The 55,302-nt window shown below is 63.1% G+C and carries 58 protein-coding genes, 2 tRNA genes, 2 pseudogenes and 1 riboswitch (2 of these 63 cut by a window edge); of the genes and pseudogenes, 38 read left to right on the top strand and 24 right to left on the bottom strand.

All coding sequences use genetic code 11. The features are described 5' to 3' along the window. Together GDH07_RS17335 and GDH07_RS17330 are read right to left on the bottom strand one after the other, a co-directional pair. Window positions 1–411: the 5' end (the start) of a fatty acid--CoA ligase gene (locus tag GDH07_RS17335; RefSeq protein ID WP_152898383.1), read on the bottom strand. The gene continues 1,272 nt to the left of window position 1, outside the view; 411 of the gene's 1,683 nt are visible here — the first part of the coding sequence; its start codon is at window positions 409–411; its stop codon lies off the left edge, out of view. 145 nt (window positions 412–556) lie between these two features. Then, window positions 557–1,741 (bottom strand): MFS transporter, encoded by a 1,185-nt coding sequence (locus GDH07_RS17330; RefSeq protein WP_152898382.1) that lies wholly within the window; start codon window positions 1,739–1,741, stop codon window positions 557–559. A gap of 86 nt (window positions 1,742–1,827) precedes the next feature. On the opposite strand from GDH07_RS17330, the gene GDH07_RS17325 reads away from it, so the two are divergent. Then, window positions 1,828–2,601, top strand: a complete 774-nt coding sequence (locus tag GDH07_RS17325; RefSeq protein ID WP_152898381.1) for an AraC family transcriptional regulator — start codon at window positions 1,828–1,830, stop codon at window positions 2,599–2,601. Here the strand turns inward: GDH07_RS17325 and GDH07_RS17320 are convergent. Continuing rightward, complete coding sequence (locus GDH07_RS17320; RefSeq protein ID WP_053131993.1) at window positions 2,585–3,214, bottom strand: LysE family translocator; 630 nt, start codon at window positions 3,212–3,214, stop codon at window positions 2,585–2,587. The two genes, GDH07_RS17325 and GDH07_RS17320, sit on opposite strands and share 17 nt — an antisense overlap. An 84-nt stretch (window positions 3,215–3,298) precedes the next feature. Here GDH07_RS17320 and GDH07_RS17315 point away from each other — a divergent pair, with 84 nt between their 5' ends. From GDH07_RS17315 to GDH07_RS17305, 3 genes are all read left to right on the top strand, one after another. After that, window positions 3,299–4,264, top strand: a complete 966-nt coding sequence (locus tag GDH07_RS17315) for a 2-hydroxyacid dehydrogenase (RefSeq protein ID WP_152898380.1) — start codon at window positions 3,299–3,301, stop codon at window positions 4,262–4,264. Window positions 4,265–4,296: 32 nt separating this feature from the next. After that, window positions 4,297–5,295 (top strand): methyltransferase, encoded by a 999-nt coding sequence (locus GDH07_RS17310; RefSeq protein WP_152898379.1) that lies wholly within the window; start codon window positions 4,297–4,299, stop codon window positions 5,293–5,295. 51 nt (window positions 5,296–5,346) lie between these two features. Further along, window positions 5,347–5,470: riboswitch (yybP-ykoY riboswitch) on the top strand. 88 nt (window positions 5,471–5,558) lie between these two features. After that, a complete protein-coding gene (locus GDH07_RS17305; RefSeq protein ID WP_022640859.1) occupies window positions 5,559–6,143 on the top strand; it encodes a TMEM165/GDT1 family protein in 585 nt (194 codons plus the stop codon). 76 nt (window positions 6,144–6,219) lie between these two features. Here GDH07_RS17305 and GDH07_RS17300 read toward each other — a convergent pair whose 3' ends face one another. Continuing rightward, window positions 6,220–7,041 carry a M48 family metallopeptidase gene (locus GDH07_RS17300; protein WP_152898378.1) on the bottom strand — a complete coding sequence of 274 codons (822 nt, stop codon included), beginning with the start codon at window positions 7,039–7,041 and terminating at the stop codon, window positions 6,220–6,222. Window positions 7,042–7,249: 208 nt separating this feature from the next. Between GDH07_RS17300 and GDH07_RS32885 the strand changes: the two are divergent. After that, a pseudogene (locus tag GDH07_RS32885) lies at window positions 7,250–8,599 on the top strand (methyl-accepting chemotaxis protein); the annotation flags it as partial. A gap of 12 nt (window positions 8,600–8,611) precedes the next feature. Next, entirely contained in the window at window positions 8,612–9,454 is an 843-nt protein-coding gene (locus tag GDH07_RS32880) for a methyl-accepting chemotaxis protein (protein WP_371857880.1), read from the top strand. 24 nt (window positions 9,455–9,478) lie between these two features. Here the strand turns inward: GDH07_RS32880 and GDH07_RS17290 are convergent, their stop codons facing one another. From GDH07_RS17290 to GDH07_RS17280, 3 genes are read right to left on the bottom strand one after another with little or no spacing between them, the layout of a single operon-like run. Then, window positions 9,479–10,099: an SOS response-associated peptidase gene (locus tag GDH07_RS17290; RefSeq protein ID WP_053132002.1), complete on the bottom strand. Its 621-nt coding sequence runs from the start codon at window positions 10,097–10,099 to the stop codon at window positions 9,479–9,481. Window positions 10,100–10,134: 35 nt separating this feature from the next. Further along, a complete protein-coding gene (locus tag GDH07_RS17285; protein ID WP_022640862.1) occupies window positions 10,135–10,395 on the bottom strand; it encodes a putative signal transducing protein in 261 nt (86 codons plus the stop codon). Between the two features lie 19 nt (window positions 10,396–10,414). After that, a complete protein-coding gene (locus GDH07_RS17280; protein ID WP_022640863.1) occupies window positions 10,415–10,597 on the bottom strand; it encodes a CPXCG motif-containing cysteine-rich protein in 183 nt (60 codons plus the stop codon). A gap of 141 nt (window positions 10,598–10,738) precedes the next feature. Between GDH07_RS17280 and GDH07_RS17275 the strand changes: the two genes are divergently transcribed. Further along, complete coding sequence (locus GDH07_RS17275; protein ID WP_053132005.1) at window positions 10,739–11,905, top strand: 1-acyl-sn-glycerol-3-phosphate acyltransferase; 1,167 nt, start codon at window positions 10,739–10,741, stop codon at window positions 11,903–11,905. 67 nt (window positions 11,906–11,972) lie between these two features. On the opposite strand, the gene GDH07_RS17270 is transcribed toward GDH07_RS17275, so the two are convergent. Then, window positions 11,973–12,260: a hypothetical protein gene (locus GDH07_RS17270; protein WP_178124084.1), complete on the bottom strand. Its 288-nt coding sequence runs from the start codon at window positions 12,258–12,260 to the stop codon at window positions 11,973–11,975. A 189-nt stretch (window positions 12,261–12,449) separates the two neighbouring features. On the opposite strand from GDH07_RS17270, the gene GDH07_RS17265 reads away from it, so the two are divergent. Further along, window positions 12,450–12,656 carry a hypothetical protein gene (locus tag GDH07_RS17265; protein WP_022640865.1) on the top strand — a complete coding sequence of 69 codons (207 nt, stop codon included), beginning with the start codon at window positions 12,450–12,452 and terminating at the stop codon, window positions 12,654–12,656. A 134-nt stretch (window positions 12,657–12,790) separates the two neighbouring features. On the opposite strand, the gene GDH07_RS17260 is transcribed toward GDH07_RS17265, so the two are convergent. Further along, window positions 12,791–13,375: a YajG family lipoprotein gene (locus tag GDH07_RS17260; protein ID WP_152898375.1), complete on the bottom strand. Its 585-nt coding sequence runs from the start codon at window positions 13,373–13,375 to the stop codon at window positions 12,791–12,793. Window positions 13,376–13,581: 206 nt separating this feature from the next. Here GDH07_RS17260 and GDH07_RS17255 point away from each other — a divergent pair, with 206 nt between their 5' ends. Together GDH07_RS17255 and mqo are read left to right on the top strand one after the other, a co-directional pair. Then, on the top strand, window positions 13,582–13,815 hold the full coding sequence (locus GDH07_RS17255) for a hypothetical protein (protein WP_103324062.1): 234 nt from the start codon (window positions 13,582–13,584) through the stop codon (window positions 13,813–13,815). Window positions 13,816–14,560: 745 nt separating this feature from the next. Then, a complete protein-coding gene (gene mqo / locus GDH07_RS17250) occupies window positions 14,561–16,072 on the top strand; it encodes a malate dehydrogenase (quinone) (RefSeq protein ID WP_053132011.1) in 1,512 nt (503 codons plus the stop codon). 90 nt (window positions 16,073–16,162) lie between these two features. Here mqo and GDH07_RS17245 read toward each other — a convergent pair whose 3' ends face one another. From GDH07_RS17245 to GDH07_RS17230, 4 genes are all read right to left on the bottom strand, one after another. Then, window positions 16,163–16,450: a PA4642 family protein gene (locus GDH07_RS17245; RefSeq protein WP_022640869.1), complete on the bottom strand. Its 288-nt coding sequence runs from the start codon at window positions 16,448–16,450 to the stop codon at window positions 16,163–16,165. Window positions 16,451–16,513: 63 nt separating this feature from the next. Continuing rightward, complete coding sequence (locus GDH07_RS17240; protein ID WP_053132015.1) at window positions 16,514–16,999, bottom strand: hypothetical protein; 486 nt, start codon at window positions 16,997–16,999, stop codon at window positions 16,514–16,516. A 143-nt stretch (window positions 17,000–17,142) separates the two neighbouring features. After that, the gene (locus GDH07_RS17235; RefSeq protein ID WP_152898374.1) at window positions 17,143–17,616 is read right to left on the bottom strand and encodes a WbuC family cupin fold metalloprotein; all 474 of its coding nucleotides are present in this window, start codon (window positions 17,614–17,616) and stop codon (window positions 17,143–17,145) included. Window positions 17,617–17,619: 3 nt separating this feature from the next. Beyond that, window positions 17,620–18,177: a hypoxanthine-guanine phosphoribosyltransferase gene (locus GDH07_RS17230; RefSeq protein ID WP_152898373.1), complete on the bottom strand. Its 558-nt coding sequence runs from the start codon at window positions 18,175–18,177 to the stop codon at window positions 17,620–17,622. Between the two features lie 165 nt (window positions 18,178–18,342). Between GDH07_RS17230 and upp the strand changes: the two genes are divergently transcribed. Beyond that, window positions 18,343–18,981: a uracil phosphoribosyltransferase gene (gene upp / locus GDH07_RS17225; RefSeq protein ID WP_022640873.1), complete on the top strand. Its 639-nt coding sequence runs from the start codon at window positions 18,343–18,345 to the stop codon at window positions 18,979–18,981. A gap of 2 nt (window positions 18,982–18,983) precedes the next feature. Next, window positions 18,984–20,258: a uracil-xanthine permease family protein gene (locus tag GDH07_RS17220; RefSeq protein ID WP_022640874.1), complete on the top strand. Its 1,275-nt coding sequence runs from the start codon at window positions 18,984–18,986 to the stop codon at window positions 20,256–20,258. 55 nt (window positions 20,259–20,313) lie between these two features. Here GDH07_RS17220 and hemH read toward each other — a convergent pair whose 3' ends face one another. Continuing rightward, entirely contained in the window at window positions 20,314–21,336 is a 1,023-nt protein-coding gene (gene hemH, locus GDH07_RS17215; RefSeq protein WP_152898372.1) for a ferrochelatase, read from the bottom strand. A gap of 13 nt (window positions 21,337–21,349) precedes the next feature. Next, entirely contained in the window at window positions 21,350–22,252 is a 903-nt protein-coding gene (locus GDH07_RS17210) for a TIGR01777 family oxidoreductase (protein ID WP_053132024.1), read from the bottom strand. A 194-nt stretch (window positions 22,253–22,446) separates the two neighbouring features. Between GDH07_RS17210 and GDH07_RS17205 the strand changes: the two genes are divergently transcribed. From GDH07_RS17205 to GDH07_RS17150, 12 genes and pseudogenes are all read left to right on the top strand, one after another. Beyond that, window positions 22,447–23,433 carry an NAD(P)/FAD-dependent oxidoreductase gene (locus GDH07_RS17205; protein ID WP_022640877.1) on the top strand — a complete coding sequence of 329 codons (987 nt, stop codon included), beginning with the start codon at window positions 22,447–22,449 and terminating at the stop codon, window positions 23,431–23,433. Next, complete coding sequence (locus GDH07_RS17200; protein WP_343038275.1) at window positions 23,430–23,645, top strand: TIGR02450 family Trp-rich protein; 216 nt, start codon at window positions 23,430–23,432, stop codon at window positions 23,643–23,645. The genes GDH07_RS17205 and GDH07_RS17200 overlap by 4 nt, the downstream gene beginning before the upstream one ends. A gap of 116 nt (window positions 23,646–23,761) precedes the next feature. After that, window positions 23,762–24,712: a YbgA family protein gene (locus GDH07_RS17195; RefSeq protein WP_152898371.1), complete on the top strand. Its 951-nt coding sequence runs from the start codon at window positions 23,762–23,764 to the stop codon at window positions 24,710–24,712. 3 nt (window positions 24,713–24,715) lie between these two features. Further along, window positions 24,716–25,639: a MerR family transcriptional regulator gene (locus GDH07_RS17190; RefSeq protein ID WP_152898370.1), complete on the top strand. Its 924-nt coding sequence runs from the start codon at window positions 24,716–24,718 to the stop codon at window positions 25,637–25,639. Between the two features lie 13 nt (window positions 25,640–25,652). Beyond that, on the top strand, window positions 25,653–27,098 hold the full coding sequence (phrB, locus tag GDH07_RS17185; RefSeq protein WP_152898369.1) for a deoxyribodipyrimidine photo-lyase: 1,446 nt from the start codon (window positions 25,653–25,655) through the stop codon (window positions 27,096–27,098). Further along, entirely contained in the window at window positions 27,091–27,516 is a 426-nt protein-coding gene (locus GDH07_RS17180; RefSeq protein WP_022640882.1) for a nuclear transport factor 2 family protein, read from the top strand. Before phrB ends, GDH07_RS17180 begins: the two co-directional genes overlap by 8 nt. Next, the gene (locus GDH07_RS17175) at window positions 27,513–28,283 is read left to right on the top strand and encodes an SDR family NAD(P)-dependent oxidoreductase (RefSeq protein ID WP_152898368.1); all 771 of its coding nucleotides are present in this window, start codon (window positions 27,513–27,515) and stop codon (window positions 28,281–28,283) included. Before GDH07_RS17180 ends, GDH07_RS17175 begins: the two co-directional genes overlap by 4 nt. Continuing rightward, window positions 28,280–29,527 (top strand): NAD(P)/FAD-dependent oxidoreductase, encoded by a 1,248-nt coding sequence (locus tag GDH07_RS17170; protein ID WP_152898367.1) that lies wholly within the window; start codon window positions 28,280–28,282, stop codon window positions 29,525–29,527. The genes GDH07_RS17175 and GDH07_RS17170 overlap by 4 nt, the downstream gene beginning before the upstream one ends. Then, window positions 29,524–30,339 carry a DUF1365 domain-containing protein gene (locus GDH07_RS17165; RefSeq protein ID WP_022640885.1) on the top strand — a complete coding sequence of 272 codons (816 nt, stop codon included), beginning with the start codon at window positions 29,524–29,526 and terminating at the stop codon, window positions 30,337–30,339. Before GDH07_RS17170 ends, GDH07_RS17165 begins: the two co-directional genes overlap by 4 nt. After that, the gene (locus GDH07_RS17160) at window positions 30,326–31,597 is read left to right on the top strand and encodes an SAM-dependent methyltransferase (RefSeq protein WP_152898366.1); all 1,272 of its coding nucleotides are present in this window, start codon (window positions 30,326–30,328) and stop codon (window positions 31,595–31,597) included. The genes GDH07_RS17165 and GDH07_RS17160 overlap by 14 nt, the downstream gene beginning before the upstream one ends. Further along, window positions 31,590–32,105, top strand: coding sequence for a DUF2878 domain-containing protein (locus GDH07_RS17155; protein ID WP_152898365.1), 516 nt, complete (start codon window positions 31,590–31,592; stop codon window positions 32,103–32,105). The genes GDH07_RS17160 and GDH07_RS17155 overlap by 8 nt, the downstream gene beginning before the upstream one ends. Before the next feature lie 54 nt (window positions 32,106–32,159). Then, window positions 32,160–32,462: pseudogene (locus GDH07_RS17150) on the top strand (YkgJ family cysteine cluster protein); the annotation flags it as partial. Window positions 32,463–32,471: 9 nt separating this feature from the next. On the opposite strand, the gene GDH07_RS17145 reads toward GDH07_RS17150, so the two are convergent. The 6 genes from GDH07_RS17145 to hemA form a co-directional block, all read right to left on the bottom strand. Next, entirely contained in the window at window positions 32,472–32,990 is a 519-nt protein-coding gene (locus GDH07_RS17145; RefSeq protein WP_022640889.1) for an acyloxyacyl hydrolase, read from the bottom strand. A 116-nt stretch (window positions 32,991–33,106) separates the two neighbouring features. Further along, entirely contained in the window at window positions 33,107–33,898 is a 792-nt protein-coding gene (gene murI / locus GDH07_RS17140; protein ID WP_152898364.1) for a glutamate racemase, read from the bottom strand. Further along, window positions 33,891–34,646, bottom strand: a complete 756-nt coding sequence (locus GDH07_RS17135) for a molybdopterin-synthase adenylyltransferase MoeB (RefSeq protein ID WP_343038274.1) — start codon at window positions 34,644–34,646, stop codon at window positions 33,891–33,893. Before GDH07_RS17135 ends, murI begins: the two co-directional genes overlap by 8 nt. Further along, window positions 34,640–35,470 carry a peptide chain release factor N(5)-glutamine methyltransferase gene (gene prmC / locus GDH07_RS17130; protein WP_022640892.1) on the bottom strand — a complete coding sequence of 277 codons (831 nt, stop codon included), beginning with the start codon at window positions 35,468–35,470 and terminating at the stop codon, window positions 34,640–34,642. The genes GDH07_RS17135 and prmC overlap by 7 nt, the downstream gene beginning before the upstream one ends. Then, on the bottom strand, window positions 35,471–36,553 hold the full coding sequence (gene prfA, locus GDH07_RS17125) for a peptide chain release factor 1 (protein WP_022640893.1): 1,083 nt from the start codon (window positions 36,551–36,553) through the stop codon (window positions 35,471–35,473). Continuing rightward, window positions 36,550–37,827, bottom strand: coding sequence for a glutamyl-tRNA reductase (hemA, locus tag GDH07_RS17120; protein ID WP_031320508.1), 1,278 nt, complete (start codon window positions 37,825–37,827; stop codon window positions 36,550–36,552). The genes prfA and hemA overlap by 4 nt, the downstream gene beginning before the upstream one ends. Window positions 37,828–38,010: 183 nt before the next feature. Here hemA and GDH07_RS17115 point away from each other — a divergent pair, with 183 nt between their 5' ends. The 10 genes from GDH07_RS17115 (at window position 38,011) to GDH07_RS17070 (ending at window position 47,815) form a co-directional block, all read left to right on the top strand. Then, complete coding sequence (locus GDH07_RS17115) at window positions 38,011–39,735, top strand: tetratricopeptide repeat protein (protein WP_152898363.1); 1,725 nt, start codon at window positions 38,011–38,013, stop codon at window positions 39,733–39,735. A gap of 4 nt (window positions 39,736–39,739) precedes the next feature. Then, on the top strand, window positions 39,740–40,357 hold the full coding sequence (gene lolB / locus GDH07_RS17110; RefSeq protein WP_022640896.1) for a lipoprotein insertase outer membrane protein LolB: 618 nt from the start codon (window positions 39,740–39,742) through the stop codon (window positions 40,355–40,357). Between the two features lies 1 nt (window position 40,358). Continuing rightward, entirely contained in the window at window positions 40,359–41,210 is an 852-nt protein-coding gene (gene ispE / locus GDH07_RS17105) for a 4-(cytidine 5'-diphospho)-2-C-methyl-D-erythritol kinase (RefSeq protein ID WP_022640897.1), read from the top strand. A 36-nt stretch (window positions 41,211–41,246) separates the two neighbouring features. Then, window positions 41,247–41,321, top strand: a tRNA-Gln gene (locus GDH07_RS17100). A 48-nt stretch (window positions 41,322–41,369) separates the two neighbouring features. Then, a complete protein-coding gene (locus GDH07_RS17095) occupies window positions 41,370–42,311 on the top strand; it encodes a ribose-phosphate pyrophosphokinase (RefSeq protein WP_003171603.1) in 942 nt (313 codons plus the stop codon). A gap of 139 nt (window positions 42,312–42,450) precedes the next feature. After that, entirely contained in the window at window positions 42,451–43,050 is a 600-nt protein-coding gene (locus tag GDH07_RS17090; protein WP_022640899.1) for a 50S ribosomal protein L25/general stress protein Ctc, read from the top strand. A 169-nt stretch (window positions 43,051–43,219) separates the two neighbouring features. After that, complete coding sequence (gene pth / locus GDH07_RS17085; RefSeq protein ID WP_031320511.1) at window positions 43,220–43,804, top strand: aminoacyl-tRNA hydrolase; 585 nt, start codon at window positions 43,220–43,222, stop codon at window positions 43,802–43,804. Between the two features lie 22 nt (window positions 43,805–43,826). Next, window positions 43,827–44,927, top strand: coding sequence for a redox-regulated ATPase YchF (gene ychF, locus GDH07_RS17080; RefSeq protein ID WP_022640901.1), 1,101 nt, complete (start codon window positions 43,827–43,829; stop codon window positions 44,925–44,927). Window positions 44,928–45,152: 225 nt separating this feature from the next. Then, entirely contained in the window at window positions 45,153–46,139 is a 987-nt protein-coding gene (locus GDH07_RS17075; protein WP_152898362.1) for a LysR family transcriptional regulator, read from the top strand. Between the two features lie 353 nt (window positions 46,140–46,492). Then, window positions 46,493–47,815 (top strand): OprO/OprP family phosphate-selective porin, encoded by a 1,323-nt coding sequence (locus tag GDH07_RS17070; protein WP_152898361.1) that lies wholly within the window; start codon window positions 46,493–46,495, stop codon window positions 47,813–47,815. Between the two features lie 60 nt (window positions 47,816–47,875). Here the strand turns inward: GDH07_RS17070 and GDH07_RS17065 are convergent, their stop codons facing one another. Continuing rightward, a complete protein-coding gene (locus GDH07_RS17065; RefSeq protein WP_152898360.1) occupies window positions 47,876–49,915 on the bottom strand; it encodes a TonB-dependent receptor domain-containing protein in 2,040 nt (679 codons plus the stop codon). 322 nt (window positions 49,916–50,237) lie between these two features. Then, window positions 50,238–51,455 (bottom strand): MFS transporter, encoded by a 1,218-nt coding sequence (locus GDH07_RS17060; RefSeq protein ID WP_152898359.1) that lies wholly within the window; start codon window positions 51,453–51,455, stop codon window positions 50,238–50,240. A 255-nt stretch (window positions 51,456–51,710) separates the two neighbouring features. Between GDH07_RS17060 and GDH07_RS17055 the strand changes: the two genes are divergently transcribed. From GDH07_RS17055 to GDH07_RS17045, 3 genes are all read left to right on the top strand, one after another. Then, a tRNA-Met gene (locus tag GDH07_RS17055) sits at window positions 51,711–51,787 on the top strand. A gap of 181 nt (window positions 51,788–51,968) precedes the next feature. Then, on the top strand, window positions 51,969–52,817 hold the full coding sequence (locus GDH07_RS17050) for a 5'-nucleotidase, lipoprotein e(P4) family (RefSeq protein ID WP_152898358.1): 849 nt from the start codon (window positions 51,969–51,971) through the stop codon (window positions 52,815–52,817). A 71-nt stretch (window positions 52,818–52,888) separates the two neighbouring features. Then, on the top strand, window positions 52,889–53,461 hold the full coding sequence (locus GDH07_RS17045; RefSeq protein WP_152898357.1) for a GNAT family N-acetyltransferase: 573 nt from the start codon (window positions 52,889–52,891) through the stop codon (window positions 53,459–53,461). Between the two features lie 66 nt (window positions 53,462–53,527). On the opposite strand, the gene GDH07_RS17040 is transcribed toward GDH07_RS17045, so the two are convergent. After that, window positions 53,528–54,520: a cytochrome-c peroxidase gene (locus tag GDH07_RS17040; protein WP_031320517.1), complete on the bottom strand. Its 993-nt coding sequence runs from the start codon at window positions 54,518–54,520 to the stop codon at window positions 53,528–53,530. 213 nt (window positions 54,521–54,733) lie between these two features. Between GDH07_RS17040 and ggt the strand changes: the two genes are divergently transcribed. Continuing rightward, a protein-coding gene (gene ggt / locus GDH07_RS17035; RefSeq protein WP_343038273.1) for a gamma-glutamyltransferase crosses the window boundary here: on the top strand, window positions 54,734–55,302 show its 5' end (the start). Its footprint extends 1,267 nt past the window's final position; 569 of the gene's 1,836 nt are visible here — the first part of the coding sequence; the start codon lies at window positions 54,734–54,736; the stop codon falls past the right edge of the window.

Raw genomic sequence — 55,302 nt, 5'->3', positions numbered from 1 at the left:
GGTCAAGTGCCCGGCAATCGCCTGGTACAGGCCGACGAACTCGCTGTTGACCAGCACGAAGCGGTCCTCGGCGTGGTTCATGGTGTAGAGGATCTGCTCCGGCGACAGGCGCACGTTGATGGTGTGGATGACCGCGCCGATCATCGGGATGGCGAACATGCACTCCAGGTAACGATGGCTGTCCCAGTCCATCACCGCCACGGTGTCCCCGGCCTTGACCCCGGCCGCGGTCAACACGTTGGCCAGGCGCGCCACCCGCTCGATCAGGGTCGGATAGGTGTAGCGCAACTGGTCGCGGTAGATGATCTCGCGGGTCTTCTCGTAGCGGCTGCCGGACATCAGCAGCCGCTTGATCAGGAGCGGGTATTGGTAGGCCCCTTCGGCGGGGGGGATAACGCGAGTCTGCAACATAAGAATCCCTTTTCTGACGGCTCGGTCGTAACAGGAGAATACTCACTCTAGAGTGCCTGCGCGCCAGCCAAATCAGCCAAAGGGATGATTTGCAGGGACGCCTGATACTAGCTCCAGGCCAGTATCGGCGCGGCCCCGCGTGCCATCACGCCTGCTGGCCCAGCGCCGCTTCGGCCGGCGTGCGGGGGAAAGCCAGGGCGGCGACGAAGGTCAGCGCCGCGATCGCGCCCAGGATCAGGTACAGCCCGGCCAGGCCCTGGCGCGGCTCCACCAGGGCGATCAGCGGAATCGCCGTGGCGCTGGCACCGAACGACAGGCAGTAACGCAAGGCGAATACCCGGGCCTGCCACTGGGGGGCGACGAAGTTGGCGACCATCGCATCGTTGACCGTGACCTGGCCGAACACCACGAACATGAACGCCGCGCCCAGCACAATCACATTCCAGCCCTCAGCATGGGCCAGCGCCAGCAACAAAGGCCCCTGGAACAGGGTCATGACGATGAATGGCCATTTCAGGCTGAAGCGATGCAACAGTCGTCCCATGGTCAACTGCGCCACCGCACCGAAGGCGTAGGCCAGGCTCACCACCAGTCCCAGGGTCTGCGGCGAGGTGAAGACGTCCAGCAAGCGCTCCTGGAACAGTTTCGGATAGGTCATGGTGGTGGCGTTGAACACCACGCCGCCAGTGGCCGTGGCCAGCGCCAGGACAGCGAACACCAGGAACATCGAGATCTGCTGTCCGCCCTGCCCTTTGAGCGGCGCATGGGCCCGGACCGGGACCGGCTCCTCACGCACCTGCCAGGCAAAACCGATACCCAGCACGATCGCCACGGCCCCTGGCAGGATGAATGCCGAACGCCAGCCGAAGCGGGCCACCAGGAAGCCGGTGAGCAGCGCCGAGAAGGCCACCCCGAGGTTGCCCCACATGCCGTTGATACCGATCTCGCGTCCACGGTTGCGAGCGTAGGCCACCAGCATCGCCGTGCCCACCGGGTGATAGATGGCGGCGAACACCCCCATCAGGGTCAGGCCCAGGGTCAACATCGCCGGGCTGCTGCTCAGGCCCGTGAGGATCGAGGAACCACCGATGCCGAAGAAGAACAGCAGCATCATCCGTCGGCGGCTCCAGTGGTCGCCCAGCCAGCCGGCCGGCAGCGAACAGGCGCCAAAGGCGATGAAACCTCCCAGGGACAAGCCGATCAGCGCGGCATAGTCCATGGCGAAGGCCTGGGTCATGCCCAGTACCGCCGCAGGGAAGATCAGCATGAACATGTGGTCGATGACATGGGCGGCATTGACGTAGCGGATGACATTTCGGGCTTGGTTCATGGCGGCACGCTGCAGGTAGTGAAGGTGACGCCTATGCTAGGTTGGCGACAAACAGCATTCTGGACAACAAAGTCATCGGAACGGACATGTTAATCAGCCACTTCCAGCAGGGCCCGGTCAGCGCCTACTCCAGGGACTACGCCGATGCCGCGCACCAGCCGCTGCACTGTCATCACGAGGCGCAGTTCCTCTACGCCGCCTGCGGCACCATGCGCCTGGTGACCGCCCATGGCGCCTGGGTCATCCCTCCGACCCGCGCAGTATGGATTCCACCACTGGTGGAGCATGAGATCTTCATGGCCGGGGAAGTGCGCATGCGCACGCTGTTCATCGCCGCCGAACTCTGTCCGGCATCCTTGCAGCAGTGCTGCGTACTGGCGGTCACACCGCTGTTGAGGGAATTGATCCTGCGCGCGGTGCAAGGCCCGAAGCAGGCCCGCAACCCGCTGATCCAGCAACTGATGCTGGAGGAGATCGCCGGCCTGGAGAACCTGCCGCTGCATATCCCGATGCCCCAGGACCGCCGCCTGCAAGCCATCTGCCTGGCCCTGCTGCGCACTCCCGACCATTGCTACACCCTGGAGGATTGGGCGCAGCAGGTGGGCGCCAGCTCACGGACCCTGGCGCGGCTGTTCCAGCAGCAGGTGCGGATGAATTTCAACGCCTGGCGCCAGCAACTGCGCCTGATGGAAGCCCTGCCACGCCTGCTCGCCGGGGAAAGCGTGCACAGCGTGGCCGACTCACTGGGCTATGGCAGCACCCGGGCCTTCAGCGCCATGTTCCAGCGCTTGCTCGGGGATACGCCACGGCATTACGTGGCGTCCCTGAACCAGCTCAGTGCCCTCAATGCATCTCGGTGAAGGCCAGCTTGACACCGATGGCGATCAGCACCGCACCCATGGTGCGATCGAACCAATGGCCCATGCGGGCGAAACCAGCCCGCACCCGCTGCTGGCTGAACAGCATGGCCACCAGGCAGAACCACAGGGCCGTGGCCGCCGCCAGGTAGACCCCATAGCCGGCCTGGATCGCCAGTGGTGTATGAGGGTTGATCACCACGGTGAACAGCGAGAGGAAGAACAGCGTCGCCTTGGGATTCAGGCCATTGGTGACGAAACCTGAGGTGAAGGCTCCGCGGGCGGTGCGCACGCCGGCCTCCTTGTGCAGGTCGTCCGTGGCCGGCTTGGCTGGCTGGGCACGCAGGGCCTTGTAGCCGATGTACAGCAGGTAGGCGGCGGCCAGCCACTTCAGGGCGTTGAACAGCACGATGGACTGGGAAACGATCAGGCCGATCCCCAGCAACGAGTACCCCACGTGCAGGAAGATCGCCGAACCCACTCCCAGGGCGGTCCAGGTGCCGGCGCGACGGCCATGGGTCACGCTTTCGCGCACCACCACGGCAAAGTCCGGGCCGGGGCTGGCCACCGCCAGCAGATGGATGAGGGCAACGGTCAAGAACTCGGTGAGGTACATGCAGGCTCCTGTATATGTCTAATTATTTCATCTGTTAGGCTCGGCAGATTACGCCTTGGTTTCCTCGCACGAAAGGTACAGTTCATGACCGACAATCGCCGCGCCGTCTTCCTCGATCACAGTTCGCTGGACTTGGGTGACCTGGATCTGGGGGCGCTGCACGACAGTTTCAGTTCCTTGCACTTGCATGCCCATACGTCCCCGGAACAGGTGGCCGAGCGCCTGCAAGGAGCCCAGGTGGCCATCAGCAACAAGGTGGCGATCAACGCCCAGGCCCTGGCCGCCTGTCCCGAGCTGCGACTGATCCTGGTGACGGCCACCGGCACCAACAACATCGACCTGGAAGCCGCCCGGCGCCAGGGCATCACCGTCAGCAACTGCCAGGGCTACGGCACGCCGTCGGTGGCCCAGCACACCCTGATGCTGCTGCTCAACCTGGCGACACGGGTCGCCGATTATCAACAGGCCGTGGCTGCCGGACGCTGGCAGCAGGCCAGCCAGTTCTGCCTGCTGGAATTCCCGATCATGGAGCTGGCGGGCAAGACCCTGGGCCTGCTGGGCCATGGCGAACTGGGCGGCGCGGTGGCACGCCTGGCCGAAGCCTTCGGCATGCGCGTGGTCCTGGGACAGATCCCCGGACGCCCGCTGCGCGCCGACCGCCTGCCCCTGGACGAACTGCTGCCCCAGGTGGACGCCCTGACCCTGCACTGCCCGCTCAACGAACACACCCGTAACTTGATCGGCGCCCGGGAGCTGGCCCTGCTCAAGCCCGGGGCCCTGGTGGTCAACACCGCCCGCGGGGGGCTGATCGACGAACAGGCCCTGGCCGACGCTCTGCGCAGCGGCCACCTGGGGGGCGCGGCCACCGACGTCCTGAGTGTCGAGCCGCCGGTCAACGGCAACCCCTTGCTGGAGGCCGATATCCCGCGCCTGATCGTAACCCCGCACAACGCCTGGGGCAGTCGCGAAGCCCGCCAGCGCATCGTCGGCCAACTGGTGGAAAATGCCCGGGCCTTCTTCAATGGTGAACCGCTGCGGGTCGTAAATTGATAGACTGCGCCACTTTTTTTCAGGTGCGGACGATGGACATACGCAGCGAAATACTCTTACGCCAGGCCGAGCTGTTCCAGGGCCAGGTACTGCTGGCCGGCCTGAGCGCCGATGACCTGCTCGGCCGCCTGCCGGCCGCCCAGGGCTGGAGCTGGCACGCCGGCGACCACACGGCGCTGCAAGCTCGCTTCCCGGACCGCTGTCATTTCGGGGTGAACGCCCCGGACAGCGCCTTCGACAGCGCCGTGCTGTTCCTGCCCAAGTCCAAGGACCTGGCCCACTACCTGCTCAACACCCTGGCTTCGCGCCTGGCCGGGCGCGAGCTGTACCTGGTGGGGGAAAAACGCGCCGGCGTGGAAAGTACCGCCAAGCAGCTCGCCGCCTTCGGCAAGCCGCGCAAGCTCGATAGCGCCAGGCATTGCCAGCTGTGGCAGGTCACGGTGAGCAACGCCCCCGAACCTGTGGCCCTGGAGAGCCTGGCCCAGGAGTACCTGTTGCCATTGGCCGAAGGCCCGCTGAAGGTCGTCAGCCTGCCCGGCGTGTTCAGCCATGGCCGCCTGGATCGCGGCACCGCGCTGCTGCTCGAACACCTGGACCACTTGCCTGCCGGCCACCTGCTGGATTTCGGTTGTGGCGCCGGAGTGCTGGGGGCGACGGTCAAGCGCCGCTATCCGCAAACCCGCGTGACCCTGTTGGACGTGGACGCCTTCGCAGCCCGGAGCAGCCGCCTGACCCTGGCAGCCAACGGCCTGGAAGGCGAAGTCCTGACCGGGGACGGTATCGATGCCGCGCCCATGGGCTTGAACTGCATCCTGACCAATCCGCCGTTCCATACCGGGGTCCACACCGACTATCAGGCCACGGAAAACCTGCTGAGAAAATCTAGGGAACATCTGGAAAAAGGCGGCGAACTGCGGGTAGTCGCCAATAGTTTCCTGCGCTACCAGCCACTGATCGAAGAGCACCTGGGGCCCTGCGCGGTCAAGGCCGAAGGCGATGGTTTCCGCATCTACCGGGCCAAGCGCGGCTGAGCGTCTTTTTCACAAACAAGGCTTGCCGAAAGGATTTTGCCTAGGCAGAATCCGCTCCGTCCTAGGGGAGTAGTCTCCCACGAGCGCCACGCTCGTCCGGCATGCGTCAACATACTTGGTCCGAAGACCATGGCGCATGCGACCCAAGAGTCCGCACAGACGGGCTGCCGGGTTTGACAAGACCTATGACACGCACACCTTACCCGGGGCGGGAAGGCTGTACGTGTCATAGCCGTGTCGACCCGCCCCTTAGGAAAACCCTGATGCTGGACTCCCTGCTCGTTCCCACCGCAATCGTTGCCTTGGCCGAAATCGGCGACAAGACGCAACTGCTTGCCCTGATCCTCGCTGCGCGCTTTCGCAAACCCTGGCCGATCATCGCCGGCATCGTCGCCGCGACCCTGGCCAACCATGCGGCCGCCGGTGCGGTAGGCGCCTGGTTCGGCAGCTTCTTCTCGGATGCGACCCTGCACTGGATCCTCGCCGCCAGCTTCACCGCCACCGCGCTGTGGACCCTGGTGCCGGACAAGATGGACGACGACGAAGCCACCACCGCGCGCAAGTTCGGCCCCTTCCTCACGACCCTGATCGCCTTCTTCCTGGCCGAGATCGGCGACAAGACCCAGGTCGCCACGGTGATGCTGGCTGCGCAGTATCCGGAATTGTGGCTGGTGATCATCGGCACCACCCTGGGCATGCTGATCGCCAACGTCCCAGTGGTGCTTGCCGGCAACTTCGCCGCGGACAAACTGCCGTTGACCCTGATCCGGCGCCTGGCGGCATCGGCGTTCGTCATCCTGGCCCTGGTCGCGGTGTACAAGGCCATGCAGAGCAGCGGCTGGCTGTAAACGAAAACGCCGGCAAGGCAGCCCCCGTTACGGGAACCGCCTTGCCGGCGAATGCATCATCGGTTGACGCGGTGGATCAGGACTTCTTGGCCTGCTGGTACAGCGGCATCACCTTGGGAATTGCCGCCTGCAACGAGGCGATACGGCTGGTGGACGCCGGGTGAGTGCTCATGAACTCGGGCGGCGCGGAACCACCGGCAGCCTGGCCCATCTTGTTCCACAGGGTAATGGCCGCGTTCGGGTTGTAGCCGGCACGGGCGGCCAGCTCCAGGCCGATCAGGTCAGCCTCGTTCTCGTTCTCACGGCTGTTGGGCAGGGTCATCAACAGGTTGACGCCGTTGTCGCCCAGGGCAACCGTCTGCTGGGAAACACCGAACAGGGTCGCGATCTGCTTGCCGGCACCCAGCGCGTACTGCTTGGACATCGCCTCGCGACCGTGCTCACGCAGGGCGTGGGCGATCTCGTGGCCCATCACCGCGGCGATTTCATCGTCGGTCAGCTTCAGCTGCTCGATCAGGCCGGAGTAGAAAATGATCTTGCCGCCAGGACCGCAGTTGGCGTTGAGCTCATCGCTCTTGATCAGGTTGACTTCCCATTTCCACTGCGCGCAATCCGGACGGAAGTTCGGGGCCTGGGCAATCAGGCGGTTGGCGATGACCTGCAGGCGCTTGGCGTTGGCGCTGGTCTTGTCCAGTGCGCCCTGGCTGCTGGCCTCGCTCAGGGTCTCCTGGTAGGACTGTGCGTAGGACTGGTTGACCTCGGCGCTGGATACCAGGCTGATCATGGACTGTTTGCGATCCACGCCCACCACACCTGCGTTGGTGGTATTGACCGTCTCGCAACCACTGAGCAATACCGCGGCGCTCAGTGCACATACAACCAATGACTTCTTCTTCATGAAAACCTCCCTGAAAACATGGCGCGTATCCTAAGGGCGAGTTGGTATCCGCGCCAGATGCAAAACGGTTTTTTGCTCGCAATTGGGATACGGGTCAGCGCTGCAGGAAAAAATTCATCTTGTCCCCAGGGCCCGTGGCATTTGATGTGGCACCTTGCCGCTAGCGACCTCCTCCTCCTTCCAGGCGTCATTTGTGCAATCCGGGCTAATGACCCACAGGGCTGCGGCCGATACAGCACGGCAGACCTCAATTCCTGCGCCCGGAGCCTCTATGAAGTTCAAGTCGATCCAGTTTTCGGTGGCCGCACTGGCCGGAGCCATCGTCCTCAGCGTGGTTGCAGCCCTGGTGCTGTATGCCCTGTTCTCCGGCGCCCGGACCCAGCAAATGGTGCAGGAAAGGACCCAGGCCCAGTTCGAGCAAGTCATCGAGCAACGCTTGAGTGGCCTGGCGCAGACCCAGGTCAGCCAGATCCAGCGGGAACTGGAGGCGCCGCTGCTGATTGCCGCAGGCCTGGTGCGGGTCAACGCCCTGATGGGCAGCCGGGATGCCCAGGGCCAGGCGCAACTGAGCCTGAGCCGCGAACAGCTGATCGCCCTGATCAAGGAAAACGTCAGCCAGAACCCGAAGATCCTCGGCGCCTATATAGGCTGGGAGCCCAACGCCATCGACCACAACGACGGGGCCTACGTCGGCACCAGCGTGGTCGGCATCGATGCCGCTAGCGGCCGCTTCCTGCCCTGGTGGTTCCGCAACCAGGACTCCAGCCTGGGCCTGGACAAGCTGGCCGACGTCAACGACCGGACCGTGCTGTCCACCGGGGTGCGGGCCAGCGAGTACTACCTGTGCTCCAAGGACAACCTCAAGTCCTGCGTGATCGATCCCGCGCCTTACAAGGTCGGCGACAAGGTGGTGATGCTCGCCTCCTTCATCCAGCCCATCCTGCTGGACGGCAAGTTCCAGGGCATAGTCGGTGCCGACCTGTCGGTGAACTTCATCCAGGACATGCTGGTGGGCGCCAACCAGAAGCTCTACGGCGGCGCCGGCGAGATGGCCCTGATCGGCGGCAACGCGCGCCTGGTGGCCTACACCAAGGACCCCGGCAAGTTCGGCGAGAAGGTCAGCGACGTACTCAACAGCGATACCGTCGCCAAGCTGTCCAATCTCAAGCGCGGCGAGGTGACCTATGACGTCGACCAGGCCAACGGCAAGATCGCCCTCTACCTGCCCTTCGGCATCGGCCAGACCGATGCCCAGTGGACCCTGATGCTGCAGCTGCCCCTGGGCGCGGTAATGGCTGACCTGGACAAGCTCCAGGGCGACCTGGCCGAACAGCGCCAGGCCGACATTTTCGGCATGGCCATGGTCGGCCTGGTGATCGCCGGCGTCGGCCTGCTGGTGATCTGGCTGGTGGGCCACGGCATCGCTCGGCCGCTGCGGCAGATGGTGGCGATGCTCGACGATATCGCCCAGGGCGAAGGCGACCTGACTCGCCGCCTGAGCAGTGACCGGGCCGATGAGCTGGGCTCGATCGCCAAGGGTTTCAACACCTTCCTGGCCAAGTTGCAGGCGATGATCAGCCAGGTGGTGACCTCGGTGCAGAGTGTCAGCGACTCCTCGGAACACACCGCCGATATCGCCATCCGCACCAACCAGGGCGTACACAAGCAGATGGTGGAAATCGACCAGGTGGCCACTGCGGTGCACGAGATGACCGCCACCGCCCAGGACGTGGCACGCAACGCGACCCAGGCTGCACAAGCGGCCAGCCATGCCGACCAGGCCGCCAGCCAGGGCATGCAGGTGGTGCGTGATACCTCCAGCGCCATCGCCGCCCTGGCCGAAGAGATCGGTCGCGCGGTGACCGTGGTGCAGACCCTGGCCAAGGACAGCGAGAACATCAACGCCATCCTCATCGCTATCCGCGGGATCGCCGAGCAGACCAACCTGCTGGCCCTCAACGCAGCGATCGAGGCCGCCCGTGCCGGCGAGCAAGGCCGCGGCTTCGCGGTGGTCGCCGACGAGGTGCGCAACCTGGCGCAAAAGACCCAGCAGGCCACCGAGGAAATCCAGTCGATGATCCAGCAACTGCAGCAAGGCACCCGGGAAGTGGTGCGGGTCATGGAGGACAGCCAGCACAAGACCGACCAGAGCGTGGAGCATGCGGCCAAGGCGGCCCAGGCCCTGGAGACCATCACCCAGGCGGTCTCGGTGATCAACGACATGAACACCCAGATCGCCAGCGCCGCCGAGGAGCAGAGCGCGGTGGCCGAGGACATCAACCGCAACGTGATCAACATCGGCCAGGTGGCCAACGAAGTGGCTGGCGGGGCCGACGAGTCCAGCGCCGCCAGCGCCGGCCTGACCAAGCTGGCCGAACAGCAACGCCGGCTGATCAACCAGTTCAGGGTCTGAATGACGAGGTGCCTCGCCCCGGCCTCAAGCGGGGGTCAGGCACTCCGGCCCATTGAGCTTGGGATCGTTGACCAGGTTGGCCAGGACCCGCTCGCGCAAGGCCGCGGGCGGGCTGGCCAGCAAGGCGTGCAGGACATGCAGGGGAGTCTGCGGATCCAGCCAGGCATCCTGGCCGGCAGCGTCGAGGATCAGCGGGCGGCGCAGGGTAGAAGCCGCCTGGGTCACCACCGCGGTGCTCAACCAGACCTGCTCCTGTACCGGATAAGCCTCCCAGATCGCAGCGAAGAAGATCGACGACCCTTCCCCCGGCGTCAGCCAGTAGGGACGCTTGCGGCTGCCTCCGCGCCATTCATAGAAACCGTTGGCCGGCAGCAGGCAGCGCCGTTCGCGAAACGCCTGGCGGAACATCGGTTGCTCGGCCAGAGTTTCTGCCCGGGCGTGGGCCGGGGTACGGGACAGGTCGGTCAACCAGGCCGGGGTCAAGCCCCAACGAGCCCTGGCCAGGGTACGCTGGTCGTTCTCCAGGCGCTGGATCAGCACCGAATCATTCGGCGAAATATTCCATTGGGCCCGCTGGTCCGCGGGAAATCCCGGCAAGGCCGCGAAGGCGGGGTTCCAGCGAAACAGGGCATAACGTCCACACATGGGGCAATACGACTCTCGGCAAATCGGCGCTCAGCCTAACAGACCAGCACGCCGGCAAAACCCTCCGGCTCTTCGAAGGGCAACGGCAGGGCGGCATTGTACGCAGCGATCAGTTCCCGCGCGCGCTGCGCCTCGTGGTTTTCCACCGACAGCGCCAACAGCCCGAAGACCGGCAACTCCCCTGCCCCGCCCAACAAGTCGCGTCCCTGCAGGTGCGCCTCGATGCCCTCGCTGGCCAGCATGCGCTGGAGCAGTTCGCCTTCCATCAGATTTTCCGGCTCGTAGATCCGCTGCATAAGCACTACTCCCCCAGGTTCAGTCGTTTTCCGCGTGCACATCCAGCATCCATTCCTGGCCATCGGTCTGCAGCGTGAACACGATGGGCCGGCAGCAAACCGGGCAGTCCTCGATATAGGTCTGGTCGCCGGCGGACAGGTCCAGCACCGCCTCTGCCTGTTCGCCGCAGTAAGGACATTGATAATGGTCGGTTTCCAGCATCGCGGTCTCCCGAGTGACTTATGCGTATAATCGCCGGTCTATTTGCAGGGCTTTTAATGCTTGAGCTGAATCTTCAGACCGCGCCCGGCTTTTTTTCGATCCGAACCTTCTTCTTACCCTAGCCGTTTCCAACAAGAGAGCATGATGGGCGAATTCGATGCCATCCGACCTTACCACGACAGCGAAGTACCAGCGGTGCTGGCCCGGCTGCTCAGCGACAAGGCATTCCTAGATATCCTCACCCACTTTCGCTTCCCGCGTTTTGCCAACACTTTCGGTTGGCTGCTCAAGCCCCTGATCGCTCACCGCCTGCGCCGCGAATTCGCCGGCATCACCTCGGTGGCGACCTTGCAGGACAAGGTCGAGTTCTATGTCGACCACACCATCGAACGCGCCACCGACGGCGTGACCTATACCGGCGTCGAGCAATTCAAGTCGGGAACCGCCTACGTGTTCCTGGCCAACCATCGCGATATCGTCATGGACCCGGCATTCGTCAACTATGCGGTCTATCACGCCGGCCTGCCGACCCCGCGCATCGCCATCGGTGACAACCTGCTGCAGAAACCATTCGTCAGCGATCTGATGCGCCTGAACAAGAGCTTCATCGTGCATCGCTCCCTCAGCGGGCGGAGGGAAAAGCTCGCGGCCTACCAACTGTTGTCGGCCTACATCAACCACTCGATCCGCAACGACGGCCAGTCGATCTGGATCGCCCAGGCCGAGGGCCGGGCCAAGGACGGCGACGACCGTACCGAGTCGGCGATCCTCAAGATGTTCCACATGAGCCGCAAGGACGAACCGTTCGGCGAAGTGATCCAGTCACTGAACCTGACGCCGGTGTCCATCAGCTACGAATACGATCCTTGCGACCAGGCCAAGGCCCGGGAGCTGTATATCCGCGCCACCACCGGCAGCTACACCAAGGCACCGGGGGAAGACGACGTGAGCATCGCCAAGGGCATCACCGGCTACAAGGGCCGGGTCCACGTGAACTTCGCCACGCCCATCAGCGAAAAGTTCGAAGATACCAAGCAACTGGCCATGGAAATGGATCGGCAGATCCTCGGCGGCTACCGGCTGTTCCCGGTGCACTACCTGGCCTATGCCCAGTGGAGCGATGCCGATCCGCAACTGCAGGTGCCCAGCGCCGCCGAGGTGTTCCCGGCCCAGGAACTGGCCAAGGCCGAGCAGGAATGGCAGCGTCGCCTGCAAGAATGCCCGCCGGAGCATCGCCCCTACCTGGTGCTGCAGTATGCGACTCCGGTCCGCAACCAGTATCGGGTCAAGGCCGGCCTGGCGCTGTAGAGCCCGGCCTGCTAAAGCACAACGGCGCCTGGGGGCGCCGTTGTCGTATTCGTGGCCAGGTGGGCGATCAGAACCGCGTGCTGATCCAGGACACCAGCAGCGCCAGGCCCAGGCAGGCGAAACCGAAACGATAGAAGAAGCGGTTGATGCGCAGGGTGGCCGGGTCGAGCATCAGCATGGGCTGGTCCACCGCCCGTTCTTCACTCTGGACTGCCAGGTTGGCCAGGGCCCGCTGCTCGCGGCGACGAGTGGCGTGCAACAGCCAGCTGCCCGGGCAGGCCAATAGCAGGGCGAACAGGTTGATCAGCTTGCCGGGATGGGCATTGAACATCGACCAGAACATTTGCAACGACATCATGAACCTCGAAAAAGACCGGTGTTCGGGCCGTCGAGTGCGCCCGCGGCGCGGATTCTACTCATCCCCGGGCGGCCCCGCGGACCTTTCCGACCAGTAACGAGGCGCCGGGCAATTAATTTAGATCGTCATCTTTTCGTCATCTGAACAAGCCAGTCTGTCGCCCCTCGATGCCCCACGGAGCTTGTCATGTTGCATGCAGAAAACCAGGACCGCCTCTACCTGATCGCCCCTAGCGAGGAACAGCAGGCGCTGGTCGGAGCCCTGGCCTTCAACGTCCAGGATCGTCATTGGCTGGTGTATTGCGCCCTGGGCGGGCATCAACACGCGGACTTGCCGGAGACCGACCTGCTGACCGGCGTCAGCGTGCTGGACTTCTACGTCGAAGCGGCATGAAGCACTGCCCGACAGGCAATGAAAAAGCCCGGCGTCCAAGGGACCCGGGCTTTTTTGCATCTGTCGGTTTATAGCGTCAAACAAGACCGTGTGGGCTTGCTCGCAGCCGGCGACGGGCAGCTACAGGGTGCGCATCACTCGCCGAGGATCTGGCCGATGCTCGGATCCTTGAACAGACGGGTCAGCGCGTCGCTCAGTACGTCGCCCACCAGCTTGGTGTTGGTGTCCTGGTTCGGCGCCATGCCGAAGCGCTGGTCCAGGGAAGCACCATAGCGGCCGCTGTAGCGGCGGTTGGCGTTCTGCACGTCGGAGCGGAAGGTCGCACCGATGGTCGCCTCGGTCACGTACATGCCTTCCTTGGGCGATTGATACTTGAGCTCGGCCAGGGTCACGGTCAACTGGGGGGCATTGCTGCCACCGGCAGTCGGGGTGAAGCCCAGCAGGCGCACCGCAGCCTCGGCCTGGGCCTGCAGTTTGGGCAGGATCTGCGCGCCCTGCACGGTGATCGAGCTGGTTTCAGGGTACAGGCCACCACGGGTGCCCAATACAGGGGACGAACGGCCATCGACCACCCTCACCACCACCGGCTGGCCATGGCCCACTGGCGCCAGCTGGGAGGTGAGCTTGGGCTCCGGAGTGAGTTGTTGCGGGCTGTGGGCGCAGCCTGCCAGCGACAGGCTGGCCACAGTGATCAAACCGAACAACAGGCGTTGCAACATGCTCATTTCTCCAGGAATCAGGCACAAACAGGCCCGCAGTATAGCGGTGCACGACAGCGGCAAACCAGCATTGCCGGGGACTTAAGTCATCACTCGGACAGGTCCCGTACAAGCAGGTTCCTGTAACCTGCCGTTCACCCGTAATACACGATGATGTAACGGCTCGGCGGCATGCTTATCGTCAATGACACACTAGGTGCCTGGTCATGAAGCTCCTTCGCTCCCTGTTCGCTCCACGCCATGAGTTCCGTAGCTTCGCCCTGCTGGATTGCCAGGGCCGCTGCCAGGCATTTCGCCATAGTATCGAGGCACCTGTCGGCGACGGCTGGGTGGAAATCCAGGAGATCCGCCTGAACTGGCTGCACCAGATGCTGCCCGCCAGCGCCCGCGTGAGCCCGCGCAGCGTGGTCACCGGGGCGCGACCGATACTAGCCACCTGACCAAAAGCCTAATAAAAGTCGCGAAACAGGATCATTTCTGCACATTTCTTCGTTACAATCTCCCCCCGATTATAAGGACGTCTCCTGATCGGGCCTCGCAGTACCGCCAACGCCACTGCCTTGGCACCCCGCACCGCCCACAGAGAGCCGCCCACACAGATCGAGTGAAGCTGGCGTGCTTGCTGTTGTCCCACCTTGCAACCCTCCACTTTTCACGAATCTGCAGAGCTGCCATTGCTCGGACACTTATGCTGTTCGCCCGTCGTGCCCGCATGCCCCTGTCATGCCGGTACCACCGCTCGGGCCAGGTGCCAGGCCGAGGCAGCCCTTTTTTGAGGTTCACGTCTTCAAAAGAGCGTGAAAAAACGGGTTTTCACAACTTCACAAGAGTGTGGCGAGCAAATGAATAGTTTTGCGTCTGAACTGGCACCATTAGCCTCTACAACAGCCCGATTACACAGGTCCGAGCGCTCCTCGAGAGCTGAAGCTTGAAGCCTGTCCGCTGACGGATTTGGTTGCACTGGCGGATGTATCGACCATAAGTCGAATTGCCCCGAGGCTCCCCGAGATGCGTTCATATGCACCTTGAGGCCCGGTTGGTAGCGTCCGCAGAAGTTGCAAAGAATTGCGAAGACTCGGACATGGCAATCCTGGCCATGGGTAACCTGGGGCACCACGTGAATCGCCCCGTCACTCCTGGCAGCCATGCCGTCAATTTGGTGCTGCAGATTTTGGAGACGCGTTAATGGCGCATAACGAAGCAGTAGACGTTGTATTGGTCGGGGCCGGCATCATGAGTGCCACCCTCGCTGTACTGCTCAAGGAGCTCGACCCCGCGATCAAGCTGGAAGTCGTCGAGCTGATGGATTCGGGTGCCGCGGAGAGTTCCAACCCGTGGAACAACGCCGGTACCGGCCACGCTGGCCTCTGTGAGCTGAACTACACGCCACAGGCCGCCGATGGCAGCATCGATATCAAGAAAGCCGTGCACATCAACACCCAGTTCGAGGTGTCGAAGCAGTTCTGGTCCTACCTGACCCGCAAAGGCACCTTCGGCTCGTCCAGGTCCTTCATCAATCCGGTGCCGCACCTGAGCTTCGTCCAGGGCGACAAGGGTGTCGCCTACCTCAAGAAGCGCCATGAAGTGCTGAGCCAGCACCATGCCTTCGCGGACATGGAGTACACCGAGGACAAGGCCAAGATGGCCGAGTGGATGCCGCTGATGATGCCGGGCCGCCCGGCGGATGAAACCATCGCCGCCACCCGGGTCATCAACGGTACCGACGTCAACTTCGGCGCCCTGACCAACCAGTTGCTCAAGCACCTGACCAGCGCCCCCGACGCCCAGGTCAAGTACTGCAAGCGCGTCACCGGCCTCAAGCGCAACAAGGCCAACGGCTGGACCGTGAGCATCAAGGACGTCAACAGCGGCAACACCCGCGAAGTCGACGCCAAGTTCGTCTTCCTCGGCGCCGGCGGCGCGGCCCTGCCGTTGCTGCAGGCTTCGGGCATCGAGGAGAGCAAGGGCTTCGGCGGCTTCCCGGTCAGCGGCCAGTGGCTGCGCTGCGACAACCCGGAAGTGGTCAAGCACCACCAGGCCAAGGTCTACAGCCAGGCCGCCGTGGGTTCGCCACCGATGTCCGTACCGCACCTGGACACCCGCGTGGTCGATGGCAAGAAATCCCTGCTGTTCGGACCTTATGCCGGCTTCACTACCAAATTCCTCAAGCACGGTTCGTTCATGGACCTGCCGATGTCGGTTCGCGCCGGCAACATCGGCCCGATGCTGGCCGTGGCTCGCGACAACATGGACCTGACCAAGTACCTGGTCAGCGAAGTCATGCAGTCCATGGAGCAGCGCCTGGAATCCCTGCGTCGGTTCTATCCTGAAGCCAAGGCCGAGGACTGGCGCCTGGAAGTGGCCGGCCAGCGGGTGCAGATCATCAAGAAGGATCCGAAGAAAGGCGGCATCCTGCAGTTCGGCACCGAATTGGTGGCCGCCAAGGACGGTTCCCTGGCCGCCCTGCTGGGCGCCTCGCCTGGCGCCTCGGTGACCGTATCGATCATGCTGGAACTGATCGAACGCTGCTTCCCGGCCAAGACCAGCGGCGAATGGGCCGCCAAGCTCAAGGAAATCTTCCCGGCACGGGAAAAGGTCCTGGCTACCGACGCCGCGCTGTATCACAAGATCAACAGCGAGAACAATCTGCGCCTGGAGCTGGTGGAGCCAAGCAAGGAAACCGAAAGCTACGCTTGATCCGCGACCATGAAAAACGCCCCGTCCTTTGCAGGACGGGGCGTTTTTTTATGCCTGGCCAATAGCTTAGGCACACCGGACAAAGCGCAATCAGCCGCGGGCCTTGTCCATCAGTTCGATGTAGTCGGCGCCGTTGCGCTGGTCACGGATCAGCTCGACGAAGGTCTTGCCCTGCTCGTCCCGGCCGTCCAGGTCGTAACCGGCGGCGACGAAAAAGCCCAGGAAGCGCTCGAAGTCATCGATACGCAGGCCGCGATAGGCCTTGATCAGCTTGTGCAGGGACGGCGAGGTGGCATCGGCCGGTTCGAAATCGAGGAACAACTTGACCTGCTCATCACCGATCTCGTCACCAATCACTTGTTTCTTATCTTTACGCATCGCCGACTCCAGCTCGCAGACATTTCACAGGGCGGGCAGTTTACCTCCAGCCCGCCTCCAGCCTCAACGCGGACGCACGCTGCCGGTATGCAGGTCGGCCCAGATGTGGCCGTTGGCATAGCTGAGGAACTGGCAATACACGGTGTCGTTGCGCAGCAGGTCCATCACCGCCCGGTACTGGGCCAGCGGGTAATAGAGGGTCAGGGTTCGGCTCTGGGCATCGTATTGCGGTTTTTTCAGGCTTTTGCTTTCGCCATCGAAGTTGACCAATACCTGGCTGATGGTGGCGCCCTTGTTCAAGGGCTTGCCCTTGAGCCGCACCCAGACCGGCGAAGTTACCGGAATCGGCTGCTGGTTGGACTGGCGCTGGCTGCCGATGACCACCGAATATTCGGTGACCTGCAGCAGTTGCTGTTGTTCAGGCACCGCATCGCGCAGGGTCAGGTCGTCCGGCGGCAGGAACTGCCCATGCAAGGGCGCCGGGGCGGCCGCCAGGGGCAGGCTCAAGCTCAGAAGAAGGACTGCGCTACCGCGAATCAACAGGCTCATGACAGGCTCCAGGCAAGGGCCGAGCACTCTAGCACGGCTTTCCCCGGATATTGCAGCCACCGGGCGGCCATCAATGCCGAAGGCGGCGTTCCCCGGGGAAAGCGCCGCCTTCAGTGATTCACCCCCTGGCAGGATCGCGGGCGTCAGTCGAACTGCGCGCGCATCCAGGCCAGGTACTCGGCTACGCCGGGCTCGCCTTCGCGGGGCGCCCAGGTCGCTTGTTCGTTCGCATTCAACGCACGATAAGGCCCGGCCTTGCATTCGAACATCAGGCTATCGGGCTCCAGGGCCACCAGGCCATGGAACACCCCAGCCGGTATATCCACGCCAACGCAGTCGCCACCGGCCTGCAGCTCGCGCTTGTCCTGGAGCTGGCCGGCCTCGTCGAAGACCAACAGGCCCAGGCGGCCCTTGAGCACCAGCAAGGTCTCGGCTTTATCGGCACTCAGGTGGCGATGGGGCGGGATATAGGTCGAGGGCTGCAACCCCACCGCCAGGCGATGGCAGGGCTCTTCCATGGCGTGGAAGTTGTGGTGCTGGCGACCACGGGGGTTGGCCGCGGCCTTCTCTGCCAGGTCGCTGAACAACGCTTGATCGAGAAAGCTCGGCCCGGCCATGTCTTACAGGCCCTTCACGGCATAGATGCCGGCGGCGTTGCGCCAGTAGCCCTTGTAGTCCATGCCGTAGCCGAAGACATAACGGTCGACGCAGGGCAGGCCCATGTAGTCGGCCTTGAGGTCGGGACGGGCCTTGCGGTCATGATCCTTGTCGATCAGTACCGCGGTATGCACGGCGCGGGCGCCGGCATGGTGGCAGAAATCGATGATGGCGGTCAGGGTGTGCCCTTCGTCGAGGATGTCGTCGATGATCAGCACGTCGCGGTCGATGAAGGAGATTTCCGGCTTGGATTTCCAGAACAGCTCGCCACCGCTGGTTCCGTTGCGATACCGGGTCGCATGCAGATAGGAGGCTTCCAGGGGAAAACGCAAGTGCGTCAGCAACTTGCCAGCGAAGATCAGCCCGCCGTTCATGACACAGAACACCACCGGATTACGCTCAGCCAGTTCTTCAGTGATTTGTGCACCGATCCGGGCGATGGCCGCCTCGACTTCAGCTTCGGTGTACAGGCAGTCAGCCTCGCGCATGATTTGACGGATATGCTCGAGATCAGCGGACATGGCGCTCTCCAAGGGGGTGGCAGTTTCGGAAAAGCGGGCAAAGGTACGCATCCGGCCCCGCCAGATCAAGCGTTTCTGGACTAACGTACTTTATGTCTATAGGACATCAACCCCGGATAGATTAATCTAGGCCGTTTTTTTTGCCCGCCGCCGGAGCCTTTCCCTATGCCCATCCATGAGATCCGCCATCCGCTGATCCGTCATAAACTTGGCCTTATGCGCCGCGCAGACATTAGCACGAAGAATTTTCGCGAACTCGCTCAGGAAGTCGGCGCCCTGCTGACATACGAAGCCACCAAGGACCTGCCCCTGGAAAGCTATGAGATTCCAGGCTGGTGCGGCCCCGTCCAGGTGGAAAAGATCGCCGGCAAGAAAATTACCGTAGTGCCGATCCTGCGCGCCGGCATCGGCATGCTCGAAGGTGTGCTGAGCCTGATCCCGGGCGCCAAGGTCAGCGCCGTGGGCGTGGCCCGCAACGAGGAAACCCTGCAGGCCCACACCTACCTGGAAAAACTGGTACCGGAAATCGACGAGCGCCTGGCGATGATCATCGACCCGATGCTGGCGACCGGCAGCTCCATGGTCGCCACCATCGACCTGCTGAAGAAAGCCGGTTGCCGGGACATCCGCGCCATGGTCCTGGTGGCCGCTCCCGAAGGCATCGCCGTCGTCCAGCAGGCCCACCCGGACGTGACCATCTACACCGCGTCCATCGACCAGAAACTCAACGAGCATGGCTACATCATTCCTGGCCTGGGTGATGCCGGTGACAAGATCTTCGGCACCAAGCAGAAGGACTCCTGACCATGCAGGATGAGTTCAACGATCCGCTCTGGCGCCAGGTGTTGTCTGGCGCCCAGATGCTCTTCGTAGCCTTTGGCGCCTTGGTGTTGATGCCGCTGATCACCGGTCTTGACCCCAACGTGGCGCTGTTCACGGCGGGTCTTGGGACTCTGTTGTTCCAACTGGTCACCGGTCGCCAGGTACCGGTGTTCCTGGCTTCGAGCTTCGCCTTCATTACCCCGATCATCCTCGCCAAGGGCCAGTTCGGCCTGGCCGCGACCATGGGTGGGGTGATGGCGGCAGGCTTCGTCTATACCTTCCTCGGCCTGGCGGTGAAGATCAAAGGCACCGGTTTCATCGACCGCCTGCTGCCGCCAGTGGTCATCGGCCCGGTGATCATCTCCATCGGCCTGGCCATGGCTCCCATCGCCGCCAACATGGCCATGGGCAAGGCGGGCGATGGCAGCGAGCTGATCCATTACCAGACCGCCATGATGATCTCGATGCCGGCGCTGCTCACCACCCTGGTGGTGGCGGTGTTCGGCAAGGGGATCTTCCGCCTGGTACCGATCATTTCCGGGGTGCTGGTGGGCTTCGCCCTGTCGTTCTACTTCGGCGTGGTGGATACCGCCAAGATCGCCGCCGCCCCGTGGCTGGCGTTGCCGCATTTCACGGCACCGGAGTTCAACTGGCAGGCGATCCTGTTCATCGTTCCGGTGGCTCTGGCCCCGGCCATCGAGCATATCGGCGGGGTGATCGCGGTAGGTAGCGTGACCGGTCGCGACTACCTGAAGAAGCCCGGCCTGCACCGCACCTTGTTCGGTGACGGCATCGCCACCACCGCTGCCGGCCTGTTCGGCGGCCCGCCCAATACCACCTACGCCGAAGTGACCGGCGCGGTGATGCTGACCAAGAACTACAACCCGAAGATCATGACCTGGGCCGCGGTATTCGCCATTTCCCTGGCCTTCATCGGCAAGTTCGGCGCATTGCTGCAAAGCATCCCGGTACCGGTGATGGGCGGGATCCTCTGCCTGCTGTTCGGTTCGATCGCCGCCGTGGGCATGAACACCCTGATCCGCCATAGGATCGACCTGGGCGAGGCACGCAACCTGGTGATCGTCTCGGTGACCCTGGTATTCGGTATCGGCGGGATGCTGGTGGGTAGCGGTACCGGGCAGGACGACTTCGGCCTCAAGGGCATCGCCCTGTGCGCCATCGTCGCCATTGCCCTGAACCTGATACTGCCGGGCAACGACGGCTGGAAGAACAAGAAGTCCGACGACCCCCTGATCTGAAAACACTTTCGCCGACCGGCCCTGCAATCAACGAGGGCCGGGCCGGCGAAACCTTCTATAGCGCCAAGGGTGCCCGCAGGCACAAGGCGTTCAAGGCCTGAGCCCATTGCGGGTCGTCATTCAGGCACGGGACCAGCACCAGGTCCTCCCCCCCTGCAGCACGAAACTGCTCACGTCCACGATCACCGATCTCCTCCAGGGTCTCGATGCAATCGGCGACGAAGGCCGGGCACATCACCAGCAACTTCTTCACGCCCTGCTTCGCCAGCTCATCCAACCGAGCTTCGGTATAGGGCTCGATCCACTTGGCCCGCCCCAGGCGCGACTGGAACGACACCGACCATTGCTCGTCGGCCAGGCCCATTTGCCCGGCGAAGGCCTTGGCCGTGCGGAAACACTGGCCGCGATAACACTTGGCGAGCGCCTGCGGGGAGGCATCCTGGCAGCAGTCACCAGCGCCATCCAGGCTATGCCCCGGATTGAGCTTTTGCAGGTGCCGCTCGGGCAAGCCGTGGAAACTCAGCAGCAGGTGATCGAAGGGTTGCTCCAGGTGCGGTCTGACGCTGGCGACCAGGGCGTCGATGTACTCGGGTTCGTCGTAGAAAGGCTGCAATACATTGAGCTGCACATCCAGGCGGTGCTCGCGTATCACCCGCCGCGCCTCTTCGACCACCGTGGTCACGGTGCTGTCGGCGAACTGTGGATAAAGCGGCGCCAGGGTGATCTTGCGCTGCCCCTTGGCCGCCAATTTCAGCAGCGCCGATTCGATCGATGGCTCGCCGTAGCGCATCGCCAGTTCCACCGGCCCGCACTTCCATTGCTCGCTCATCACTCGCTGCAAGCGCTGGCTTATGACCACCAGCGGCGAACCGTCCTGCCACCAGATCGATTGGTAGGCATGGGCCGACTGGGCCGGACGCTTGATCAGGATCAGCGACACCAACAGGCGCCGCACCGGCCAGGGCAGGTCGATCACATAAGGGTCCATGAGGAACTGATTGAGGTAGCTGCGCACATCCGCCACGGAGGTGGAGGCCGGCGAACCGAGATTGACCAGAAGCAACGCGTGATCGGTCATGCAACGTCCTATTTCAATGGCGGCTGGACACATCGTCCAGGGCCGCGGGCAAATCGGTGAACTGGAAAGTGAAGCCCGCTTCCAGCAAGCGCGCGGGCACGGCACGTTGGCCTCCCAGCAGCAACAGCGACAACTCGCCCAGCGCCAGGCGCAGGACAAAGGCCGGTAGCGGCAGCAATGCGGGCCGGCGCAGGACTCGCCCCAGGGCGGTGGCGAACTCGCGGTTACGCACCGGCTGCGGCGCGCAGGCATTATAAGGACCTCGTGCCGCATCCTGATGCACAAGAAAATCAATCAGGGCGATTTGGTCATCGATGTGGATCCACGGCATCCACTGCCGCCCGTTGCCGATCGGCCCCCCCAGGCCCAGCTTGAACGGCAGCAGCAGGCGCGACAAAAAGCCGCCGTCGGCGGACAGCACCAGGCCGGTGCGCACCAGCACCACGCGCACACCCATGGCTTCTGCACGCTGGGCGGTTTCTTCCCAGGCGATGCACAGCTGGCTGGCAAAATCCTCGCTGACCGGCGGAGAGTCCTCGGCCAGCTCCCGTTCTCCACCGTCGCCATACCACCCCACCGCAGACCCGGAGACCAGCACCCGGGGCTTGTGCTCGCGGCTCTCGATCCAGGTCAGCAGGGTTTCGGTAAGGGTGATGCGGCTGGCCCACAGCAGCGCCTTGCGCTTATGGGTCCAGGGACGATCGGCTATGGGCGCGCCGGCCAGGTTGATCACCGCATCCAGCGGCGCCTGGTCCAGCTCTTGCAAAGATTTGACTGCCCGTACCTGGGGACCGCACAAGGCGGCAACTTTATCGGGCTGGCGGCTCCATACACTCAACTGGTGCCCCTGGGCCAGCCAATGGCGACATAACGCCCGCCCGATCAAACCAGTACCGCCGGTCAGCAAGATATGCATGACGTGTTCCTCGCGTGGCGTTTTACCCGAATCCCTAGTCTATTTTTATAAGCAGGGATCTTTTCAATCGGGCAGGCTGCGTTTTAACGATAGACAACCTGCACAACCGATGACGCCGAAAGCTATACCAAAGAACAACATTGTACAGGTTTTGGCAGCGGCGTAGTCTGTACCAAAAGGTAAACGAGGCCCCTATGACAGTACCCATTGCAATCATTGGTACCGGCATCGCCGGACTCTCCGCCGCCCAGGCGCTTCGAGACGCCGGGCACTGCGTCCAACTCTTCGACAAAAGCCATGGCAGCGGTGGCCGCATGGCGAGCAAGCGCAGCGACGCCGGTAGCCTGGACCTGGGAGCCCAGTACTTCACCGCCCGCGATCGCCGCTTCGTCACCGAGGTCCAGCGCTGGCAGGCCAAAGGCTGGGTCGCCGAATGGACACCACAGCTCTACAACTCCCATGCCGGCCAGCTCAGCCCTTCCCCCGACGAGCAAACCCGCTGGGTTGGCACGCCGCGCATGAGCGCCATCACTCGCGCCCTGATCGGCGACCTCGAAGTGCACTTCGCCTGCCGTATCACCGAAGTCTTTCGCGGCGAGCGGCACTGGCACCTGCAGGATGCCGAAGGCTCCAACCATGGCCCGTTCAGCCATGTGATCATCGCCACCCCGGCGCCACAGGCCACCGCCCTGCTGGCCGCCGCGCCGAAGCTGGCGGCAGTCGCCGCCGGAGTGAAGATGGATCCGACCTGGGCCGTCGCCCTGGCCTTCGAAACACCCCTGGAAACCCCGATGCAGGGCTGTTTCGTCCAGGACAGCCCACTGGACTGGCTGGCCCGCAATCGCAGCAAGCCCGGACGTGATAGCCACCTCGACACCTGGGTCCTGCACGCTTCCAGCACCTGGAGTCGACAACACATCGACCTGCCCAAGGAGGCCGTGATCGAGCAGCTGCATGGCGCGTTCGCCGAGTTGCTGCACAGCGTCATGCCCGCCCCCGCCTTCAGCCTGGCGCATCGCTGGCTCTATGCCCGGCCTGCTACCAGTCACGAGTGGGGTGCCCTGGCCGACGCCGACCTGGGCCTGTACGCCTGCGGCGACTGGTGCCTGTCCGGGCGTGTCGAAGGCGCCTGGCTAAGTGGCCAGGAAGCTGCTCGCAGGCTGCACGCGAACCTGCAGTGAACCGGCTCGACCCGCGTAAATTGCTGCTGTCGAAATGGACAGCAGCCCACCCGCAACATCGCGAGAAGCATTTTCTCGTCACCGAACTGTTCTGCAACGAAGAAGGCCGTGTGCTGGAAGTCCAGCGGCAGGCAGTGCTCAGCTGCCGCAACCAGCGCCTGGATTGGCAAGCCCTGAAGGACGACCGCCAATGGCGGATGGGCTGGCATTGAACGCAGCGAGTAGCCGCCAATACTTGTACAAATAATTTGACTCGTACAACTTTAAACCTATGATGGAAAAAGTTGTACACGTCTCGTTTCATGTACAGGTATCCGGAGGCCGAACCATGACCGCCAAGCCGAAAATCGCCATCAGCGCCTGCCTGGCCGGCGCCGAAGTCCGCTACAACGGCGGCCACAAGGAATCCCGCCTGTGCAGCCGGGTACTCGCCGAGCACTTCGAGCTGGTGCCGCTTTGCCCGGAGGTCGCCATCGGCCTGGGCATCCCTCGCGAACCGATCCGACTGGTGCAGGGCAACGACCAGCCACGGGCCATCGGGACCCTGGACCAAGCCCTGGATGTCACCCGCCCCCTACAGGACTACGCCGAACGGATGGCCGCCGAAATGACCGACCTGTGCGGCTACATCTTCATGCAGGATTCACCCTCCTGCGGACTGGAACGGGTCAAGGTCTACCAGGGCAGCGGGCCTCATCATCGGCGCGATGGCCGTGGTGTATATGCGCGGGTTTTCTGCGAGCGACACCCTGACCTGCCAATGGAAGAAGCCGGACGCCTCAACGATCCGGTGTTGCGGGAAAACTTCCTGGCCCGGGTCTATGTCTACCGCGACTGGCGGGCCCTGCTCGAGCAAGGCCTGACCCGCCGCGCCCTCACCGAATTCCATGCCCGCTGCAAATACCTGCTGATGGCCCATCACCCGGTGCAGTACAAGGTCCTCGGCCACCTGCTGGGCAGCATGGGCAGGCAGGATGCGGCACAGGTCGGCCCACGCTATTTCAGCCAATTGATGAACGCCCTGAGGCAATGCGCTACCCGAGGTACCCACAGCAATGTGCTACAGCACCTGAGCGGTTATTTCCGGCAGGCCATCAGCGCCGAAGACAAGCAGGAAATGCAGCACCTCATCGGCCAGTATCGCCAGGGCATCGTGCCCCTGGTGGTACCCCTGACTTTGCTCAAGCATCACTTGCGCCGACACCCCGATCCCTATATCGAGCGGCAGCTGTACCTGCAGCCGCACCCGGAAAACCTCAGCCTGCGCAACGCGATCTGACCCATGGAACCCAATCTCTTGCCCGCCACGGTCCCCCAAGACAGCCCGGACCAGGAGTGGTTGCCGATCCGCGAGATCGCCCGGCTGACCGGCGTCAATGCAGTCACCTTGCGCGCCTGGGAGCGGCGCTACGGACTGATCGTGCCCCACCGCACGCCCAAGGGGCACCGCCTGTACACCCGGGAACAGGTGCAACAGGTGCTGACCATCCTGACCTGGCTCAACCGTGGCGTCGCGGTCAGCCAGGTCAGGCACCTGCTCGAAAGCGCCCCGGCGTTCAGCGTCCCGGCGCAAAACGATTGGCAACGGCTGCGCCAGGTACTCAGGCAAGCCATCAGCCAACTGGCCGAGCGCAAGGTCGACGATGCCTTCAACCAAGCCATGGCCCTGTATCCACCGCGCACCTTGTGCGAGCAGCTGTTGATGCCGCTGCTGGCGGAACTGGAACAGCATTGGCAAGGGCAAGTCGGCAGCCAGTCCGAGCAGGTGTTCTTCTATTCATGGCTGCGCAGCAAGCTCGGCGCCCGGATCTACCACAACAACCGCCAGGTGCAAGGCGCGCCGCTGTTGCTGGTCAATCAGTCGGACCTGCCCCTGGAGCCCCATCTGTGGCTCACCGCCTGGCTGGCCAGCAGCGCCGACTGCCCGGTAGAGGTCTTCGACTGGCCCCTGCCCGGAGGCGAACTGGCCCTGGCCACCGAGCGCCTGCAAGCCCGGGGCCTGCTGCTGTACTCCAGCAAGGCACTCAACCCCGCCCAACTGCCACGGCTGCTGGGCGGCATCGCCTGCAAAAAATTCATCGCCGGACCCACGGTGTGCATCCATCCCGCCGAGTGGTCCGTATGTATCACTGAAATCGCCGATCTGTACCTGGCCCAAGACCCGATTGCGGCCTACCAGGTACTGCTCGAGCGAGGACTTTTCTGATCCGGAAACCGACATGCAATTGATCTGGCTGCGCAGCGATCTGCGCCTACACGACAACACCGCCCTGAGCGCCGCCGCCCAGCGGGGCCCGACCGTGGCGGTGTACCTGCTGAGCCCGGAGCAGTGGCAGGCCCATGATGATGCGCCCTGCAAGATCGATTTCTGGCTGCGCAACCTGCAATCGCTGAGTACCGCCCTGGGCCAGCTGAACATCCCGCTCTTGATTCGCAGCGCCGCCACCTGGGACCAGGCGCCCCAGACCCTGCTGGACCTGTGCCGGCAACTGCAGATACGCATGCTGCACTTCAACCAGGAATACGGCATCCACGAAAGCCGTCGCGATGCAGCGGTGACAAGGGTTCTGGAAGATGCCGGTGTCGGCGTCCAAGGCCACTTCGATCAACTGCTGTTCAAGCCCGGTAGTGTGCTGACCAAGAGCGGCGGCTACTTCCAGGTCTTCAGCCAGTTCCGCAAGGTCTGCTACAGCCGCCTGCACACCGCGCTGCCCGTGCTGGTGAGCGCGCCCAGGGCGCAGATGCCGCTGTCGATCAGTGCCGATCCGCTGCCAGGCCAGATCGAGGGCTTCCCCACCCCGAAGCCCGCCTTGCGCGAACTGTGGCCCGCCGGCGAAGACGAAGCGCAAGCGCGCCTGGAGCGGTTCGCCGATGAACAGATCCACTACTACCAGGGCGAACGCGACTTTCCGGCCAAGCCCGGCACCAGCCAGCTGTCGCCCTACCTCGCCGCCGGCGTGATCTCGCCCCGCCAATGCCTGCACGCCGCCTTGCGCAGCAACCAGGGCGAGTTCGAAAGCGGCAACCCCGGGGCCGTCACCTGGATCAACGAGTTGCTGTGGCGCGATTTCTACAAGCACATCCTGGCGGGCTACCCACGGGTATCCCGGCACCGCGCCTTCCGACCGGAAACCGAAGCCGTGAAATGGCGCGACGCTCCCGAGGAACTGGCGGCCTGGCAAGAAGCCCGCACCGGCCTGCCGATCATCGATGCCGCCATGCGCCAGTTGCTGGAGACCGGCTGGATGCACAACCGCCTGCGCATGGTGGTGGCGATGTTCCTGACCAAGAACCTGTTGATCGATTGGCGCGAAGGCGAGCGGTTCTTCATGCGTCACCTGATCGACGGCGACCTGGCGGCCAACAACGGCGGCTGGCAGTGGAGCGCCTCCACCGGAACCGATGCGGCGCCCTACTTCCGCATCTTCAACCCGGTGAGCCAATCGCAGAAATTCGACAGCGAGGGGCGCTTCATCAAGCACTGGCTGCCACAACTGGCCGGGCTGAACAAGAAAGATATCCACAACCCGGCGGCCCTGGGCGGGCTGTTCGGCGTCGCCGACTACCCGGCGCCGATTGTGGATCTGCCACGGTCCCGGGAACGGGCCCTGGCGGCGTTCAAGGCACTGCCCTCGCGGCTGGATGCGGGAGCCGGCGATGAGTGACTTCCTCGACCACTTCGCCCGGGAGTTCGCCACCCTGGACGCCCACAACCTCGATCGCCTGGGCCAGCTCTACAGCGATGACATCCAGTTCACCGACCCTCTGCACGAGGTTCATGGACTGGCCCCTTTGCGCGACTACTTCGCCCAGCTGTACGCCAACGTCCGCGAACTGCGCTTCGACTTCCACGGCAGCGACCAGTGCGCCGAAGGCCAGGGCTACCTGCGCTGGACCATGAGCTATCGCCACCCACGCCTCAACGGCGGCGGCCTGATCCAGGTGGCCGGCTGTTCACACCTGCAATGGCGCGACGCTTTGGTCTATCGCCACCGCGACTATTTCGACGCGGGAGCCCTGCTCTACGAACACCTGCCACTGATCGGGGCAGTGATCGCCTGGTTGAAAAGGAGGCTCGGATGAACCCGGCCATGCCCAGGCGGATCTGGCTCACCGGCGCCAGCAGCGGCATCGGCGCGGCACTGGCCGAAGAGCTGCTCGGGGCTGGTGCCCAGGTGGCGCTCAGTGCCCGCTCGCGCGAGCCGCTGGAAGCCCTGGCCCAGCGCTACCCGGGCCGGGTGCTGGTGGTGCCGGGCGACCTTGGCGACGCCTTGCAGGTGCGCGAGATCGGCAAGCGCATCGCCCAGGCCTGGGGCGCTCTGGACAGCGTGATCCTCAATGCCGGGACCTGCGAGTACATCGAGGTGCAGCAATTCGACTCAGCGCTGATCGAACGGGTGCTGAGTACCAACCTGCTGGCCGCAGGCTATTGCATCGAAGCCGCATTGCCGTTGTTGCGCGCCGGCAATCGCCCGCACCTGGTGGGTGTAGCCAGCTCCGTGACTTACCTGGCACTGCCCCGGGCCGGTGCCTACGGCGCCTCCAAGGCAGCGCTGCGCTACCTGCTGCAATCGCTGCGCATCGACCTGGTTGCCGAAGGCATCGATGTGACCCTGGTCAGCCCGGGCTTTGTCGACACGCCGCTGACCGCACGCAACGACTTCGCCATGCCCATGCGCTGGAGCGCCCGGAAGGCCGCTCGGCATATCCACCAGCGCCTGCCCCGCCGGGATCTGGAAATCGCGTTCCCCGCACCGTTCATCTTCGGCCTCAAGCTGCTTTCCTGGCTGCCCGGCCGCCTGCAACTGGCCCTCGCCAAACGCCTGGCCCGTACGGGGAATGCCCCATGAAAATCGCCATCATCGGCAGCGGCATCGCCGGCCTGACCTGCGCCTACCTCCTGAACCGGCGCCATGACATCCAGGTCTACGAAGCCGGCAGCTGGATCGGCGGGCACACCCATACCGTGCAGGTATGCCTCAATGGCGAAACCCAGGCCGTGGACACCGGCTTCATCGTCTTCAACGACTGGACCTACCCCCATTTCATCCGCCTGCTGGGGCAGATCGGCGTCAAGTTCAAAGCCACCGAAATGAGCTTCTCGGTATGCGATCCGGCCACGGGCCTGGAGTACAACGGCAACAACCTCAACAGCCTGTTCGCCCAGCGGCGCAATCTGCTGTCGCCGGGGTTCTGGGGCATGCTGCGAGACATCCTGCGCTTCAACCAACACGCGCAGCTCGACCTGCAAAACCAGCGGATCACAGCCTCGACCACCCTCGGGGACTACCTGAAGAGCCAGGGCTACGGCGAGCGCTTCATCCAGCACTACATCGTGCCCATGGGCTCGGCGATCTGGTCGATGTCACGGGGGCAGATGCTCGGTTTCCCCCTGCAGTTCTTTGTCCGCTTCTTCAAGAACCACGGCTTGCTGTCGGTGAGCAATCGCCCCCAGTGGTACGTGATCGAAGGCGGCTCAAGCCGCTACATCGAACCACTGACGGCCTCGTTTCGCGAACGCATCCGCCTGGACTGTCCAGTGCAGCGGGTCGAGCGCGACGAACTCGGCGTGGTCATCCACAGCGCCGCCGGCAGCGAGCGCTTCGACAAGGTGGTGTTCGCCTGCCACAGCGACCAGGCCCTGCGGCTGCTGGCCAGCCCTAGCCACGCCGAACAGGAGATCCTCCAGGCGCTGCCCTACGCCGACAACGATGTGGTGCTGCACACCGATACCCGACTGCTACCGCGCCGTCGCCTGGCCTGGGCCAGCTGGAACTACCGCCTCGCTGCCAGCGCCGGGAAAGCCGCTGCCGTGACCTACGACATGAACATTCTCCAGGGCCTGCAGAGCAGCACCACCTTCTGCGTCAGCCTCAACCAGAGTGCGGCCATCGATCCGTCGAAGATCCTCGCCCGCTACACCTACGCCCATCCGCAATACAGCCTGGAGGCGGTGGCCGCACAAGCGCGCTGGAGCGAACTGCAAGGCGCCCGGCACAGCTTCTACTGCGGCGCCTACTGGGCCAACGGTTTCCATGAGGATGGCGTGGTCAGCGCCCTGCGAGTGGTCCAGTCCTTCGGGGAGCAACTGTGAACAGCGCCCTGTACAGCGGCTGGATCAGCCACCGGCGCTTCGCCCCCAAGGGCCACGCCTTCCGCTACCGGATCGGCCTGTTGTACCTGGACCTGGAGGAACAGGACGCGGTACTGGGCCTCTCGCCCCTGGCTGGCCGGAGCCGCTTCGCGCCCTTCGCCTTTCGTCAAGGCGACTACTTGCCGGCCTTCACCGGCCAGGGCATGGACCTGATCGACGCCGTACGCCAGCAGGTGGCCGAGGCCATCGGCCATGCACCGGCTGGCGCGGTGCGACTGCTGACCCAGGTGCGCAGCTGGGGCCTGGCCTTCAACCCGGTGAGCTTCTTCTACTGCTACGAGGCCGATGGGCAACTGGCGGCGATTCTCTGCGAGGTCACCAACACCCCCTGGCGCGAGCGCTTTCACTATGTGCTGCCGGCCAGCCCGCACAACGCACAGTCCCCGGAGCATCAGCATTTCGCCGTGGCCAAGGCCTTTCACGTGTCGCCGTTCCTGCCCCGGGATCTGGAGTACCGCATGAGCTTCAGCCCTCCGGGCGAACGCCTGGGCGTGCACATGGCCGACTGGCAGGGTGAGCTCAAGTTGTTCGACGCCACGCTCAACCTGCAACGCCAGGCCCTGGATCGCCGCAGCCTGCACCAGTATCTGCGGCGCTTTCCGTGGATGACCGCCAAGACTTGCCTGGCGATCTACTGGCAGGCCTTGCTCCTGGCTGCCAAGGGCCTGCGTTTTTTTCCCCATCAGGCCGCCGTTGGCGCCTTTCGCACAGCCGCCGTACCACCCAAGGATCGCCGCCATGAAATCCTCTAGCGTCTCGGCCAAAACCAATCTGATCAGCACTCACGGCCTCACTGCCAACCTGTTGCGCCGTGGCGTGCTGCGGCAACTGGCGCAACTCCGGCACGGCCAACTGGTGATCCACGAAAACGGCGAGCGACGGGTGTTCGGCAGCAGCGGCGGCGCCCTGCTGGGGGAGATCCACGTCCATGACAGCAGCGTCTGGGGCTTGGTGGCCAGCAGTGGCTCCATCGGCGCCGGCGAAGCCTTCATCCATGGCTACTGGAGCACCCCGGACCTGACAGCGGTCATCCGCGTGTTCGTCAGCAACCTGGAAGTGCTGGACGCCATGGAAGGCGGCCTGGCCAGGCTCGGCCGGCCGCTGGTTCGCGGCCTGCACTGGCTCAACCGCAACACCCGCAAGGGCGCACAGAAAAACATCGCCGCCCACTACGACCTGGGCAATGAACTGTTCGAGCAGTTCCTGGACCCCACCATGATGTATTCCGCCGCGCAGTTTCGCAGCGCCGAGGACAGCCTGGAGCAGGCCCAGTTGAACAAGCTGCAGCGCATCTGCCAGAAGCTCGCGCTCACCCCCGAGGACCACCTGCTGGAAATCGGCACCGGCTGGGGCAGCATGGCCCTGTATGCCGCGCAGCACTATGGCTGCCGGGTCACCACCACGACCCTGTCCAGGGAACAGTTCGCCTACACCCGGCAGCGGATCGACGCCGCGGGCTTGCAGGACCGGGTGACCCTGCTGCTGGAGGATTACCGCGACCTGCGCGGCCAGTACGACAAGCTGGTGTCGATCGAGATGATCGAAGCCGTGGGCCACCGCTTCCTGCCCACTTACTTCAAGCAGTGCGCACGCTTGCTCAAGAGCAACGGCCTGATGCTGCTGCAGGCCATCACCATTCGCGACCAACGCTACGAGCAGGCGAAGAACGGCGTGGACTTCATCCAGCGCTACATCTTCCCCGGCGGGGCCCTGCCCTGTGTGCAGAAAATGCTCGAGGTGGTCAGTCGCGACACCGACATGAACCTGCTGCACATGGAAGACTTCGGTCTGCACTACGCCCGGACCTTGCGCCTGTGGCACGAGAACTTCCGCCGCGCCCACGGCCGCCTGGGCGAACTGGGCTACGACCCCTATTTCCTGCGGCTCTGGGAGTTCTACCTGTGCTACTGCGAAGGCGGCTTCCTGGAACGCACCATCGGCACCGCGCAACTGCTGCTGGCCAAACCCGCCGCGGCGCCACAACCCCTGCTGGGGCGCCTCGATGCCTAGGCAACTGCTCAATGCCCTGCTGTTCCAGCTGGGCTGGTTCATCTGCGTGCTCAGTGGCGACAGCCTGTGGCTATTGCTTGGAGTGGTGATCGTACTGGCGCACTTTCGCTGGGTCGGCCGCTGGAACGACGAAGGTCCGATGATGCTCGGCATTGCGCTGATTGGCATCACCCTGGACAGCTTCCTGAATTGGCTCGGGGTGTTTCAGTTCCAGCAAGTCAGTCTATTGATTCCCTTCTGGCTGATGCTGCTCTGGGTCCTTCTGGCCAGCACCTTGCGCCACGGCCTGGCCTGGAGTGCCCGCCCCTGGTGGCGGGCCTGCCTGCTTGGAGCGCTGGCAGGCCCGCTGTCCTACTACGCCGGGGGCCGACTGGCCGGCGTGAGCTTTCCCTACGGAACAGGGCCAACCCTGGTCGGGCTGGGAGTGCTCTGGGCCCTGCTGTTGCCACTGCTGCACGTGTTGGCGCAAGCGGCCCTCGAGGATCCGCCACTGGCCACTGAAGGTTGAGCGTCTGTCTGGGCTTTCACACAGTCCGGCCCCATGGCCTTACACTACACGCCTATGACCACCATCCCCGTTACCCCCATCGCCGAACCCGCCATCAGTTGCTCGACCTGCGCCGCCTGCTGCTGCCAGCTGGAAGTGATGCTGATCACCGATACCGGGGTGCCCGGACGCTTTATCGATATCGACGACTGGGGTGGGGAGGTGATGCGGCGCCTGGATGATGGCTGGTGCGCGGCGCTGGATCGCGACAGCATGCGTTGCACCATCTATGAGCTGCGCCCCTTGATCTGCCGCGAATTCGAATTGGGAGAGGCGGATTGCCTGAACGAACGCCGGGGCATCGCCACGGCGTATCGCTGGGACGGATCAGAGCGGCATCGTGTAGTGCAGGGCGTAGCTTTCGATACCGTCGTTGGGGGAACGCAAGCCGGCGTTGGAGTAATGCGTGGCGCGAATGCCGACTTCATGCCCACCGTTGAAGCGCAGGCCGAAACCGATGCGGTCCTCGAACTGGAAGGATGAACCCAGCTTGTTGTCTTCCACCTGGGTATGGGCAAAAGCCGCGACGCCGATCCCGGCCTCGACGTAAGGCTTGACGCTGTTTCCAGCGAACTCGTAGACCAGTACCGGGGAGAATGACAGGCTGTGGTTGCTCGACTTCTTGTCACCGTCCCAGTAGGTATAGGCGCCGCTCCAATAACCGGTCAGGCGACCGACATCGCTTTGCAGCCAGCTCTTGTCCCAGTCGAATTGCATGCCCAATCGGTAGGTTTGCGTGGAATCTCCGGTTTGGCCCACGGAGAACTCGACACCGGCCGCTTGCGCGGAAAGACTTTGCCCCAACAACGCGGCCGCAAGCGCGGCCAGACCCAACAGTCGCTTCATCAGGAACATCCTTTTATTGAACTATTTTGAACGTTTTTGTACCGCCTGGTAGATAGGCTATAGAAGTCCGCGCCGAACCAGAAGTTCAGCGCCGACAGCGGGATTTAACGTTTTTTTCACAAATCGAAAGACTGCACACTACCGGATTCTTGCCACAGGATGGGCAGTACCTTGGCAAAATGCGGCACATCGCCGCTGGTCCAGAAGCGGGTTTCCCGCACGGGGCCATGGGCGCGCAGGTCGCCCTCGTCGAGCAGGCGCTGCAGTTGGCGGGCAACCGCCGCTCCGGTGTCCACCAGGCTGATGTGCCCTGGCAGCATCCGTGACAGCACGGGTTTGAGAAACGGATAGTGGGTGCAACCCAGGATGATGGTGTCGCAGCCCGCTGCCAGCAGCGGTTCGACATACCCCTGCAGCAATTGGCACAAGGCCGCGCTATGCAGGTCGCCGTTCTCGATCATCTCCACCAGGCCCGGGCAAGGCTGGGTGACGACCTTCACATCGCCGGCAAAACGGTCGAGCAAGGCGGCGAACTTGGCGCTCTGCAGGGTGCCGGTGGTGGCCAGGACCCCGACCACGCCGCTGCGGGTAGCCGCCGCGGCAGGCTTGACCGCCGGCTCCATGCCGACGATGGGCCAATCCGGGAATTCGCGCCGCAGCTCGGCCACGGCGGCGACGGTGGCGGTGTTGCAGGCCAGCACCAGGGCCTTGGCCCCTTGCTCGCGAAAGAAGCGGGCCATCAGGCCGCAGCGCTGGCGGATGAATTCGGGAGTCTTTTCGCCGTAGGGAATGTAGCCGCAGTCGCCCAGATACAGCAGCGACTCATTGGGCAGCAACTGCTGGATCTCCGCCAGGACCGACAAACCGCCGACCCCGGAATCGAAGACCGCCACCGGCGCTTCACTCATGCCGGCCTCCACAGACCTTGCAGCCTGGGTCGCGCTTGACCCGCAGCTCGCGAAAACGCGTACCCAGGGCATCGATCAGCAACAACCTGCCCACCAGCGGCTCGCCGAAACCGGCCAGCAGCTTCAAGGCTTCCAGCGCCTGCAGGCTGCCGACGGTTCCCACCAGCGGCCCCAGGACCCCGGCTTCGCTGCAGGTCAGTTCGGCCTCGCTGCCGTGCCCGTACAGGCAGTGATAGCAAGGACTGTGCGCGAGGCGCGGATCGAATACCGACAACTGCCCTTCCAGGCGAATCGCCGCACCACTGACCAGGGGCCTGCCGGCGGCGACACAGGCGACGTTCACCGCTTCGCGGGTGGAAAAATTGTCACTGCAATCCAGCACCAGGTCCACGCCTGCCACGGCGGCGGCCAGGGAGTCCTCGTCCAGCGCCACCGGATGGGGTACCAGGCGGATCTGCGGGTTGAGGGCAGACAGCCGACCAATGGCCGAGTCCACCTTGCTCGAACCGACGCTGTTGCTGTCATGGATGATCTGGCGCTGCAGGTTGGTCAGATCGACGCTGTCGAAGTCGGCCAGGTGCAGCTCGCCGACCCCGGCCGCTGCCAGGTAGAGCGCCGCAGGAGCGCCAAGGCCGCCGAGGCCGACGATCAACACGCGGCTCTGCTTGAGGCGCAATTGGCCGTCGATGTCGACCTGCTGCAACAGGATCTGCCGGCTATAGCGCAACAGCTCCTCGTCGGTCAGCACGGCAAGCACCCCAGGCTGATGCGTTCATGGCCACCGAGATCGACCCGGCTATGGACTTCGATGAAACCCTGGGCGGTTAGCAACTCGCGTACCGCCGGGGCCTGGTCGTAGCCGTGCTCCAGCATCAACCAGCCACCGGCTTCCAGGTGCAGCGGAGCCTGGGCCACGATCAGGCGCAGGTCATCGAGACCATCCTTGCCGGCCACCAGGGCACTTTCCGGTTCGAAACGCACGTCGCCGGCCGCCAGGTGCGGATCGGCTTCGGCAATGTAGGGCGGGTTGCTGACGATCAAGCTGAAGCGCTGGCCCTGGATCGAATCGAACCAGTGGCTGCTGAGCACCGTGACATTGGCCAGTTGCAGGCGCTGGCGGTTGCGTTCGGCCAGGGCCACGGCTTCCAGCACGCGGTCCAGCGCTGTGACCTGCCAGGCCGGGCGTTCGCTGGCCAGGGCCAGGGCAATGGCGCCACTGCCGGTGCCCAGGTCCAGGACCCGGGCCGGGCCGGCAGGCAACAGTTGCAAGGCGGTCTCCACCAGCAGTTCGGTGTCGGGGCGCGGGATCAGGGTATGGGGAGCCACTTCCAGGTCGAGCTTCCAGAACCCCTGCTGGCCGAGGATGTAGGCCACCGGCTCGCCGGAGCGACGCCGTTGCAGGTATTCACTGAACACCAGGACCGCTTCGCTGGGCACGATGCGCTCCGGCCAGGTATGCAGAAAGCTGCGGGGCTTGCCCAGGGCCGCGGCCAGGAGCAGCTCGGCGTCCAGGCGCGGGGTTGGCGAATCGGGCAGTTGGGCGGCGCGCAACAGGCTGGCGATGATGGTCATTCAATCACCCAATGCGGCAAGTTGGTCGGCCTGGTACTCGGCCAGCAGCGGCTCGATCACCGCTTCCACGCCACCGGCGATGATTTCGTCCAGGGAATACAAGGTCAGGTTGACCCGGTGGTCGGTGACACGCCCCTGGGGAAAGTTGTAGGTGCGGATACGTTCGGAGCGGTCGCCCGAACCCACCAGCAGCTTGCGCTCGCTGGCAATGGCGCTGGCCGCCGCACTGGCCTGCTGGTCATTGAGCTTGGCCGACAACCAGGACAGGGCCCGCGCACGGTTCTTGTGCTGGGAGCGTTCTTCCTGGCACTCCACCACGATGCCGGTGGGCAAGTGGGTGATGCGGATGGCCGAGTCGGTCTTGTTCACGTGCTGGCCGCCGGCACCGGAAGAACGATAGGTATCGATGCGCAAGTCCGCCGGGTTGATCTCGATGGCTTCCTGTTCATCCGGTTCGGGCAGTACCGCCACGGTGCAGGCCGAGGTATGGATGCGCCCCTGGGACTCGGTGGCCGGCACTCGCTGTACGCGGTGCGCCCCGGACTCGAACTTCAGCTTGCCGTAGACGTTCTCGCCCTCGACCCGGGCGATGATTTCCTTGTAGCCGCCGTGCTCGCCCTCGTTCTCGGAGAGAATCTCCAGGCGCCAGCCACGCCGCTCGGCATAACGCGAATACATGCGAAACAGATCGCCGGAGAAGATCGCCGCCTCGTCACCACCGGTACCGGCACGGATTTCCAGGAACACGTTGCGTCCATCGTTGGGATCCTTGGGCAACAGCATGCGCTGCAGGTTGCTTTCCAGCTCGACCAGTTGTTCCTTGGCCTCGCGGACTTCTTCCACGGCCATCTCCCGCAGGTCCGGATCGCTGTCCTTGAGCAGCGCCTGGGCGCCCTCCAGGTCGGCCTGGACCTTGAGCACCTGCTTGTAGGAGGCGACGATCGGCTCGACTTCCGCGTACTCCTTGGAATAGGCACGGAACTTGGCCTGGTCGGAAATGACCTCGGCATCGCCAAGCAAGGCGGTCAGTTCCTCGAAACGGTCCTGGAGAATGTCCAGCTTACTGAGCAGTGACGCTTTCATTGCGGGGTTTTATCCGAAGAGCCCTCACCGAGGGCAAAGAGTTCTTGGGCCATGGCCAGCGCATCGAGGCGGCCTTCGGCGGAAAGCTTTTTCAACTGCACGCTCGGTGCGTGCAGCAGTTTGTTGGTCAGGCCACGGGCCAGCTGGGCCAGCACGTCTTCGGCACTGCTACCGTTGGTCAGCATGCGCAGGGCCTTCTGCAGCTCCTCGTCACGCAGGCGCTCGCTCTGTTGACGATAGGCCTTGAGCACATCCACTGCCGCCAGCTCGCGCAAGCGCACCATGAAATCCTCGGCGCCGATGTTCACCAGTTCCTCGGCGGCCTGTGCCGCGCCCTGGCGGCTCTTGAGGTTTTCTGCGACCACTTCGTGAAGATCGTCGACGGTATAGAGGTAAACGTCGTCCAACTCGCCGACTTCCGGCTCGATATCCCGGGGAACCGCGATATCCACCATGAAAATCGGCTTGTGCTTGCGCAGCTTCAGGGCGCTCTCCACCGCACCCTTGCCCAGGATCGGCAGCTGGCTCGCAGTGGAACTGATGACGATATCGCTGTGCACCAGCTCCTGGGGGATGTCCGAGAGCAGCACCGCATGGGCGCCGAACTGCTCCGCCAGCTGGCTGGCGCGCTCCAGGGTGCGGTTGGCCACCACGATGCGCTTGACGCCCAGTTCGTGCAGGTGCCGGGCGACCAGGGTGATGGTCTCGCCCGCGCCGATCAACAGCGCCTGGCTGCGCTGCAGGTCGCTGAAGATCTGCTTGGCCAGGCTCACTGCGGCGAAAGCCACGGATACGGGGTTTTCACCGATGGCGGTATCGGTGCGGACCTGCTTGGCGGCATTGAAGGTCGCCTGGAACAGCCGTCCCAGCAAGGGGCCGACGGTGCCGGCCTCACGGGCCACGGCATAGGCGGACTTCATCTGCCCGAGGATCTGCGGCTCGCCCAGCACCAGCGAGTCCAGGCCGGAGGCCACGCGCATCATGTGACGAACTGCCGCATCGTCTTCATGTACATAGGCACTGGCGCGCAGGTCGTCCAGGCTCAGATGGTGGTATTCCGCCAGCCAGCGCAGTACCACATCGGCCGAAAGATGATCCTGTTCTACATAGAGCTCACTGCGGTTGCAGGTGGAGAGGATCGCAGCTTCGCGGCTGTCGGTGAGTCGGCAGAGCTGCTGCAAGGCCTCAACCAACTGCTCAGGGGTAAAGGCCACGCGCTCGCGGACGTCTACAGAAGCAGTCTTGTGGTTAATACCAAGTGCAAGGAAGGCCATTCAAGGTCGCTGATGATGTCGAGAAGCCGGCAATTGTCCTACTTCGACAGATTCAGAACAACTCCCGCCGACTATTGTCCTAATAGACTGCCTCTGTTCTGGCATCCCGTTGAGTCTCGGTTATGTTTGGCCGAAGGCTTGTGTCATGATGATCCGACCGCAGGTTAGTCGCCCTCTTCCTATATGAATAGATCCTCCGCGTTGCTCCTCGCCCTTGTCTTCCTCAGCGGATGCCAATCCCTGGCCCCTGTTTCATCGGACGCCACGTCGTCGGTGGAAGACAGCACCCCGACCCCTGAAAAGCCCAAGGTCTACTCCTCGTTCAGCGAAGACACCGTCTTCAGCCTGCTGAGCGCCGAGCTGGCGGGCCAGCGCAATCGCTTCGACATTGCCCTGGACAACTACGTGACCCAGGCCATCAACACCCAGGACCCGGGCATCTCCGAGCGGGCCTTTCGCATCGCCGAGTACCTGGGCGCCGACCAAGCGGCCCTGGATACATCGCTGATCTGGGCGAAAAACGCCCCCGACGACCTCGAGGCACAGCGTGCGGCCGCCATCCAGCTGGCCCGCGCCGGGCGCTATGACGATTCCATGCTTTATATGGAGAAGGTCCTGCAGGGCAAGGGCGATACCCATTTCGACTTCCTGGCCCTGTCCGCCGCCGATACCGATCAGGAAACCCGTGACGGCCTGATGAAAGGTTTCGACCGCTTACTGCAAAAGCACCCACACAACAGCCAGCTGATTTTCGGCAAGGCCCTGCTGATGCAACAGGATGGCGACGCCAAGGAAGCCCTGGCCCTGCTGGAGGAGAATCCGCCGGAAGACGGCGAAGTGGCGCCGCTGCTGTTGCGCGCCCGCCTGCTGCAAAGCCTGAACCGCGGCAAGGAAGCGCTGCCGCTGCTGGAAAAAAGCATCCGCAAGTACCCGGATGACAAGCGCCTGCGCCTGACCTACGCCCGCATGCTGGTGGAGCAGGACCGCATGGAAGATGCCAAGGCGCAGTTCTCGAGCCTGGTCCAGCAGTACCCCGAGGACGACGAACTACGCTACTCCCTGGCGCTGGTGTGCCTGGAAGCCAAGGCCTGGGACGAGGCCAAGGGCTACCTCGAGGACCTGATCGCCCGGGAAAGCCATGAAGATTCCGCGCACCTGAACCTGGGCCGGATCGCCGAAGAACTCAACGACCCGCAAGGGGCGCTGGCCGAGTATGCCCAGGTCGGCCCGGGCAACGACTACCTGCCGGCGCAACTGCGCCAGGCCGACATCCTGATGAACAACGGCCGTACCGATGAAGCGCAAAAACGCTTGGTGGCGGCTCGCGACGCTCAACCCGACTACGCCATCCAGCTGTATCTGATCGAAGTCGAGACCCTGTCGGCGAACAACCAGGGGCCGCGCGCCTGGAGCGTCATCCAGCAGGCGCTGAAGCAGTATCCCGACGACGTGAACCTGCTCTACACCCGCGCCATGCAGGCCGAGAAACGCAATGACCTGGGGCAGCTGGAAAAGGACCTGCGCCTGATCATCCAGCGCGAACCGGACAACGCCATGGCACTGAACGCCCTGGGCTATACCTTGTCCGATCGTACGACTCGTTATGCCGAGGCCAAGGCCCTGATCGAACAGGCCCACCAGCTGACGCCGGACGATCCGGCGGTGCTCGACAGCCTGGGCTGGGTGAACTATCGCCTGGGCAACCTGGACGAGGCCGAACGCCTTCTGCGCCAGGCCCTGGAGCGCTTCCCCGACCCGGAAGTCGCGGCGCACCTGGGTGAAGTCCTGTGGCATAACGACAAGCAGCGCGAAGCCCGGCAGATCTGGAGCAAGTTCCTCAAGGACCAGCCGGACAACCCCGTGCTGCGCCAGACCATCAAACGCCTGACCGGATCAGAGACTCTTTAAGACCATGCTCGTGCGCCACTTCATCGTTTTCAGCTTCATTGCCCTGCTGGCCGGCTGCGCCGGTTTCGGCGCCCGCGAATCCGTCCAGGGCCAGGGCAACCCGGCGCAATGGCGCCAGCACAAGGACCAGTTGAGTGGTCTCGATGGCTGGCAGATCAACGGCAAGATCGGCATCCGTGCCCCCAAGGACTCCGGCAGCGGCACGCTGTTCTGGCTGCAACGCCAGGATTACTACGACATCCGCCTGTCCGGCCCGCTGGGCCGCGGCGCCGCACGCCTGACCGGTCGCCCGGGCCAGGTCAGCCTCGAAGTGGCCAACCAGGGCCGCTACGAAGCCAGCAGTCCGGAGTCGCTGCTGGAAGAACAACTGGGCTGGAAACTGCCGGTGTCCCACCTGGGCTGGTGGGTTCGTGGCCTGCCCGCCCCGGGTAGCAAGAGCCGCCTGACCCTGGATGGCGACAGCCACCTGGCGAGCCTGGAACAGGACGGCTGGCAAGTGGAGTACAGCAGCTACTCGCAGCAGAACGGCTACTGGTTGCCCGAGCGGATCAAGCTGCATGGCAGCGACCTTGACGTCACCTTGGTGATCAAGGAATGGCAACCACGCAAGCTGGGGCAATGACATGAGCGTGCAAAAGCTGACCCTGCCCTCCCCGGCCAAGCTCAACCTGATGCTGCATATCCTGGGACGTCGCGCAGACGGTTATCACGAATTGGAGACGCTGTTCCAATTCCTCGACTACGGCGACGAAATCACTTTCGCCGTACGTGATGACGGGGTGATCCGCCTGCATACCGAGTTCGAAGGCGTCCCCCACGACAGCAACCTGATCGTCAAGGCCGCGAAGAAACTCCAAGAACAATCCGGCTGCGCCCTGGGTATCGACATCTGGATCGACAAGATCCTGCCCATGGGTGGCGGCATCGGTGGCGGCAGCTCCAATGCCGCCACCACCCTGCTGGGCCTGAACCATCTCTGGCAACTGGACTGGGATGAAGACCGCCTGGCGGCACTGGGTTTGACCCTGGGCGCCGACGTACCGGTGTTCGTCCGTGGGCATGCGGCATTCGCCGAGGGCGTCGGGGAAAAACTCAGCCCCGAATACCCCGAGGAGCCGTGGTACCTCGTGCTGGTCCCGCAAGTCTCTGTAAGTACAGCAGAAATTTTTTCCGATCCGCTGTTGACACGTGACAGCGCGCCCATTAAAGTGCGCCCCGTTCCCAAGGGAAACAGCAGAAACGACTGCCTTCCGGTAGTCGCAAGGCGTTATCCAGAAGTACGTAACGCATTGAATTTGCTAGGTAAATTTACCGAAGCAAAACTGACTGGAACTGGAAGTTGTGTGTTTGGGGGCTTCCCAAGCAAAGCTGAAGCTGATAAAGTCTCGGCCCTTCTTACAGAGACCCTTACAGGGTTTGTAGCAAAAGGGAGCAACGTTTCGATGTTGCATCGCAAGCTGCAAACACTGCTCTAACGGAAACGAGTGCCAGGCACTCGAAGCAACAGATACAGGGGCGTCGCCAAGCGGTAAGGCAGCAGGTTTTGATCCTGCCATGCGTTGGTTCGAATCCAGCCGCCCCTGCCATTTTCCTTATACTCATCCAGGTATACCCTCAGCCTTCAGGTACTGCGCGTGTCCAAGATGATGGTCTTTACGGGGAACGCCAACCCCGATCTGGCTCGGCGTGTCGTACGTCAGCTGCATATCCCTCTCGGTGACATTTCTGTTGGAAAATTTTCCGACGGCGAAATTACTGCCGAGATCAATGAAAATGTCCGCGGTAAAGACGTCTTCATTATTCAGCCGACCTGCGCTCCGACCAACGATAACCTGATGGAACTCGTCGTGATGGCTGATGCCTTCCGTCGTTCCTCGGCTACTCGTATCACTGCTGTTATTCCTTATTTTGGTTATGCCCGTCAGGATCGCCGTCCGCGTTCCGCACGTGTGGCTATCAGCGCGAAAGTCGTGGCTGACATGCTCACCGTTGTCGGCATCGACCGTGTTCTCACGGTTGACCTGCATGCTGACCAGATCCAGGGTTTCTTCGATATCCCGGTAGATAACATCTACGGTTCCCCAGTCCTGGTGGACGATATCGAAGACCAGCGTTTCGAAAACCTGATGATCGTCTCCCCGGACATCGGCGGCGTCGTGCGTGCACGTGCCGTGGCCAAGTCCCTGGGCGTTGATCTCGGGATCATCGACAAGCGTCGTGAGAAAGCCAATCACTCCGAAGTGATGCATATCATCGGCGACGTCGAAGGACGCACCTGCATTCTGGTCGACGACATGGTCGATACCGCCGGCACCCTGTGCCACGCGGCCAAGGCCCTGAAAGAGCATGGCGCCGCCAAGGTCTTCGCCTACTGCACACACCCTGTGCTGTCGGGCCGGGCCATCGAGAACATCGAAAATTCCGTGCTGGACGAGCTGGTGGTGACCAACACCATCCCGCTGTCCGCAGCAGCACAAGCCTGTGCACGTATCCGCCAACTGGATATCGCACCGGTAGTTGCCGAAGCGGTTCGCCGCATCAGCAACGAAGAATCGATCAGCGCGATGTTCCGCTAAGGGCTAGTCCCTGGCAAAACATCTCGATGACGAAAAGCGCCCCGTCCCAACCTAGGTTGGGACGGGGCTTTTTTGCCCGTATCGCCCTTGGCGCTGGTCGCAAACGCCAAGGCGAACGAGGTTATTTTGGAGATACAAAATGAATGATTTTACCCTGAATGCTGAAGTGCGTTCCGACCTGGGGAAAGGTGCGAGCCGCCGCCTGCGTCGTCTCGCCAGCCTGGTTCCAGCTGTTGTTTACGGTGGCGACAAAGCCCCTGAATCCATCAGCATGCTGGCCAAGGAAATTGCCAAGCTGCTGGAAAACGAAGCTGCCTACAGCCACATCATCGAACTGAACGTCGGTGGCACCAAGCAGAACGTCGTGATCAAGGCCCTGCAACGTCACCCGGCCAAAGGCCACGTAATGCACGCCGACTTCGTTCGCGTAGTTGCCGGCCAGAAACTGACCGCCATCGTTCCAGTGCACTTCATCAACGAATCTGCACCTGTGAAGAAAGGCGGCGAGATCTCCCACGTAGTGTCGGAAATCGAAGTTTCCTGCCTGCCGAAAGATCTGCCTGAGTTCATCGAAGTCGACCTGGCTGACGCTGAAATCGGCACCATCGTTCACCTGTCCAACATCAAGGCCCCTAAAGGCGTTGAGTTCGTGGCCCTGGCACACGGCAACGACCTGGCAGTAGCCAACGTCCACGCTCCACGTGTTGCTCCAGAAGCTGCTGAAGGCGCTGCAGAGTAATTTCACTCTGACGCCGGAGTAGCGGAAACATCGCGGACAGTGACGTAGCGAGAAAGCGGGCGAGAACGCGAAGTTTACGCATCATGGTAAATGAGCTGTTGTCGTCCACTTTCGCCGCTGCCAAGCTGCGCGGCGATGTTATCCACAACTCCAGAGAAGGGCCCCTATCGTGACTGCCATAAAACTGATCGTCGGCCTGGGTAATCCAGGCGCTGAATACGAACAGACCCGGCATAACGCAGGGGCCCTTTTTGTTGAGCGCATCGCCGACAAACAAGGTGTGAACCTTGTGGCCGATCGCAAATATTTCGGCCTGACCGGGCGCTTCAGTCACCAGGGTCAGGACATTCGTCTGCTGATTCCCACCACCTACATGAACCGCAGCGGCCAGGCCGTGGCGGCGCTTGCGGGTTTCTTCCGCATCAAGCCCGAAGAAATCCTGGTGGCCCATGACGAACTAGACTTGCCTCCCGGCGTCGCCAAGCTCAAGACCGGCGGCGGACACGGCGGGCACAACGGACTGCGGGACATCATCGCGCAGCTCGGCAACCAGAATACCTTTCACCGCCTGCGGCTCGGCATCGGCCACCCGGGCGTCGCCAGCATGGTTTCGAACTTTGTCCTGGGTCGTGCGCCACGCGCCGAACAGGAAAAACTCGATGCCAGCATCGATTTTGCCCTCGGCGTGCTGCCGGATATCTTCGCCGGTGAATGGAACCGCGCGATGAAAAACCTGCACAGCCAGAAGGCCTGACTCTTACCCGAGGGGAAACACCATGGGATTCAATTGCGGCATCGTCGGCCTGCCCAACGTCGGCAAGTCCACCCTGTTCAACGCCCTGACCAAGTCCGGCATCGCGGCGGAGAACTTCCCCTTCTGCACCATCGAGCCCAACAGCGGCATCGTGCCGATGCCCGACGCGCGCCTGGATGCCCTGGCCGAGATCGTCAAGCCGAACCGCGTCCTGCCGACCACCATGGAATTCGTCGACATCGCCGGCCTGGTGGCAGGTGCATCCAAGGGTGAAGGCCTGGGCAACAAGTTCCTCGCCAACATCCGCGAGACCGATGCCATCGCCCACGTAGTGCGCTGCTTCGAAGACGAGAACGTGATTCACGTCTCCAACAGCGTCGACCCGAAACGCGACATCGAGATCATCGATCTGGAACTGATCTTCGCTGACCTCGACAGCTGCGAGAAACAACTGCAGAAGGTCGCGCGCAATGCCAAGGGCGGCGACAAGGACGCCCTCGCCCAGAAGGCCATTCTCGAGCAGCTGATCCCGCACTTCACCGAAGGCAAGCCGGCACGCAGCCTGATGAAGAACATGAGCGCCGAAGAAAAGGCCGTGATCCGTGGCTTCCACCTGCTGACCAGCAAGCCGGTGATGTACATCGCCAACGTGGCCGAGGATGGCTTCGAGAACAACCCGCACCTGGACGTGGTCAAGGCCATCGCCGAAGAAGAAGGCGCGGTCGTGGTACCGGTATGCAACAAGATCGAAGCCGAGATCGCCGAGCTGGAAGAAGGTGAAGAAAAGGACATGTTCCTCGAGGCCCTGGGCCTGGAAGAGCCTGGCCTGAATCGCGTGATCCGCGCAGGCTACGAACTGCTCAACCTGCAGACCTACTTCACGGCCGGCGTGCAGGAAGTTCGGGCCTGGACCGTTCGCGTCGGCGCCACCGCACCGCAAGCGGCGGGCGTGATCCACACCGACTTCGAAAAAGGCTTCATCCGCGCCGAAGTGGTGGCCTATGACGACTTCATCCAGTTCAAGGGTGAAGCCGGCGCCAAGGAAGCCGGCAAGTGGCGCCTGGAAGGCAAGGAATACATCGTCAAGGATGGCGACGTGATGCACTTCCGCTTCAACGTCTGATCCCCCCGGACGACAGCGACCCCCGTACATCCCCAGGATGCACGGGGGTTTGTTTTTTATGCCCCTGCTTTGCCAGCCCCCGGCCTACTGGCGGGTTGCTCGAACCACCTTGCTGCAAGCAGCTCCCTCCCCCACCCAGGCATTACAGATAAGTAATTTGCCCGCGATGCTGGTGAAAGGTGGCGTTGCGTATCCTTGGCTCCGGATACCAACCAGGAGCCGGGCATGGGGCAGCGGAGAACCACCAACAGTTGCCCGCCAGACACTCCGGGCCTGCCCATGGCTGCAGAAGAACAGCGCATCGACATGCAGTGGATCGATACCCACTGCGCGCAATACTTCCTGGCCAGCGCCCGTTGCGCCTCGTTCAAGCAAGCGGCCCGCAGCTTGAATATCAGTGCGGCAGTGCTACGCAAGAAGCTGCTGGTGCTGGAGCAATGCATAGGCACGCCGCTATTTCTTTACCAAGACAACAAGCTGAGCCTGACCCTGGTGGGCAAGCGCCTGCAAAAAGACCTCTCCAGCCGCCAGGAGCTACGGCCGCCCGGCAAGATCGAGTCCGCCCGCCCGGCCAGCGTGGTCATCGCCGTCGCCGACATGCTGCTGCGAGACGTCCTCACCCGGGACCTAATCACCTTCCTGCGCCGCAACGCCACCTCGCACCTGGAACTGGTTCCGCTGCAAGGAGTGCCTTCGAGCAAGGCCGACATCATGCTGTGGCTGGCCGACCCTGGAAGCCCACGACCGGACCCCGGCTTCGCCACCACCCAACCTATCCGCCTCGCGCAAATCCGCTATTGCGCCCACCTGGCCAAGCGCTATGCCCCCAGGAACGTCCTGCCCTGGCGCCTTGAGCAACTGGATGACTACCTGCTGGTGCAGGTCAGCGGCCACCATGACATACCCGCCCTGGAGCCCTGGAACCGCCTGGTACGCCGTCGCGCCGGCGGTATCGCACAAACCGGCGACCCGCACCTGGCCCTGGATCTGATCAGGAACTGCGCCTGCATCGGCCTGTTGCCTGACTACATTGCCCGACTGGACAAGACCCTGCTCCCGCTGCCGCAGCTGTTCGATGCGCCGCTGCTGCAATACGCCTGGCTCAGCACCCATGCCCAGGCCGCTGCACGCCCCGAAGTCAGGAACCTGGTGGAAGTGATTCAACAGGCCTTCATCAAGCGCCGCGAGTGGTTCTCCCCCTCAGACGCTTGAGCCCGCCGCTTCTGGGGAAGGGAACAAGCCTTATCCCGAGAGTCCCGCCCGCCTCTGGATGGCGTTCTCTGTTTGCCGCGAGCTGGTGCGATAGCCAGCCTCTTCGATCCCACGATCCGGCCCATGACTTTTATCTTTCATGTTCCTGACATATTCCAAGGACCTGGTTCGCCATGCCCCCACCACGCCACGGCCCTTGAAATTCCTGGACTGTGGGATAGCCCCCGCCCGAACGACATAAAAACGTCATGTAAATCAACAAAAAGCTTCATCCGCGCTGACAACTATCCGCCCAGCCAGCCCTACAGGCATGGCCACTCAAGGCAAAAAAGAGAAACGGACGGGAGAGCAGTATGTCGGTCAGAACCACCGGAACCCCAACGGGCTGTGCAGCAGTTTTCGGCCTGTTGGGCATGGCAATCACCCTCACCACACATGCGGGCACAGTCACCACCGACGGCGCCGATATCGTCGTGAAAACCAAAGGTGGCCTGGAAGTGGCCACTACCGACAAGGAGTTCAGCTTCAAGCTGGGCGGACGCTTGCAGGCGGATTATGGCCGCTTCGACGGCTACTACACCCGTAATGGCAATACCGCGGACGCCGCCTACTTCCGCCGAGCCTACCTGGAGCTGGGCGGCACCGCCTACCGCGACTGGAAATACCAGATCAACTACGACCTGTCGCGCAACGTCGGCAATGACAGCACCGGTTACTTCGATGAAGCGACCGTGACCTACACCGGCTTCGCCCCACTGAACCTGAAGATCGGGCGCTTCTACACCGACTTCGGTCTGGAAAAAGCCACCAGCTCCAAGTGGGTCACGGCCCTGGAACGCAACCTGTCCTATGACGCCGCCGAGTGGGTGGGTGACAACAACGGCACGGGGGTCCAAGCCAATGCTGTGCTGGCCAAGCAGGTCTACCTGTCAGGCAGCCTGTTCAGCGAGAACAACAACGATACCGATGGCGACAGCGTCAAGCGCTACAACTTGCGCGGGGTATTCGCGCCTTGGCATGAATCGGGCAACGTCCTGCACCTGGGCCTGCAATACGCCTACCGGGATCTCAAGGACAGTGCCGTCGACACCCGCATTCGTTCGCGCATGGGCATCCGCGGCGTGGAGACCAATGGCGGCAACAGCGCAGGCAGCAACGGCAACCGCGGGGTCTTCGGCGGCGCCACGGCCCAGTCCGGGTTGTGGAAAGGCGACTCGGTCTGGGGGCTCGAAGGGGCTTGGGCCTTGCAGGCCTTCTCGATCCAGGCCGAATACCTGCGCCGTACCCTAAAGGCCGATACCGCGGCCAAGGACCTCAAGGCCTCGGGTTACTACGCACAGCTGGCCTACACCCTCACCGGCGAGCCGCGGATCTACAAGCTCGATGGCGCCAGGTTCGACACCATCAAGCCCGAGGACAAGTCGCTCGGGGCCTGGGAACTGTTCTATCGCTATGACGCCATGAAGGTCGAGGATGACAACGTGGTCGCCAGCAGCGCCTTGCGCAGCGTGGGCGATGCCCAGGGCAAGAGCCATACCCTGGGGGTCAACTGGTATGCCAACGAAGCCCTGAAACTCAGCGCCAACTACATCAAGGCCAGGACCGACAACATCCGCAATGCGGTCGGCGACGACTCCGGCCAGGGCTTGGTCATGCGCATGCAATACGTGTTCTAGACCTACTCGCAACAACAGGGCCGCCCCACTGCCAGGCAATGGGGTAGCCCTGTTGTAACCTCAGAAGTAGGTGGTCGCCCCTGCGAAGAACGCCCTGCCAGGCACATAGAAGTTGGTCGAGCCGTCCCGCAGGTCCTTGTCCAGCAGGTTCTGTACCCCGCCATTCAAGGTCAGCCACTTGGTCAGGGCCAGGTTGGCCGTCAAGTCGTAGGTGGTGTAGGACTGCACGAAGTCATTGCGTATCCCTCGCTGCTTGCCCACATGCTGCGCCGACAGTTCGGTACTCAAGCGATCGTTGACCTGCCAGTCCAGCGCACTGAACAGCGAGAGCTTGGGCGCACTGATCAGGTCCTCGCCGGTGGATAAGTTGCGGCTTTCCAGCATGTAGGTGGCGTTGGTGCGCCAGTTCACCGAGTCGCCCAGCGGAATCCGGGTGGTGCCTTCCCAGCCGCGGGTCCGGGCCTTGTCGATGTTATCCAGCATGGTCCACCAGCGACCCTGGTAGAAATCCAGAGGCGCATATTCGATCTTGTCTCTGAAATCGGTATGGAAATAGGTCAGGCCCAGCTCCCAGTCGTCATGGTTGAAGGACACGCCAATCTCTTTGTTGGTGCTGGTTTCGGGCGTCAGGTCCGGGTTACCGGCCATCCAGCAACTACCCTCCTTGTATCCCAGGGGCTTGAGCGAGCCACAGCCACGGCCACCGGACTCGGTCGCCGCGCCGGCGCTGCCCTCCTTCAGGCTCGGCGCACGAAAGCCCTTGGACACCCCGCCGCGCACCGTCCAGTCCGGATGCGGGTGGTAGACCACATAGGCCCGCGGGCTGTTGTGATTGCCATATTTGTCGCTGTGGTCGAAGCGGTTGCCCAGGGTCAGGGACAGGTTGTCCAGGAGGAACAGCTCATCCTCGATGAAGGCCGCCGAATAATCACCCTTCAGGGTCGAGCCACTGACTGGCGCGCCCTTGTAGTCCACCGGCACCGTGCCCAGGGTGTCGGTGTTGGTCAGCTCTTCACGCTTCCATTGCCCACCGACGGTCAGGCGCTGGTCCACCAGCAACTCGAACGGCATATTCAGGCTGCCTTCGACGATCTTCTCTTCGGAACTGGCCTTGCCCCAGTCGATATCGTTGCGGTACTTGTTCAGGTAGGCATCGAGTTTCGAGGTACCGAAGCTCCACTCCCCGACATGGGACAGGATGTAGCTGTCGCGGATCAGGCGGCTGGGGCCGAACGACTCCCCAACCGCATCCTCGCTTTTTGGAGCCCAGGCACGCTCTACCCCATGTACAGCCTCGAAGGACAGGCTCTGCTCATCATTGATCTGCCAGTCCAGCAGGGCATTCAGGCTCTGGTCCTTGGAGCCTCCAGCCCCGTCGCCATACATGAATTCGCCCTTCGAATCGAGACGGGCCTGAGCCTCGTCCGCCGCGCGCCGGGTCACGTTGGCCCCCAGGCGCAGGCCCAGGGATTCGGTCAGCGGGCCGGACAGGTTGGCACTGTACTGGGTGGTCTGGCCGCGGTCGGAATCCTTGGGCACGGTGATATTGGTGCTGGCCGAACCGCTCCAGGTCCGCGACACCTTGCGGGTGATGATATTGATCACCCCACCCATGGCATCCGAGCCATAAAGCGAGGACATCGGCCCACGGACGATCTCGATGCGCTCGATCATGTTCGGCGAGATCCAGTTCAGGTCCTGGCGCGCCAAGTCACGACGGTAGCTGATATCCCCGGAGCTACCGACCCGCTTGCCGTCCACCAGGATCAGCGTGTACTTGTCGTCCAGCCCCCGCAGCTTGATCTTCGACTGCTCGCCCACCGGGCCGAAACCGCCCGTCACGCCCGGCACCCGGCGCAGCAAGGTGTTGAGGTCATAGACCGGCTGACGTTCGATTTCCTCACGGGTGATGACGCTGACACTGGCCGGCGCATCCTTGAGATCAGTGGCACCACCACTGGCCGTGACGAAGGCGGTATCCAATTCCAGCGATGTCGGCTTGGAGTCATCACCGGTCTCGGCGGCCTGTGCCAGCGGACCAAGCAAGCCGACACCGGCACTCAATAGGAGGGAGTTGAACAGGCAGGAGCTGAGTTTCATTACACGCAATCCTTGTCGAACCAATGCACCTTAACGGTGCGCTAAGGGATAGGGGGACCGGAGTGTAATACTAATGATTATCATTTAGATACGAAAAAGTTACAGAACCGACATATTCAGCCGCGTCTGAATCGAGCTCCTGCGCGCGTGTCGCTTGCTGCCATTGTTCAGCCACTTCCTCGAAGGACCGCCCCAGGCAACTGTCGATCCAGCGCTTGGGCAAATGCCCGTCCGGCCAGATGCACGCCAACGCCAAAACCATTGCCAGGCCCACAAACAAAACGCCCGGGCATGGCCCGGGCGTGTTCGACAGCACTTGGCCTCAGGCCTTGCGAGTCCTGGGCAGGAAGATCGCCAATACGCCGAACAGCGGCAGGAACGAGCACAGGAAATACACATGCTCGATACCGTCCAGGTCCGCCAGGTGCCCCAGTAGGGCCGCACCGATTCCGCCAAAACCGAACATCAGGCCGAAGAATATCCCGGCGATCATGCCCACCTTGCCTGGCACCAGTTCCTGGGCGTAGACCACGATGGCCGAGAATGCCGAGGCCAGGATGAAGCCGATCACCACGCTCAGTACGCTGGTCCAGAAGAGGTCAACATGGGGCAGCAACAGGGTGAACGGCGCCACCCCGAGGATCGAGAACCAGATCACCGCCTTGCGCCCGATCTTGTCGCCGATGGGACCACCGAAGAAGGTCCCCGCCGCCACCGCTCCCAGGAACAGGAACAAGTGCAACTGTGAACTGGCCACCGACAGGTCGAACTTCTCGATCAGGTAGAAGGTGAAGTAGCTGGTGAAGCTGGCCATGTAGAAATACTTGGAGAACACCAGCAGCCCCAGCACCACCAGGGCGCTGATCACTCGCTCCCTGGAGAGCCCGTGGGTCGCTGCCTGGCCCTGCTTGAGCTGGTACAGGCGCAGGTGGTTGGCGTACCAGCGACTGATGGCATACAGCACCACCAGGGCGAAGAGCGCGAACAGGCCGAACCAGGCCACGTTGCCCTGGCCATAGGGAATGATGATCGCCGCCGCCAGCAACGGACCGAACGCGGTGCCAGCATTGCCACCTACCTGGAAGCTCGATTGCGCCAGGCCATAGCGGCCGCCAGACGCCAGCCGCGCCACCCGGGAAGCCTCCGGGTGGAAGGTCGAGGAGCCGATGCCGATCAGCCCCGAAGCCAGCAGGATCAAGCCGAAGCTGCCCACCTGGGACATCATCAGGATGCCGACCAGGGTGCAGATCATTCCCGCCGGTAGCAGGAACGGCTGGGGCCGACGGTCGGTGTAGTAACCCACCCAGGGCTGCAGCAACGATGCCGTGAGCTGGAAGGTCAGGGTGATCAGGCCCACCTGGGTGAAGGTCAGGCCATAGTTGGCCTTGAGCATCGGATAGATCGCCGGCATCACCGCCTGGATCAGGTCGTTGATCAGGTGCGCGAGCGCCACCGCGCCAATGATGCGCAGGACCAGCGGGCTGCCTTGGGAAGCAGGAGAAGCCGTCGTTGCGACAGGCTGGGCATTGCTGATAGCCATAGGATTGTTTCCGTACAACGGGTGGATGCACAGGGGCAGGTGCGTCAATGTGCCACTTTTACCGGCACTCACGCCATCCCCTTAGCTTGCTAACGACCTGTTTCGCTCGCAATGCATCCCTGCATCTCGAGCCGCAGGTTGCGACCCGGGAATGCCAGCAAAGTGGGGATTTTGATAAGCGGTTGATAGCGTGGATATTTTTTTGAAAAAAACGCTTGACGCATGTTCGTTCTGAGCGAATAATGCGCGCCACTTGGCTACATAGCTCAGTTGGTTAGAGCATAGCATTCATAATGCTGGGGTCCGGGGTTCAAGTCCCTGTGTAGCCACCAAGTACCGAAAAACGGCTTACCGCAAGGTAGGCCGTTTTTTTATGCCCGCGAAAAAGTACCCGGGATTACGCCTCATTGATCCACAATCGCGACACCCGCATTGAGCGCCGGCGCAGCCTGGGATAGAACACCCGGGCAGTGTTCGTGAGAGCTGCGCAATCCTCACTTCTAGGGCTCGACCATGACAATAAAAACCACCGGGACTTCCCTCGCCCCCTGGCTGTTCTCGCTTCTGGCCATGACCTGTGCCCCGGCCTTCGCCGACCAGGCCAGCGCGCCATCTTCCAATCTGTTGACCGCCGCCGTGGCCTGGCGACAGACCGCCGCCGAGTTCCAGGCGCTGTACTACCAGGGCTTCAACGTGGCCAGGATGCAACTGGACCAGGCCCTGCAACAACGCAAGGCCGGCGACCGCCCGCTGGCGATCATCAGCGATATCGACGACACCGTGCTCAGCAGCAACAGCTACTGGGGCTACCTGATCAACTCGGACAAGGAGTTCTTCGACGACAACGCCTGGGACCAGTGGGTCGCAGACAACGGCCCGGTCGCCACCCCGGGGGCGCTGGAGTTCCTCAAGTACGCCCAGTCCAAGGGCGTCGAAGTGTTCTACGTCACCAGCCGCGACCAGGGCGAGAAGACCTATGAATACGCCCTGGCCAACCTGCGCCACAACCAGCTGCCGTTCGCCGACGAACAGCACCTGACGGTGTATCGCGACAGCTCCAACAAGGAACCGCGCCAACAGGAAATCGCCAAGGACCACAACGTGGTGGTGATGCTCGGCGACAACCTCAACGACTTCAAACGCAAGTACTACGTGGCCGACGTCCAGCAGCGCAGCCAACTGATGAACGAAGACCGCGAGCAGTTCGGGCGCAAGTTCATCCTCTTCCCCAACCCCACCGACGGCCATTGGCTGAAGGCGATCTTCGGCGACTCCGAACCACCGGCCACCCCGGAGAACCGCGCCAAGTTCAAGGCGGCCGCCGGAGCGAATGCCTGGCAGGAAAAGGCCGCCAAGCCTTAGGCTCCCAGCCCATCCACCATGGCTCGCCCGGGCCATGGTTTCGCCTTTCTCCCACCTCGCAGGCGGTAGATATGAACGCTTCCGAAACCCCGACTCCCCAGCCCCTGCATACCGAACGCCTGGTCCTGCGCAGCGCCGATCAAGACCAAGCCCCGGCCCTGCAGCGTTACCTCCTGGATAACCGCGAGCACCTCGCACCCTGGGAGCCGCTGCGCGACGAGGAGTACTTCCAGCTTGCGGCGGTGGCCCAACGACTACGGGACATGGCAGGCAAAGTCGCCGCCCAAGAGGCACGACACTGGTTGCTGTTCGATCGCGACGAGCAGCGCGTACTGGGCACCTGCAATTTCACCAACATCGTGCGAGGTGCGTTCCAGGCCTGCCACCTGGGTTTCGCCCTGGCCCGACACGCCCAGGGCCGAGGCCTGATGCACGAAGCCCTGCAAGCGGCCATCGGCCATGCCTTCGATGAGCTGCAACTGCATCGGCTCATGGCCAACCACCGCCCCGAGAACCTGCGCAGTGCCCAACTGCTTGCGCGCCTGGGCTTCGAACAAGAGGGCCGGGCCCGCGCCTACCTGAAGATCAACGGTGAATGGGCCGACCATGTGCTGACCGCGTTGATCAACCCTCGGCCGATGTAGGTCGGCCATCCATCAACAGGAGCGCAACGCAAAAAAAACCGCAGCCAGCTGCGGTTTTTTTCATGGTCAGTTGAATGGCTGTGGCCGTGGAGTCTGTGCCGAGGAAGGCGGCAGCATCGGCAGCTTGAAGTCCGGCTGGTCGCCGGTCAGGGTCTCCAGGAACGCGACAATCTGGCCGACCTCCGAGGTGTCCAGCTTGCGTCCCAGTTGCAGGCGGGCCATGACGTCCACCGCCTCGTCCAGGGTCCAGTAGGCACCGTCGTGGAAGTAGGGATAGGTCAGCGCCACGTTGCGCAGGGTCGGGACCTTGAAGCGCATCCGGTCGGCGTCCTTGCCGGTCAGCCCGGCAACGCCCTGGGCCGGGTTCTTGGTCACGTAGGGCTCGATCATGCCCATCTTCTGGAACGAGCTGCCGCCCACTGCCTCGCCGTTGTGGCAGGCCACGCAGCCGATGGACTTGAACAACTGGTAGCCCTTGAGCGCGGTGGGGCTGATGGCCGCCTGGTCGCCTTGCAGCCAGCGGTCGAAGGGCGCGTTGGGGGTCACCAGGGTGTCTTCGAAGGCCGCGATGGCGTTGGTCACGTCATCGAACTTGATGCCATCGTCACCGTAGACCCGCTTGAACGAGGCCCGGTACTGCGGGATGGAGCGCAATACATCCACCGCCAGGTCGTGGGTGAAGCCCATCTCCCCCGGGTTGGCGATGGGGCCGCCGGCCTGCTCCTGGAGCGTGTCGGCGCGGCCGTCCCAATACTGCGCAAAACTCAGGCCCGAGTTAAGCACCGTGGGCGAGTTGATCGGCCCCTGGTGCCAGTTGTGGCCGATGGAGGTCGGCAGGTTGTCGCTGCCACCCATGCTCAGGTTGTGGCAGGAGTTGCAAGAAATGAAACCGGACTTGGACAAGCGCGGGTCGAAGAACAATTGCTTGCCCAGCTCCACCTTGTCGACATCCGTGATCTTCGCCGGCTGCACCGGCTGGATCGGTTCGCTGGGCGGCGCTCCCCACGCCTGGCTCCCCCACAGCAATCCGAAAACAAGCAACCACTTACTCGTGTACATGGCGTCCTCTCATCAGGCTTTATGGTTTGCCACCAACCATGTGCCCAACGGCTGCCAGGTGCCCTGATTCAGGTCAATCGGTGCAGGTTGAAGCGCCCAGCCGGTCGCACAAGGCCGGGGGTTGCCGGCCGGTGAAGCCCAACGCTGCTTGCTACTGCTGTACATTGCTCCCACGGACGACACCTCACTTCCCTTGCGAACGGAGCTCAACGCGTGTTCTCGACCCTCCCCTCCCGCTATCGCCAACTGGCCGGCATCGGCTTGCTCGCCGCCGCCCTGGGCCTTGCCGCCTGCCACAACCCACCAGCGTCCACCGCCCTGCCCCCCGCTCCGGAAGTCGCCTCGGGCTACCGCACCGACATGCAGACCCGGCACGCCGCCAAGCACATGGCCGCTGCCGCCAACCCGCTGGCCGCCGAGGCCGGGCGCGAAATGCTGCGCAAGGGCGGCTCGGCCATCGATGCGGCGATCGCCATGCAGGCCGTGCTGACCCTGGTGGAACCGCAATCCTCGGGGATCGGCGGCGGGGCGATGATCGTGCTTTGGGATGGCAAGGCCGTGCGCACCTATGACGGCCGCGAAACCGCCCCGGCAGGCGCCACCGAGAAGCTGTTCCTGCAGGCCGACGGCAAGCCCATGCCCTTCCCCCAGGCGCAGATCGGCGGACGCTCGGTGGGCACTCCCGGGGTATTGCGTGCCCTGGAGATGGCCCACGAGCAACACGGTCGCCTGCCCTGGGCGCAACTGTTCGAACCGGCGATCCGCCTGGCCGAACAAGGCTT

The sequence above is a fragment of the Pseudomonas piscis genome (assembly GCF_009380155.1).
GTDB lineage: Bacteria > Pseudomonadota > Gammaproteobacteria > Pseudomonadales > Pseudomonadaceae > Aquipseudomonas > Aquipseudomonas piscis.
Note: the sequence above shows the minus strand (reverse complement) of the source record. Positions and strands in the feature narration are given on the sequence as shown.

Coding starts and splice junctions, on each gene's coding strand:
- GDH07_RS17330 (WP_152898382.1), bottom strand. CDS start 1,741: ATGAACCAAGCCCGAAATGTCATCCGCTACGTCAATGCCGCCCATGTC.
- GDH07_RS17325 (WP_152898381.1), top strand. CDS start 1,828: ATGTTAATCAGCCACTTCCAGCAGGGCCCGGTCAGCGCCTACTCCAGG.
- GDH07_RS17320 (WP_053131993.1), bottom strand. CDS start 3,214: ATGTACCTCACCGAGTTCTTGACCGTTGCCCTCATCCATCTGCTGGCG.
- GDH07_RS17315 (WP_152898380.1), top strand. CDS start 3,299: ATGACCGACAATCGCCGCGCCGTCTTCCTCGATCACAGTTCGCTGGAC.
- GDH07_RS17310 (WP_152898379.1), top strand. CDS start 4,297: ATGGACATACGCAGCGAAATACTCTTACGCCAGGCCGAGCTGTTCCAG.
- GDH07_RS17305 (WP_022640859.1), top strand. CDS start 5,559: ATGCTGGACTCCCTGCTCGTTCCCACCGCAATCGTTGCCTTGGCCGAA.
- GDH07_RS17300 (WP_152898378.1), bottom strand. CDS start 7,041: ATGAAGAAGAAGTCATTGGTTGTATGTGCACTGAGCGCCGCGGTATTG.
- GDH07_RS32880 (WP_371857880.1), top strand. CDS start 8,612: ATGATCAGCCAGGTGGTGACCTCGGTGCAGAGTGTCAGCGACTCCTCG.
- GDH07_RS17290 (WP_053132002.1), bottom strand. CDS start 10,099: ATGTGTGGACGTTATGCCCTGTTTCGCTGGAACCCCGCCTTCGCGGCC.
- GDH07_RS17285 (WP_022640862.1), bottom strand. CDS start 10,395: ATGCAGCGGATCTACGAGCCGGAAAATCTGATGGAAGGCGAACTGCTC.
- GDH07_RS17280 (WP_022640863.1), bottom strand. CDS start 10,597: ATGCTGGAAACCGACCATTATCAATGTCCTTACTGCGGCGAACAGGCA.
- GDH07_RS17275 (WP_053132005.1), top strand. CDS start 10,739: ATGATGGGCGAATTCGATGCCATCCGACCTTACCACGACAGCGAAGTA.
- GDH07_RS17270 (WP_178124084.1), bottom strand. CDS start 12,260: ATGTCGTTGCAAATGTTCTGGTCGATGTTCAATGCCCATCCCGGCAAG.
- GDH07_RS17265 (WP_022640865.1), top strand. CDS start 12,450: ATGTTGCATGCAGAAAACCAGGACCGCCTCTACCTGATCGCCCCTAGC.
- GDH07_RS17260 (WP_152898375.1), bottom strand. CDS start 13,375: ATGTTGCAACGCCTGTTGTTCGGTTTGATCACTGTGGCCAGCCTGTCG.
- GDH07_RS17255 (WP_103324062.1), top strand. CDS start 13,582: ATGAAGCTCCTTCGCTCCCTGTTCGCTCCACGCCATGAGTTCCGTAGC.
- mqo (WP_053132011.1), top strand. CDS start 14,561: ATGGCGCATAACGAAGCAGTAGACGTTGTATTGGTCGGGGCCGGCATC.
- GDH07_RS17245 (WP_022640869.1), bottom strand. CDS start 16,450: ATGCGTAAAGATAAGAAACAAGTGATTGGTGACGAGATCGGTGATGAG.
- GDH07_RS17240 (WP_053132015.1), bottom strand. CDS start 16,999: ATGAGCCTGTTGATTCGCGGTAGCGCAGTCCTTCTTCTGAGCTTGAGC.
- GDH07_RS17235 (WP_152898374.1), bottom strand. CDS start 17,616: ATGGCCGGGCCGAGCTTTCTCGATCAAGCGTTGTTCAGCGACCTGGCA.
- GDH07_RS17230 (WP_152898373.1), bottom strand. CDS start 18,177: ATGTCCGCTGATCTCGAGCATATCCGTCAAATCATGCGCGAGGCTGAC.
- upp (WP_022640873.1), top strand. CDS start 18,343: ATGCCCATCCATGAGATCCGCCATCCGCTGATCCGTCATAAACTTGGC.
- GDH07_RS17220 (WP_022640874.1), top strand. CDS start 18,984: ATGCAGGATGAGTTCAACGATCCGCTCTGGCGCCAGGTGTTGTCTGGC.
- hemH (WP_152898372.1), bottom strand. CDS start 21,336: ATGACCGATCACGCGTTGCTTCTGGTCAATCTCGGTTCGCCGGCCTCC.
- GDH07_RS17210 (WP_053132024.1), bottom strand. CDS start 22,252: ATGCATATCTTGCTGACCGGCGGTACTGGTTTGATCGGGCGGGCGTTA.
- GDH07_RS17205 (WP_022640877.1), top strand. CDS start 22,447: ATGACAGTACCCATTGCAATCATTGGTACCGGCATCGCCGGACTCTCC.
- GDH07_RS17195 (WP_152898371.1), top strand. CDS start 23,762: ATGACCGCCAAGCCGAAAATCGCCATCAGCGCCTGCCTGGCCGGCGCC.
- GDH07_RS17190 (WP_152898370.1), top strand. CDS start 24,716: ATGGAACCCAATCTCTTGCCCGCCACGGTCCCCCAAGACAGCCCGGAC.
- phrB (WP_152898369.1), top strand. CDS start 25,653: ATGCAATTGATCTGGCTGCGCAGCGATCTGCGCCTACACGACAACACC.
- GDH07_RS17180 (WP_022640882.1), top strand. CDS start 27,091: ATGAGTGACTTCCTCGACCACTTCGCCCGGGAGTTCGCCACCCTGGAC.
- GDH07_RS17175 (WP_152898368.1), top strand. CDS start 27,513: ATGAACCCGGCCATGCCCAGGCGGATCTGGCTCACCGGCGCCAGCAGC.
- GDH07_RS17170 (WP_152898367.1), top strand. CDS start 28,280: ATGAAAATCGCCATCATCGGCAGCGGCATCGCCGGCCTGACCTGCGCC.
- GDH07_RS17160 (WP_152898366.1), top strand. CDS start 30,326: ATGAAATCCTCTAGCGTCTCGGCCAAAACCAATCTGATCAGCACTCAC.
- GDH07_RS17155 (WP_152898365.1), top strand. CDS start 31,590: ATGCCTAGGCAACTGCTCAATGCCCTGCTGTTCCAGCTGGGCTGGTTC.
- GDH07_RS17145 (WP_022640889.1), bottom strand. CDS start 32,990: ATGAAGCGACTGTTGGGTCTGGCCGCGCTTGCGGCCGCGTTGTTGGGG.
- murI (WP_152898364.1), bottom strand. CDS start 33,898: ATGAGTGAAGCGCCGGTGGCGGTCTTCGATTCCGGGGTCGGCGGTTTG.
- prmC (WP_022640892.1), bottom strand. CDS start 35,470: ATGACCATCATCGCCAGCCTGTTGCGCGCCGCCCAACTGCCCGATTCG.
- prfA (WP_022640893.1), bottom strand. CDS start 36,553: ATGAAAGCGTCACTGCTCAGTAAGCTGGACATTCTCCAGGACCGTTTC.
- hemA (WP_031320508.1), bottom strand. CDS start 37,827: ATGGCCTTCCTTGCACTTGGTATTAACCACAAGACTGCTTCTGTAGAC.
- GDH07_RS17115 (WP_152898363.1), top strand. CDS start 38,011: ATGAATAGATCCTCCGCGTTGCTCCTCGCCCTTGTCTTCCTCAGCGGA.
- lolB (WP_022640896.1), top strand. CDS start 39,740: ATGCTCGTGCGCCACTTCATCGTTTTCAGCTTCATTGCCCTGCTGGCC.
- ispE (WP_022640897.1), top strand. CDS start 40,359: ATGAGCGTGCAAAAGCTGACCCTGCCCTCCCCGGCCAAGCTCAACCTG.
- GDH07_RS17090 (WP_022640899.1), top strand. CDS start 42,451: ATGAATGATTTTACCCTGAATGCTGAAGTGCGTTCCGACCTGGGGAAA.
- ychF (WP_022640901.1), top strand. CDS start 43,827: ATGGGATTCAATTGCGGCATCGTCGGCCTGCCCAACGTCGGCAAGTCC.
- GDH07_RS17075 (WP_152898362.1), top strand. CDS start 45,153: ATGGGGCAGCGGAGAACCACCAACAGTTGCCCGCCAGACACTCCGGGC.
- GDH07_RS17070 (WP_152898361.1), top strand. CDS start 46,493: ATGTCGGTCAGAACCACCGGAACCCCAACGGGCTGTGCAGCAGTTTTC.
- GDH07_RS17065 (WP_152898360.1), bottom strand. CDS start 49,915: ATGAAACTCAGCTCCTGCCTGTTCAACTCCCTCCTATTGAGTGCCGGT.
- GDH07_RS17060 (WP_152898359.1), bottom strand. CDS start 51,455: ATGGCTATCAGCAATGCCCAGCCTGTCGCAACGACGGCTTCTCCTGCT.
- GDH07_RS17050 (WP_152898358.1), top strand. CDS start 51,969: ATGACAATAAAAACCACCGGGACTTCCCTCGCCCCCTGGCTGTTCTCG.
- GDH07_RS17045 (WP_152898357.1), top strand. CDS start 52,889: ATGAACGCTTCCGAAACCCCGACTCCCCAGCCCCTGCATACCGAACGC.
- GDH07_RS17040 (WP_031320517.1), bottom strand. CDS start 54,520: ATGTACACGAGTAAGTGGTTGCTTGTTTTCGGATTGCTGTGGGGGAGC.